The organism is Clostridium sp. (assembly GCF_050717535.1).
GTDB lineage: Bacteria > Bacillota > Clostridia > Clostridiales > Clostridiaceae > Clostridium_AD.
In genome coordinates this window covers 57,672-107,400 of sequence record NZ_JBOITM010000071.1, presented here as the reverse complement: position 1 = coordinate 107,400, position 49,729 = coordinate 57,672, and the positions used below count along the sequence as shown (strand labels likewise).

General features: G+C 29.8%; 39 protein-coding genes (1 of these 39 running past the window's edge). 10 read left to right on the top strand and 29 right to left on the bottom strand.

Translation table 11 applies throughout. The annotated features are described in order from the left end of the window. Positions 1-910: 910 nt before the first annotated feature. The 5 genes from ACREVU_RS12765 to ACREVU_RS12745 form a co-directional block, all read right to left on the bottom strand. Complete coding sequence (locus ACREVU_RS12765) at positions 911-1,327, bottom strand: MFS transporter (protein ID WP_431551977.1); 417 nt, start codon at positions 1,325-1,327, stop codon at positions 911-913. Between the two features lie 40 nt (positions 1,328-1,367). Continuing rightward, positions 1,368-1,514, bottom strand: coding sequence for an MFS transporter (locus ACREVU_RS12760; protein WP_431551980.1), 147 nt, complete (start codon positions 1,512-1,514; stop codon positions 1,368-1,370). A gap of 59 nt (positions 1,515-1,573) precedes the next feature. Beyond that, on the bottom strand, positions 1,574-2,629 hold the full coding sequence (locus tag ACREVU_RS12755) for a hypothetical protein (protein ID WP_431551976.1): 1,056 nt from the start codon (positions 2,627-2,629) through the stop codon (positions 1,574-1,576). 11 nt (positions 2,630-2,640) lie between these two features. Further along, positions 2,641-4,011, bottom strand: a complete 1,371-nt coding sequence (locus ACREVU_RS12750) for an MBOAT family O-acyltransferase (protein WP_431551975.1) — start codon at positions 4,009-4,011, stop codon at positions 2,641-2,643. Between the two features lie 567 nt (positions 4,012-4,578). Then, positions 4,579-5,190: a 50S ribosomal protein L25 gene (locus tag ACREVU_RS12745; protein WP_431551974.1), complete on the bottom strand. Its 612-nt coding sequence runs from the start codon at positions 5,188-5,190 to the stop codon at positions 4,579-4,581. A 324-nt stretch (positions 5,191-5,514) separates the two neighbouring features. Between ACREVU_RS12745 and ACREVU_RS12740 the strand changes: the two genes are divergently transcribed. Next, positions 5,515-6,618: an AI-2E family transporter gene (locus ACREVU_RS12740; protein WP_431551973.1), complete on the top strand. Its 1,104-nt coding sequence runs from the start codon at positions 5,515-5,517 to the stop codon at positions 6,616-6,618. 258 nt (positions 6,619-6,876) lie between these two features. Next, positions 6,877-8,145, top strand: a complete 1,269-nt coding sequence (locus ACREVU_RS12735) for an RNA-guided endonuclease InsQ/TnpB family protein (protein WP_431551972.1) — start codon at positions 6,877-6,879, stop codon at positions 8,143-8,145. A gap of 152 nt (positions 8,146-8,297) precedes the next feature. On the opposite strand, the gene ACREVU_RS12730 is transcribed toward ACREVU_RS12735, so the two are convergent. Both ACREVU_RS12730 and ACREVU_RS12725 read right to left on the bottom strand, forming a co-directional pair. Beyond that, positions 8,298-8,585: a hypothetical protein gene (locus tag ACREVU_RS12730; RefSeq protein WP_431551971.1), complete on the bottom strand. Its 288-nt coding sequence runs from the start codon at positions 8,583-8,585 to the stop codon at positions 8,298-8,300. 173 nt (positions 8,586-8,758) lie between these two features. Continuing rightward, positions 8,759-10,150, bottom strand: a complete 1,392-nt coding sequence (locus tag ACREVU_RS12725) for an amino acid permease (protein WP_431551970.1) — start codon at positions 10,148-10,150, stop codon at positions 8,759-8,761. A 554-nt stretch (positions 10,151-10,704) separates the two neighbouring features. On the opposite strand from ACREVU_RS12725, the gene ACREVU_RS12720 reads away from it, so the two are divergent. Both ACREVU_RS12720 and ACREVU_RS12715 read left to right on the top strand, forming a co-directional pair. After that, on the top strand, positions 10,705-10,920 hold the full coding sequence (locus ACREVU_RS12720) for a hypothetical protein (RefSeq protein ID WP_431551969.1): 216 nt from the start codon (positions 10,705-10,707) through the stop codon (positions 10,918-10,920). A 303-nt stretch (positions 10,921-11,223) separates the two neighbouring features. After that, positions 11,224-11,910, top strand: a complete 687-nt coding sequence (locus ACREVU_RS12715; RefSeq protein ID WP_431551968.1) for a DUF1287 domain-containing protein — start codon at positions 11,224-11,226, stop codon at positions 11,908-11,910. Positions 11,911-11,987: 77 nt separating this feature from the next. Here ACREVU_RS12715 and ACREVU_RS12710 read toward each other — a convergent pair whose 3' ends face one another. The 3 genes from ACREVU_RS12710 to ACREVU_RS12700 all read right to left on the bottom strand — a co-directional run bounded on the left by ACREVU_RS12710 (position 11,988) and on the right by ACREVU_RS12700 (position 14,441). Further along, positions 11,988-12,836, bottom strand: a complete 849-nt coding sequence (locus tag ACREVU_RS12710) for a DMT family transporter (RefSeq protein WP_431551967.1) — start codon at positions 12,834-12,836, stop codon at positions 11,988-11,990. A 20-nt stretch (positions 12,837-12,856) separates the two neighbouring features. After that, positions 12,857-13,405: a GNAT family N-acetyltransferase gene (locus tag ACREVU_RS12705; protein ID WP_431551966.1), complete on the bottom strand. Its 549-nt coding sequence runs from the start codon at positions 13,403-13,405 to the stop codon at positions 12,857-12,859. A gap of 109 nt (positions 13,406-13,514) precedes the next feature. Beyond that, a complete protein-coding gene (locus ACREVU_RS12700; protein ID WP_431551965.1) occupies positions 13,515-14,441 on the bottom strand; it encodes a DUF2156 domain-containing protein in 927 nt (308 codons plus the stop codon). Between the two features lie 355 nt (positions 14,442-14,796). Here ACREVU_RS12700 and ACREVU_RS12695 point away from each other — a divergent pair, with 355 nt between their 5' ends. Beyond that, positions 14,797-15,501 (top strand): cytochrome c biogenesis CcdA family protein, encoded by a 705-nt coding sequence (locus tag ACREVU_RS12695; protein WP_431551964.1) that lies wholly within the window; start codon positions 14,797-14,799, stop codon positions 15,499-15,501. A gap of 67 nt (positions 15,502-15,568) precedes the next feature. Next, positions 15,569-16,186, top strand: a complete 618-nt coding sequence (locus tag ACREVU_RS12690; protein ID WP_431551963.1) for a TlpA family protein disulfide reductase — start codon at positions 15,569-15,571, stop codon at positions 16,184-16,186. An 82-nt stretch (positions 16,187-16,268) separates the two neighbouring features. On the opposite strand, the gene ACREVU_RS12685 is transcribed toward ACREVU_RS12690, so the two are convergent. Then, complete coding sequence (locus tag ACREVU_RS12685) at positions 16,269-19,664, bottom strand: ATP-binding protein (protein ID WP_431551962.1); 3,396 nt, start codon at positions 19,662-19,664, stop codon at positions 16,269-16,271. Between the two features lie 234 nt (positions 19,665-19,898). Between ACREVU_RS12685 and ACREVU_RS12680 the strand changes: the two genes are divergently transcribed. Beyond that, entirely contained in the window at positions 19,899-21,143 is a 1,245-nt protein-coding gene (locus ACREVU_RS12680; protein WP_431551961.1) for an HlyC/CorC family transporter, read from the top strand. 79 nt (positions 21,144-21,222) lie between these two features. On the opposite strand, the gene ACREVU_RS12675 is transcribed toward ACREVU_RS12680, so the two are convergent. The 5 genes from ACREVU_RS12675 to ACREVU_RS12655 form a co-directional block, all read right to left on the bottom strand. Next, the gene (locus ACREVU_RS12675) at positions 21,223-22,329 is read right to left on the bottom strand and encodes a DEAD/DEAH box helicase (RefSeq protein WP_431551960.1); all 1,107 of its coding nucleotides are present in this window, start codon (positions 22,327-22,329) and stop codon (positions 21,223-21,225) included. A 217-nt stretch (positions 22,330-22,546) separates the two neighbouring features. Continuing rightward, positions 22,547-23,242, bottom strand: a complete 696-nt coding sequence (locus ACREVU_RS12670) for an ABC transporter ATP-binding protein (protein ID WP_431551959.1) — start codon at positions 23,240-23,242, stop codon at positions 22,547-22,549. Next, positions 23,235-24,401, bottom strand: a complete 1,167-nt coding sequence (locus ACREVU_RS12665) for an ABC transporter permease (RefSeq protein ID WP_431551958.1) — start codon at positions 24,399-24,401, stop codon at positions 23,235-23,237. The genes ACREVU_RS12670 and ACREVU_RS12665 overlap by 8 nt, the downstream gene beginning before the upstream one ends. Next, positions 24,385-24,528 carry a hypothetical protein gene (locus tag ACREVU_RS12660; protein WP_431551957.1) on the bottom strand — a complete coding sequence of 48 codons (144 nt, stop codon included), beginning with the start codon at positions 24,526-24,528 and terminating at the stop codon, positions 24,385-24,387. Before ACREVU_RS12660 ends, ACREVU_RS12665 begins: the two co-directional genes overlap by 17 nt. Before the next feature lie 242 nt (positions 24,529-24,770). Next, positions 24,771-25,160 (bottom strand): NUDIX hydrolase, encoded by a 390-nt coding sequence (locus tag ACREVU_RS12655; protein WP_431551956.1) that lies wholly within the window; start codon positions 25,158-25,160, stop codon positions 24,771-24,773. A gap of 186 nt (positions 25,161-25,346) precedes the next feature. Here ACREVU_RS12655 and ACREVU_RS12650 point away from each other — a divergent pair, with 186 nt between their 5' ends. Beyond that, the gene (locus ACREVU_RS12650; protein ID WP_431551955.1) at positions 25,347-26,054 is read left to right on the top strand and encodes a tetratricopeptide repeat protein; all 708 of its coding nucleotides are present in this window, start codon (positions 25,347-25,349) and stop codon (positions 26,052-26,054) included. A gap of 35 nt (positions 26,055-26,089) precedes the next feature. Here ACREVU_RS12650 and ACREVU_RS12645 read toward each other — a convergent pair whose 3' ends face one another. From ACREVU_RS12645 to ACREVU_RS12620, 6 genes are all read right to left on the bottom strand, one after another. After that, entirely contained in the window at positions 26,090-26,527 is a 438-nt protein-coding gene (locus ACREVU_RS12645; RefSeq protein WP_431551954.1) for a DUF2383 domain-containing protein, read from the bottom strand. A gap of 65 nt (positions 26,528-26,592) precedes the next feature. After that, a complete protein-coding gene (locus ACREVU_RS12640; RefSeq protein WP_431551953.1) occupies positions 26,593-29,844 on the bottom strand; it encodes a DEAD/DEAH box helicase in 3,252 nt (1,083 codons plus the stop codon). A 169-nt stretch (positions 29,845-30,013) separates the two neighbouring features. Beyond that, a complete protein-coding gene (locus tag ACREVU_RS12635; RefSeq protein WP_431551952.1) occupies positions 30,014-35,455 on the bottom strand; it encodes a diguanylate cyclase in 5,442 nt (1,813 codons plus the stop codon). Between the two features lie 129 nt (positions 35,456-35,584). After that, entirely contained in the window at positions 35,585-38,665 is a 3,081-nt protein-coding gene (locus ACREVU_RS12630) for an insulinase family protein (protein ID WP_431551951.1), read from the bottom strand. A 162-nt stretch (positions 38,666-38,827) separates the two neighbouring features. Next, a complete protein-coding gene (locus tag ACREVU_RS12625) occupies positions 38,828-39,769 on the bottom strand; it encodes a VgrG-related protein (RefSeq protein WP_431551950.1) in 942 nt (313 codons plus the stop codon). Positions 39,770-40,088: 319 nt separating this feature from the next. After that, a complete protein-coding gene (locus tag ACREVU_RS12620) occupies positions 40,089-40,481 on the bottom strand; it encodes a hypothetical protein (protein ID WP_431551949.1) in 393 nt (130 codons plus the stop codon). Between the two features lie 205 nt (positions 40,482-40,686). Here ACREVU_RS12620 and ACREVU_RS12615 point away from each other — a divergent pair, with 205 nt between their 5' ends. Further along, positions 40,687-40,971, top strand: coding sequence for a hypothetical protein (locus ACREVU_RS12615; protein ID WP_431551948.1), 285 nt, complete (start codon positions 40,687-40,689; stop codon positions 40,969-40,971). A 42-nt stretch (positions 40,972-41,013) separates the two neighbouring features. Continuing rightward, positions 41,014-41,628, top strand: coding sequence for an NUDIX hydrolase (locus tag ACREVU_RS12610; protein WP_431551947.1), 615 nt, complete (start codon positions 41,014-41,016; stop codon positions 41,626-41,628). 173 nt (positions 41,629-41,801) lie between these two features. On the opposite strand, the gene ACREVU_RS12605 is transcribed toward ACREVU_RS12610, so the two are convergent. The 7 genes from ACREVU_RS12605 to ACREVU_RS12575 form a co-directional block, all read right to left on the bottom strand. Beyond that, the gene (locus ACREVU_RS12605; protein WP_431551946.1) at positions 41,802-42,053 is read right to left on the bottom strand and encodes a (2Fe-2S) ferredoxin domain-containing protein; all 252 of its coding nucleotides are present in this window, start codon (positions 42,051-42,053) and stop codon (positions 41,802-41,804) included. 5 nt (positions 42,054-42,058) lie between these two features. Next, the gene (locus ACREVU_RS12600) at positions 42,059-43,747 is read right to left on the bottom strand and encodes a [FeFe] hydrogenase, group A (protein ID WP_431551945.1); all 1,689 of its coding nucleotides are present in this window, start codon (positions 43,745-43,747) and stop codon (positions 42,059-42,061) included. A gap of 4 nt (positions 43,748-43,751) precedes the next feature. Continuing rightward, positions 43,752-45,626, bottom strand: coding sequence for an NADH-quinone oxidoreductase subunit NuoF (gene nuoF / locus ACREVU_RS12595; protein WP_431551944.1), 1,875 nt, complete (start codon positions 45,624-45,626; stop codon positions 43,752-43,754). A 1-nt stretch (position 45,627) separates the two neighbouring features. Further along, a complete protein-coding gene (locus ACREVU_RS12590; protein ID WP_431551943.1) occupies positions 45,628-46,104 on the bottom strand; it encodes a complex I 24 kDa subunit family protein in 477 nt (158 codons plus the stop codon). A gap of 183 nt (positions 46,105-46,287) precedes the next feature. Beyond that, complete coding sequence (locus ACREVU_RS12585) at positions 46,288-48,525, bottom strand: SPFH domain-containing protein (protein WP_431551942.1); 2,238 nt, start codon at positions 48,523-48,525, stop codon at positions 46,288-46,290. A 302-nt stretch (positions 48,526-48,827) separates the two neighbouring features. After that, positions 48,828-49,013 carry a hypothetical protein gene (locus tag ACREVU_RS12580; protein ID WP_431551941.1) on the bottom strand — a complete coding sequence of 62 codons (186 nt, stop codon included), beginning with the start codon at positions 49,011-49,013 and terminating at the stop codon, positions 48,828-48,830. A gap of 317 nt (positions 49,014-49,330) precedes the next feature. Then, positions 49,331-49,729, bottom strand: partial view of a YVTN family beta-propeller repeat protein gene (locus ACREVU_RS12575; protein WP_431551940.1) — the 3' end only. The gene runs 1,041 nt beyond the window's last position; only the last 399 of its 1,440 coding nucleotides appear in the window; the start codon falls outside the window, past its right edge; the stop codon is at positions 49,331-49,333.

Sequence of the window (49,729 nt, the reverse complement as noted above, 5' to 3'; positions counted from 1 at the left end):
ACTATATTTACAGTAATATTCGTAACTCTACCCAGCGCTATTGATTCTAGTTCATCTAGTAAATATCTTCTATGACCTTTTGGTGTTTTATAACTTTTAAGTATCCCTTCTTTGTCCCACACTCTCAAGTTTTAGAAGTTACTCCTAAAACTTGAGAAGCTTTTGTTATACTTACATATTCATGCATATATAATCACCTATATTCTACTATTAGGTTAACCAATAATAGTATTTTTATGTATATAAATGTTATTAAATGTTAATATATATTATAGCTGCTTATACCTCCTTTAGGCTTATTTTAATAGTATTATACATCTTCTAAACTTATATTCCAATATCACTTTCAAAACAAATTTTTTACCATATAAGTTTAAACTAAACTTTATCTATTACTTACCATACACCAAAAAAAGCAAAAAAATAGAAGCTAATTACCCATATATTAATCCCGATGGGGTTAGCCTCTATTTTTCAATAAATTTTTCTTTCAATAAATTTCTCCTAACAATTTCCCGCTCATAAAATCAATTCTAATTTTGTTGATATCAAACTCTTAAGGTTTAATTGGTACGGGTAACTTTTAATTTTTTCTTATTTATGCTGATTCAGCAGTTCTTAAATAATTCTTCTAACAATAAAAATAGTTTAGTTCGTTATAGTCGGTGCAACCACCCCGCTTTCATTTAAAATAAAAGTTTTTTTAATATTATTAATTTTTGGGCCACACCCTTTCTTTTTTAAGATTTTTTTACTGTTTTTTAATATTTTGATAAACACTCTGAATTGAAAGCTTTCTTCTTTGTGTAATTTTAGTATACAAGCCTTCTTAAAATTTGTCAATATCTATTACTAATTAATATTGTGAATAATTAGTGAATAATTCATAATAAACGAATTATTTTGACAATTAAAGTACAAGAGACACTAAAGCAATTATGATAAATGCTATAAACACCTCATGAAGACCTGAATTTACAGATAGCTTTACCTGATTCATGCTCACTCCACTGCTTAAAGTTGACTTAGAATACAAATTGTCTGGTTGTATGCCCTTTATTCCTAAATCATTAAAATATTTGACTATATTAGTATTTAAAATACTTCCAAAAATACTTACACCTATAGTTTGTCCTAGTGTACGCAATAGCGAATTTGCTGCTGTAGCTGCCCCCTTTTTGCTATACCCCACAGACTCTTGTATTATTATTGTTAATGTAGTAAATGCTCCACCAAAACCTAATCCCATAATAAGCCCATAAACAATAACTGATATTAATTGAGATTCAATATTCAAGGTAGATAGTAATCCACAACTAATAAGCAAAATTAAAGTGGATATACCAATTACTATTTTTTCACCATATTCATGAAATATTTTCTATTAAAAATCCGCCTAAAAAAGGTCCAGTTAAACTTGCTATTCCCCATACTGTACTTAACCAGCCTTGAACTTTTGGTCTTTCTTCTAATGTAAAAATATCACCTATTATCGTATATGTAACTGTAAATATTGCTCCTGATCCCAGTCCTTGAAGTGCTCTAAAAGCTATAATAAAAAAGAAAAAATGTACTATTTATCTTTATTTTTTTCATTATCAATGAGCGTTTGTTGTGCTTTTAAATACCTCTGATAATCAGTTTCCCACTTTTCAAATTCAACATCAGTACGATGATCAGTTAAAGTATAGTTTTCTTCTAAAAACCCTCCCAAACTGGAAGTTACTTTTTCAGAACCAGAAATATTTAAATGACCTGTATTAAACATGTCTGTTTTAAAATTAAAACCAAGTTCATCTGTCATTTTGTTATAATTAATGAAGGGAATGTTATTATTTTTTGAAATTTCTGCTACCTTATTAAACATCTTAGCAGGTTCTGTCTCCCAGTGATCTGATGTATCGGTGCTATTATAATCATGAGGGGTAGCGGTGAAAATCAATTTAAACCCTTCTTTTTTAGATAAAGCAATAATTTTATTCAAATATTCTTCAGGCTTTGGTAAAAGGTCCACCGTTCCTGTCTCTAAAGTATCTGAAGTGTTCTCTTTCCCATACTCAACAATACCCGCATCAAATCCCTTTTCATAATAAGCATTTGCTGGATCAAACTCAAAATCATTTTTTGTTAACTCTTTCCAACGGTCATGATATTTGAAAATTGGGAATAAATAATTGATCCATTGATCTCGTGGTGTGCAGTTAATAATAGCATCTAGTTTATTGAAGGAAAACTTTACACTATCCAAAGCATTTCTTACATATCCCTCAGCCCCAAATTCGTCAGTTAATCCTAAATAATATAAATCTACTACTACAATTGGATTTTTATGATATTTTATAACATCCTTTAGTATATAATAAGTAACATCTATTGGTTGACCGCCAGTAGCATAATTAAAGCTTGTTATACCATATTTATTCCATAGCACATTAGGACTTATTCCACTATTCATATGGCTAGAACCCAATAATACAACATCCAGTTGGTCTTCTGTATTACCATATATTCCTCCTAATAGTTTCTCACGATGATTTGTTTTTATAATAAAGATGGAATTAAGGGCCATAATAATTACTAGCAATATAACAGCAAAACTACACCCTTTTAAAAAAGCTTTTTTAACCATGGAAAGTCCTCCTAAAATTGTGAATAAATAAACTGTTGCATACTAAATCCTGGTCCATACATTCCAAAAACTAAGATAACTAGAACTGCAACTAAATATATAACCCATCTAAACATTATATTTTGTTTAGATAGTTGAACTTGTAAATTTATTTTTCTTTGCATCATATCTACTATTATAACTAAAACTAACCCAATAATTACAATCAAAAAATCTTTTGAACCCAATCCTAATTTAAATATAGAACCATCTGTAAGTATCCAAGGGTTAAAATAAAAAGAATTTTTAATTATTGTTATAGCACTTAAAAACGAAGTAGCTCTAAAAAATATCCATGCAAAATTTACAAGTATAAAAATTATTATCATTTGACCTAACTTATAACTAAATACTTCTGTTTTAATCTTAAAAGTTTTTATTGTCTTTTCTTTTATTGGTTTAAGAAGATATGCTGAAATCTGATAAAATCCATGAAGCCCGCCCCAGATAATAAAATTTGTGGTAGCTCCGTGCCATAATCCGCTTACTATGAAAACAATCATAATATTATAATAAGTTCTTAATTTACCACGCCTATTACCACCTAGTGGAAAATATAAATAATCCTTAAACCAACTAGTGAGCGAAATGTGCCAACGACTCCAAAATTGTCTTATTGATCTTGATAAGTAAGGTTGTTTAAAATTATTAGTTACTTTAAAACCTAAAACCTGCGCTGCTCCTCTTGCTATATCTGAATAGGACATGAAATCGCAGTAAATCTGAAAAGTAAAAAATACCGTTGCTATTATGGTTGCAAACCCTTTATAATTGTTAGGATTGCTATAAACAGTATTAACAAGTACTGCTAATCTATCTGCTACTACTAGTTTTACAAAAGTACCCCATAACATTAACAAAAGACCATATTTAACTCTATTATAATCAAAAGTGTGTTTTTCATCAAACTGGTGTAACATATTCTTAGATTTTTCAATAGGTCCAGAAACCACTGTGGGAAAGAATGATAAAAAAAGTGCAAACTTTCCTATGTTTTTCTGCGCAACCACATCTTTTCTATAAACATCTACAAGATAACTTATGGCTTGAAGGGTATAGAATGATATCCCTAAGGGTAATAAATATCTAAAATATGGCATATGAAATGATATATTGAATATATTTAGTATTCGTGTTAAACTGGCATTTAAAAAATTATAATATTTAAATAAAAGTAAAATACCTAAATTGCTAGATAAACTTGCAAAAACCCAGAACCTCTTCAATTTCGTTGATTTTTTTTCATTACTTATTTTATTTGCATTTTCTATTAATAATCCACTTATATATGTAATTACAGTAGATATTGCTATAAATATTGCATATTTAGGGTTTATACTCATATAAAAAAAATAACTGCATATTAGCAACCAAAACCATTGAAATTTATATGGAATAATAAAATATATAATAGAGATAATTGTAAAAAACATTAAAAAATTTATTGATATAAATTGCATCCATTTACCTTCTTTCTTTTGTTAATGATATTTATAGACATAATCCTACAAATTATATTAGCTTTATTATTATAACAATAAATGTATTATAACTACAAGTGTATTAAATTTACAATTGTTAATTAAGATTTATTTTCATGCAAAAAAAATAACACTAGCTATAAGCCAGTGCTAACCTTTAACATCTAATTTATAAGGGGCTTATAGGGGCATTCCTATGTTATTATAATAAACTTTTTATGTGACAGTAAGATGTCAAATATGATAATGAATTATGAACAAAATCTTAGATTTTGTATACTTCTACCCATAATTTTCAAAAACTTTTTTTGCAAATTAATTTATCAGATATCAAAAAAAATAAGAGTGTTGATGAAAACATAGTTTTCATCAACACTCTTATAAGCTATATGTTGTATATGCTATATAATATTAGATAAAATAATCTAATTAAGCCTCAACTACAGGTTCAGTAGCAACAACAGGTTCTTCAATAACTTCTTCTTCTTCTTCTTCAACTACTTCTTTAATTGGAATTATAGCTGCATATATTTGATCTTCTTCATCAGTGACTTTTATTTTATCATCTAAATCAAAGTCTTTTATTGTAATTGTATCTCCAAGTACTTTATTTGATACATCAACACTTACTGAATCAGGCATTAAAGCCATATTTCCAAAAACATCTATTTCAGATTTATGAACTTGCAATTGAAGTAGATTATCTAGAACATTCTCTTCACCCTTAAAAATAATAGGTAATTGTAATTTTATTTCATGATCTGTAGAAACAATTTGTATGTCTATATGGTTAATTTTTGCTGATACAGGATGTCTTTGAATTTCTTTTACAAATCCAAATTTCTTGTCTTCTCCGTATTTAACCCATACTTTCGCATTAGAACCATGTTTTCCAAGAATCTTTTTTAGAGGTAATAATTCGAACTTTACAGATATTGGTTTTTCAACATCGCCATAAATTACACCTGCAATAAAACCCTCTTCGTTAAATTTTTTCTTTCCTGGAACTCTTTCAAATGCATCTAAAATAACTTTTTCCATAATAATACGCTCCTCTTGGCTTATAAAGCCATTCTTTGGCTTATAAAGCCCTTTTGCTTACTCTTTTGCATACATATGTTACCAATAATAATTTTCATACTATATTATATTCTTTTATAAATAAATGAAAAACCAGCTTTATTACTCAAAAGGTAACATTAGTAATTAAAACATACTCCTATTATAGCACATATTTGCAAACAGAGGTTATTCATTATTTTATGAGTTTTGTATTACAATTATACCAGTAGCATAAAAAACGCTTCAATTAATTCTTTTTAACTGATATAATCATATATATACATATTGATTGGAGGAATTACATTGATTCGATATAAGAAAATACCTTATATACAGCTTATCCCTATGATTATAATTACTTTTGTTCTTTTTAGAATAGTAAATAACATTGAATATATAGGTTCAATATTCAATAAAATTTGTTCTTTACTTACTTATTTTATTTGGGGATTTTTTATAGCTTATTTACTTAATCCACTTATGGTGTATATTGAAAAGGAAACAAAAATAAAAAGAATTTATTGCATAGGCATAATTTATACATTATTTATAGGTCTAATATTCACAATAATATTTTTGGTCACTCCTAATCTTATTAAAAGTGCAGTAGATTTATTTGATAATATTCCTGAATTTGCAGATAAATCGTATAAATGGTCTACTAATATTTTATCTGAAAATAATCTATTAAACAAATTCGATATTACCTCTTATTTAAAAAAATATCTTACCACTTTCAATAAAGACATATCCACATATTTTGCACCAGGTTTACAAATTATAATTGATTACCTCATGGGTTTAAGTTCTTTGTTTTTCAAATTTATGTCTGGAATAGTAATTTCTATTTACTACTTAATTGATAAGGAATCCATTATATTTAATTTTAAAAAGCTGATTTATTCCATTTTAAATGAAACACATTCTCATAAATTAATTAATTTTGGAAAAATAGTTAACACTACTTTCAAAAAATATTTTATTGGAAAAATAATAGATTCTATTATTTTTGCTACTATTACTTTCATTGGGTTTATGGTATTAAAAATTCCTTACGCACTACCCTTTAGTTTAGTAATCGGGGTAACAAATATGATTCCTTACTTTGGAAACATCATGGGAATGATACCAGCTGCTATAATAACATTATTCTTTAGTCCCATAAAGTCTATAGAGTTAATACTATTTGTTGTAACCTTAAGTAATATTGATGGATGGTTCATACAACCAAAAATTATTGGAGATAAGGTTGGAATTAGTCCACTTCTTATAATACTCGGAATTGTTCTGGGTGGAGGACTTTTTGGTATTTTAGGAATGTTACTTGGAGTTCCCACTATAGCCTTAATAAATATCTTATTAGAAGGATTTATGAATAAAAGAACTGAAAACAAACAAATTGAATAAATATAATTTTAATAAAAGGGAAAAAAGTGCGAAATATAAATATTTCGTACTTTTTTCATATCTATCATTTTGTGAAAGAGTACACCCATCTTCCGTAAGTGGGTGGTGAATTTTCACTTGGTGTTAGCCAACTATATTATTATTATTATTATTATTATTTATTTTATTAGCATAATATAATAAAATAAATAGTTATATTTTTATTGTTTTTGTAGAATAATAGTAGTATCAAATATTTTGATAAAGGAGGAGGTTAAAATGCCTAAGAAACCTACTAAAAAAGTATTATTTGGTATTCAAAAACAACAACTTAAACATTTAACAGTTAATCAATATAAAGCTTTAAAAGAATTATGTTTTTTAACTAAAAATATGTATAATGTAGCTTTGTATAATGTTAGACAATACTATTTTAATGAAAAAAAGTTTCTTAGTTATGAAAATAACTATCATAGTTGTAAGACCAATGAGAATTATTTCATGCTTAATTGTAATTCGGCTCAACAAATTATGAAAGTTGTTGATAGAAACTTCAAGTCTTTTTTTTCCTTAATCAAAATGGCTCAAAAGGGTGAGTACCAATACAAAGATATTAAATTACCCCGATATTTACCTAAAGATGGATTTTTTAATCTTATTTTTAGTGAATTTAATACTTCTAAAGAGATATTTTCAGTACCAATGAGTCCTATTTTCAAAAGACTTTATGGCAAAGTTGAAATTAAGATACCGACAAATCTAAAGGGTAAAGTAATTAAAGAAGTTAGAATACTTACTAAAAATAAAGCAAGGTTCTTTGAAATTCAATGGATATATGAAATTCCAGAGTTCAAAGGGAATTTAGATAAAAACAATGCACTTGCTATTGATTTAGGCATAGATAACTTATGTACTTGCACGACTAATAATGGTAAAGCCTTTATACTTGATGGTAAAAAACTTAAATCAATCAATCAATGGGCTAATAAAAAAAGTAGTAGACTTCAATCAATTAAAGATAAGCAAAAGATAGAAAAGACTACTAAAGCTCAAAGAAAGCTATGGGATAAAAGATTCAATAAAGTTAATGATTATCTTAATAAAACCGTAAAAATTATTATTGATTATTGCTTAAACAATAATATAGGTACTATTGTAGTAGGTTATAATTCAACGATTCAGAAAAAGTGCAATTTAGGAAAAATTAACAACCAAAATTTTGTTAATATTCCAATAGGTAATATAAGAGAAAAATTAACTTATCAATGCCAAAGATATAATATTAATTTAATAGAGCAAGAAGAAAGTTATACATCAAAAGCTGACTTTTTGGTAAATGACAATATTCCTGTTTACAATAGTTTTGATAAAAAAGTTCATACCTTTAATGGAAAAAGAATAACTAGAGGACAGTATAAATCAAGCATAGGAATAATATTAAATGCTGATGTTAATGGCTCACTTAATATAATGCGGAAAGCTAATGTAAAAAATATCAAATTAGCTAATAGTGAATACCTAAACCCAGTAAGAATAAAAATAGCTTAAATGTAAGCTGAGAGTAGAAATACTTACAGTGTAGGGCGTACTTGGACACGCCAAAAGGAATAAGGCTACCTAAATTATTAGGTCGAAAGATAAAGCAAACTTCCTTATAAAAAAGAATCCCCCACCTCAGAGTAATCAGGTGGAGGGAGGGTTCAATCTTCCATATATGTAATGTTACCATCAAAAATATAAGTCAAAGAAGTTTTTGTTCCTTCTAATGCATACATCATTTTTTCAATTACAACTTGTTCTTCCTTATTGGTAGTTATAGAAAGTTTATCTTCTTCGTTAACTTCAGACTTTAACCCAAATTCATATATAAAATCATTTATGAGTCTTATCCACTCAGCGGTGTCATTAGACCCCAAGCTTTCCTTCTTCGCGAAATTTTTTAGTGTTTTATCTAATTGTTTTTTTGAAAACATCAATATATTTGCCATTATTTTGCCTCCTAATTCTAGTCTTATTAAAGTATAACACAAAAATTGAACTCACCCAAGGTTAATAGTTACCAATACAGATTCCCAATTATAACATAAAAATGCCATTGTAATTTCAAAATTACAATGGCATTTTCTTTAATTACTATTTAAAACAGAACCCTATAAGATATCTATCTCAACATTTTTTTTCTTAACTCGTCAACATTTTTGTCTATCTTATTATTTTGAAGCATCATGTATAAGTAGACTGGAATACCTACTAACATAAGTATAAACCCATACATTACCACCTGTGAGCCCGTTCCATAAATTGCATATATAGAATATGCAAAAGCAAGTAATGCTACAAAAGAATTCTTTAAAAAATTCCAAATATTAAAATCTATTGAATGTTTCTTTAAAAGCACTATATCTGCTGCTGCCGCAAAAGCATAAGCAGGCAAAAATGCCAATGTAGCAAGCAATAGCATAAAGTTAAAGGCTGCATTTAATGAGCCTACATAGTTTAGTATAAGAAGTATATTCGCTGCAACACCACTTATTACAAGTGAAATAACAGGGGTCTTATATTTTGGATGTACTCTCCCAAATACTTCAGGAAACAATTTGTCCTGAGCAGCCCCAAATGCACTTCTAGCAGTAGTTAGTACCCATCCCGAAGTAGCTCCTAAAGTGGATATTATAGCACCTATCGCTATAAAGTTTCCACCCCAAGTCCCACCAGTTGCTGCGTTAATTATATCTGCAAGAGGTGCTTTTGAACCAGCTAAAGTAGCTTGATCTAGAACACCCATGGCAACTATTGAAACAATTAAATATACGGCTGCTGCGATTAGTGTTCCATATATTGTGCTTTTTCTAATGTTTTTTTCTGGATCTTTAATTTCCCCTGCTGGAACCGTTGCACTTTCAATACCTACAAAAGCCCACAATGCAATTGCAATTGCTGCTGGTAAGGTACCCATTCCTGAAACCTCAGCACTAGAAACTGTACTAAGCATATCAGGGTTAAAGTGCATGCCTGCAATTACTACAAATACCACTAAAGCACTTATTTTTAGTACTGTTGTTACAATACTAACCATTCCTGCTCCTTTGACACCAAGAATATTTACAATTGTGAAAAACCATAACACTGCTGAAGTAATTAAAAATGCCAATACTGGAGTTGTTGCTGCTGGAAAAAAGTAAGTGAAATAAAGCATAAAAGCGGTTATAATAGCGGCATTTCCTACCCAAGCACCTATCCAATAGGTCCATGCAATTAAAAATCCCGCAAAATCACCAAAAGCAGCTCTAGTATATACAATTGGCCCACCTGTTCTTGGCATAGCAGTTCCAAGACTAGCAAAACTTAATGCAATTAGAAGTGATCCAATAGCTGTAATTACCCAAGCAAGCATAGCAGTTTTAGGATTTGATGCGGCAGCTAGAGATGCTGCAGAAGTAAAAATACCTGAACCTATGCAGTTTCCTACAACTATAGCAGTTGCGGCGGCTAGACCAAGCTCCCTCTTTAGCTTCACATTTCCCGAATCATTAACATCATCGATTTTATTCATAATATGCCCTCCTTATTATTGTGCATAAAATATTTTGCTATAGCATTGCAAATAAATGATTGTCCATAAAACTTGCAGACTATAATTAATCATATCTATTTATATATATATATTCCTTAATTCAACATTCTATGTATATTGTATAATTATTTACAATATTATAAAATTAAGTAATTATATAATTATTTAAATATATATTAATATAGCACATTTTTATGAGAAAAACGAGATAATTATTTTATTTTATGAATTTTTTTATCTGACTTATGCATTTATCGTAAATTTCAGGTCATTTATTGAATAGCTTGTTTTTAGGTTCTTGGCCTGCCGTGAAGAAGTGAATCCTGTTCTTGCAATAATTTGTTGTATTTTTAACTCAATATTTAATAAACATTTATAAGAAATTATAGTGCCCATCTGATAGTTTAGCATAAGTAAACTATCAAATGGGCACTATAATTTTTAATAAGGGAAATATATGATGGCATCAAAAAAATACTAGCTATACTAATCATATATTTAGTACAGTCCCTGTATTAGGAAGGAGAATATTTATGAATGAAAAGATTTTTAAAGATACTGAAGACCCCAATGATACTCGGTCTGCAGATGATATATTAAATGACGGTATGTTCAGCCTGTCTAATATATCTAATATGATTAGTGTATCTACTAATCCTAACATGTATATGTCTGGCATTGCTAATTTACCTAATATTAATAGTGACGACCCTTTAAAAGAAAGTCCAGAAGATAAGAAATTCTCGTAAAAAAATAAGATTTAATTTAGAAAACTAGCTATTTTTGCAGAGTCCATTAATGACACATATATTTTTTAATTTTTTAGCAACAAGGATTGGAAGTTTATCTTACAATCCCTGTTGCTAATTTTTTAATTTTTATTTGTCTTATTCTTTAAACAAAATTTATATGATTCTATAATTACTAGTTATTTAGTCTTATTATGTTATAATAACTGTATATAATTTACATAGAATACAGATGCATAATCCTTTCATTAGTAACATAAAAATTTAATTACATTTCACATTAGGTTTAAGAAAGGTGACATTATGAAGAAAAAAACTATTTTTATTTTAATAATTATATTTTTAGTCCTAACCTCTGTATACCTATTTATTCCATATAAGCAACTTATTAATGAGTATATTCTTAACTTCTTCAAACCCAGATTTCAGGTATCTGAAAATTTTTCAAAAGTTGATAACAACAAAAATGGAAAAGCCGACGTGTTAGATATAGTTAATGGAGCTAATAATGAAGTTACAAATAAAACAAAATATATTAGTAATTATTATAGTGGTGGATATCCACCTGAAAATGAAGGTGTATGCACTGATGTGATTTGGAGAGGTTTTAAATCTGCTAACATCAATTTGAAAACTCTTATTGATGAGGATATAAAAAACAATACTAAACTTTATCCTAGAGTGGATGAAAAGCCTGATCCCAATATTGATTTTAGAAGAGTATCTAATCAAGACGTGTTTTTTAGTAGACACTGTCTAAGTTTAACCACTGAAGTTAAATCCAGAAATGATGAAAATTTAAAGCAGTGGCAACCTGGTGATATTGTGGTATTTACAAAGGGATATGAACACATTGTTATTATTTCTGATAAAAGAGATAAAAATGGTATTCCATACGTTATTCATAATACTAAGCCTCATGCTAGTACAATGAAACTTTCTTATTTTACAGCTCCTATACATGCTCATTATAGATGGAAATTCAATTAAATATTTAGCATCAACATTAAACCAACAATAAATTCTAAGAAAAATAATTTTATAGAAACTATTTCTCTATAAATTTTTCAAGATTTTATAGTTGAATAAAGTGCAGCACCTAAAATAATGATACCACCTAAAATTTCTCTTGTGGTTGGCACTTCTCCAATTATAAGTAAGGCAAAGAAAATTCCATATACCGGCTCCAAACTAGAAATAATACCAGCTGTTTGTGTTTTAACATTTTTTAGACCATTAATAAACAATGTGTGAGATATGGCAGTAAAAACAACACCTAATAAAACAAGTAATATTATATCCCTAGGTTTAAATACGGGTTTTATTAAAAACAGAAAAGGAATTAACACAAGTGTAGCCACAAATTGTTCATAAAAAGCAATAACTACACTTGAATATTCTTTCACATATTTTCTATTAAGCATTGAAAGAACTGCGTAAGTAAAACCAGATAAAATTCCCCACAAAACCCCTTGCGTTAAATTATTACCTAACTTAAACTTTGGAACTACAAGCGCTACTCCCAGTAATGTAATGATTGCAATTACAATATCTCGCTTAACAATTTTTTCTTTAAAAAAATAAGGTTCAAGAAAAGTAACAAACACAGGAAATGTAGAAAATATTAAAAGTCCTATTGCTACTGTTGACACCTGAATAGACTTAAAAAAAGCACACCAGTGAATTGCCAATATAAGTCCCATTATTGCTAGGTAAAGATAGTCTTTTTTCTTTTTCAGTTTTATGTCTTTCTTAAGATAAAGTATAAAAATAAATAAAAAAGCACTCGAAAAGAAAACTCTACCAAGTACAATTATCATAGGTGGCAATAAAAGTAATTTCCCGAATATTCCTGACATGCCAAACAAGAAAACCGCAAAGTGAATTTGTGTAAGATTTTTATTTTTTGTATTCATATGCACACCCCTTCTTTGGTTTATTTTTCTTTACTCTCCCACTCCGATCTCAATATCCCATATAAATACATATCATACCTTATGCCATCCCTATGAATAAATTCTCTGTAGACCCCTTCTCTTTTAAAGCCTAATTTCTCATATAATTTTATTGCAGGTTCATTATACTGTAGTACCGTAAGCTGTATTTTATGAAAGTTCAGTTCCTCAAAACCAAACTCCATAGTTAATTTAAGAGCTTCCTTTCCATAACCCTTACCCCTATGTTTTTCTACACCAATCCCTATGTATATTATAGCAGTCCCATTATTCCAAGATATATCTTCAAATCCTGTAACTCCAATAAGTTCATCTTGTTTAAAATTTTTAACAGCGAAAATATAAGCTGTGTTAGATTTTCTTACTTCACTAATTAATTCTTGTACATCTTCAATGCTTTTAGGAATTGCACTTACAATATCATAATAACGCATGAAGGCTACATCGTTATGCCACTTTTGTAATTCCAATATATCTTTCTCATTTATAGAAGTAAGTTTTATTTGTTCTCCAACCAATAAATTTTTCATTCTATTACCTTCCCTCTAATTTATTTAATATTAATAGTCACCTATAATGCTTAAATGTGGTTAAAATACTCTATCCTCAAAAAAATAGATTAGCTGTATGCTAATCTATTTATAATAAATCACTAACTAAACATTTAGAAAAACTAAAAATAAATTTTTTCTCTAATTTATATGGATGATAAGATAATTTAGATTTTCGGAGGCCATCGATTCCTAAGTCCTGTTCCCTATTAATTATCTTAACATCACTAAAACATCTATCAATAAAAGTTTTGTTAATAAAGCTGTACACACCACTATAATTCATATCTCCCTTTTCTATATGAATTACTGCCAAGTTATCATTTAATTTTTCACCTAAACTAAATGCAACTATTTTTCCATCTACATAAACAGCTATGCCTTTACTCTTTATAATTTGTATATTTTTTAGAACATCTTTTATTCCCTGCAATTCATAATAAAGCATATTATCGTCATCATCATTGCCTTCATACCAATTTTCTGCTGCAACTATTACATCATTTATTATTTCTGTACCCTTAATGTCCTTAACTTCATAATTATAACTTTTTATAAAAGAATTGTAATGATTCTTTTTGCCATGGAGCTTCTTGCCTGAAAGCTTTATAAGCTTTTCAGCCTCATATAAATAATCAAAATTATCTCTATCTTCTTTTATACAAATATCCGTAACATCATCATATATGTCACTTATTTCTTCCATAAACCCTTCATCAAGATCCTTAAATAAATAATCCATATTATTTTCTGACTTATAAACCATTAGTGCATCTATTATTTCTTTAAGATTTTCTTTCTTGTAACCCAACGGTTGCATAAAATAGTATCTTCCTTCAAAATCCGTTTTCTTTATTATTAGAGCGCCCTTATGAATAGTAAAACAAATATCACAAGCCTCTCTCCATATATATAAAGTTGTAAAAGAATATTCACAACTTAGGAATTTATACGGATATATAAACTGCTCCAATGTATTCTTGTCCTCTATTGTAAGTCTTTTAAAAATCATCATATCAACCTTTCCCCTTAGGATATACCATAAATATTATCATATTTTTACATTCATCTATTATTTTATACTGCTTGTTTGTTTTTTGCAAGTAGATACTTATATGAACCATAGTTACAAAATAGATACCATCAAATGAAAACATTTCTTAATTTTTTTTCTGTGTTTATATTAACCAATTTCAGAAAAATATATACCGAATTTCATATTTGCTTAGTTCTAATATGGTTTATTAATATGTTATCATATTATTCATATAATATGATATGGTGCTATGATATAATTTTATTATATTAATCAATATAAAGCTGGGCTTACTTGCCCTTGATTTTTAAATTTCCTAGGAGGTGACGTATATTTGAACAATATTTCTCTTATTTTAGCTTTTTCAGCAGGACTACTTTCTTTTTTGTCTCCCTGCGTTTTACAACTAGTTCCAGCCTACATTAGTTATTTAACCGGGACAGCTATTAGTGAATTAGATGATAAAAAAGCTAAATTAAATGTATTATATAAATCTTTCGGTTTTGTTATAGGATTTTCTATTATTTTCATTTTGATGGGAGCTTCAATAACCACCCTTGGCAAACTCTTGATTAAAAATCAAAACACTTTCAGAAAAATTGGTGGTTCTTTAATGATAGTATTCGGTCTTCACACACTAGGGTTATTAAAAATCAAACTACTTTATAGAGAAAAAAGATTCTTTTCTTTTAGTAAAGGTGGTGGTAAGTTTGGCTCTGTGTTTATGGGAATGGCCTTCGCTGCCGGTTGGACACCCTGCATAGGCCCTATTTTATCCTCCATTCTTATATATGCTAGCAGTTTTGAAACCATAGGAAAAGGTGTCCTTCTGCTTTCCGTATATTCACTAGGTCTTGCTGTCCCTTTTATATTGACCGCCCTTGCTATCGGTAGTTTTACAAAACACAAAAATACAATTTCAAAATATTTGCCTGTAATATCAACTATTAGTGGAATACTATTAGTTACAATGGGCATTTTGATTTTCACAAATAAAGTGAATATTTTAAGTAAATATTTAAATTTTTTTAACTTTTAGCTATATTTCAAATGCCAATGTTTCTACTTATATAAGTGGGCATAATAATTTAATGGGAGGATTAATTATGAAAAAAATAATTTGGCCCTTAGTAGTTGTTTTAGTATTTGGCATAAGTATTTATACCGTAACTAATTATAACAAAAACAAAGCTAAGGATTTAAACGCAACTACCAAAGAGAATTCCACAACTAATACTACAAAACCAAGTACAAGTTCCACTACTGAAAATGCTACTACAGGCACTGACTCTTCTACTGTAAAAAGTCTTGAGAATGATAAGATTCCTGCCCTGGATTTCAAACTAAAAGATTTAGATGGTAAGGAAGTATCCCTTAGTGATTTTAAAGGAAAAAAAGTATTTCTAAACTTTTGGGCAAGTTGGTGCCCTCCTTGCAAAGGCGAAATGCCTGATATTGAAAAATTATACATCGAAACAAAGGACACTGATTTAGTTATATTAGCCGTAAACTTGGGTGAGAACAATTCCACTGCAAAATCCTTTATGGAAAAGAATAAATATAACTTTACTGTTTTATTGGATTCAGACCAGAGTATAGCATCACAATACAATATCGGTGGTATTCCAACTACCTTCTTTATTGATAAGGAAGGTAATATTGTAAACTCTACAGAGGGCGGCCTGACACTAGAACAAATGAAAGATAATATTAGCAAATTATAATTTCACTCAACAGACTCTGTAAAAGCCCACTGAAAATTTTCAGTGGCTTTTCATTTAGCTTAAGGTTTACTATACAATAGAGCTATTTATATATATCTGAGAACTCTATTGATAAATTTTCTTCATAGTTTGTTTCAAATACTTCTTTATTTTTAAGGTTATTGTCTTCTTGCGTGGCATCAACTATTCTAACTGGCAGTGTTATAATAAATTCACTGCCCTCTCCCTCTATACTGTTTGCATGAATTTGCCCACCATGCATTTCAACAAGAGACTTTACCAAAGCCAGCCCTATCCCACTACCTTCATTCTGCCTTGATGTAGATTTATCAATTTGAGCAAAACGTTCAAAAATAAACTTTAGCTTATCTTTGGGAATTCCTATACCTGTGTCCTTTACGTGTATTTCAACAAAATCACCTTTATCATAAACATTAACGAAAATGGTTCCATTTTTCTCAGTAAATTTAACTGCATTTGATAGTAAATTTAACATAATCCTTTCAACCTTTTCTTCATCAAAAGCAATCGTTTTTTCTTCCACATCAGTATCAAATATAAGACTTATGCCATGATTTTTTATATACTCTGCTACAGACTGGGATATTTCCTCTACAACATAAACTATATCTCCATTTTTTAATTGAAGGCTTATATAATGTGATTCAATTTTAGTTGTGTCTATTATATTATTTATAAGTCTAAGTAACCTTAGTGAATTTTGATTCATTATATTAATATAATATTTAATCCTTTCCTCACCTAACACTCTTGACCCATCAAGTGATTTTAATAACTGTATTGTACTACAAATTACATTTAATGGAGTTCTAAGTTCATGGGACAAATTGGCAAAAAACTCTGTTTTCACCTTATCATAAGCTAAAAGTTTTTCAACTTGCTTACTACTTTCAGCACTTTTAATACTAAGATCTTTTACTTGGTTTTGAGCAATCCCTAGTTCATTCACTAGTAACAATGCTTCCTCTACTGAATGCTTTAAAGTTATCAAAGTATTTATTCTACATAGTAGCTCATGCATATTAAAGGGTTTCCTTAGATAATCATTTGCACCACACTCAAATGAAATAACTAAGTGCTCTAAATTATTATCTGCGGTCATAATTAACACTGGCAATTCGAAAATGGATTGTTTTTTTCTAATAATCTCACATACTTTATAACCCATAATATCTGGCATCATCATATCAAGAATTACTAAATCGAAATTTTCATTTTCTTCTACCAGCCTCAATGCCTCTGTGCCGGAAGAAGCTTCTAACACTTTAAAAGTATCCTTGGATAAATAATTTTTTAACACCTTACGATTCACATATTCATCATCCACTATTAAAATATTATACTTATCTTTACTATTTGAATTCATATTTTCGTTATTAAGTTTTGCACCGTACTCTGGGTAAATGCTAACTAAATTAGGTTTCAACTCTAGATGCTTGGAATACTCATCTACTCCTTCTCCACCCTTTTCATCATAGTTACTTTCCTGTGTATTTCTCTCCATGTCCTCGTCAGTACATAAGGGAACAGTAAAAATAAATTTACTCCCTTTCCCAATAACTGAGGAAACCACTATAGTGCCACCTTGTATTTGAATAAGTTCTTTAGTTACATAAAGTCCTACCCCAGTACCACCATATTTTTCAGGAATTCCATCCACTTGCTCATATCTATCGAAAATTTTATGAAACTTGTGCTGTGGAATTCCTATTCCTGTGTCTGTAACACTTATTTCCAAAAATGAATTCTTAATGACATAGGATAATGTTATGGTTCCTTCATGTGTAAACTTTATAGCATTACCCAATAAGTTATAAAGAATTTGCTGTATCCTATCTTGGTCACCAAATACATAAGGTGCATTTTTGTCTATTTTATTGATAAATATAATATTTTTATTGTTTAGAGATTTCCGACTAAATTTCATTACCATTTCTACCATATTACTTATGTTAACAGGTTTCCTATGCAATATAATTTCGTTATTTTTAAGTTTAGAAAATGTCCTCATATCATTAACCAAATTAGATAATCTCTTAGCACTAGAGTTTATTAAAAATAAATCTTCCCTTAGTTCTAGGTCTAAACTACCACCTTTATTATTCACTATTCCTTCAGTTAATCCGATAATTCCATTCAATGGAGTCTTTAACTCATGAGAAGTCACAGCAAGAAAATCATCTTTTAAGTTATTTAAAGACTTAAGTTTGGCACTAATATTTTCCACACTGGAAAGTTCATTAGCTTGACGTTTTGCTAAAACATAATAATTTACAATAATAAATATTAATATGCCAAGCGATGCAAAAGAATCAGTGAATATAATACTGTATTCATATAAAATATCATTAATTCTAGTAATAAACAGTGCAAATAAACCTGCCAAAACCACATAGTCAGTTTGCTCTCTCCTTATATAAAATTTTGAAATTTTATACATCATATATAAAATAGATAAAAGCGCAAATGATTCAAAGGGTACTATATAATATAAATAATATCTAACTGGAATAAAAATCACAATTAAAGAATATGCCAAAGCTATATAGTTAGATGTTTTAACAAATTTACGTGATATTATTTTTTTATAGGATTTATCTATAAACAAAATAATAAAGGGAATGTAAGCATAAAAAGTCCATATTTTTATTTTTGAGGAAAATATATAATCTAAATTTGATAATAATGAAATTAAGAACCCTTCGCCAATAAACAATGTTCTAATAGAAATTATTATGCAAACCATCGCAAAATATAATTGAGCCTTATCTTTTTTTCTATTAATGAACACTCCAAAACTATATATAGCAGCCATAATACTACATCCTAAAATAAATAAACTTAAAGCTATTTTTTTTTCTCTCATAGCTATAATTTCTTTTGATTTTCCTAATACTAGTGTATCTATATATCCATATTTGTTATAAAAATTACTAACTCGAAGGATTAAATAGGCTTCTCCATTCTCTTCATAAAATGAACCAATAGATGGTGCTAATTGTGGTGTCATTTCATTTTTATCTTTGCCAACTGTTCCAACAGAGGTTATTAATTTATTATCAGCCCAGAGTTCATATGCATTTTGTATGAACTCTATCTTTACTGAATAAAGATCCTCTTCATTATCCATAAGTAGTTTCAATCGATATGTACAATAGCCCTGCTTACCAAAAATACCTGGTAAATACTCATATGTAACATTCTGGGGATCTTCACTTTTAAAATCCTTAGGTAAAAGTAGCTTATTATCATAAAACTCCCATACTCCATTAAGTTTTATCATGCCATCCTTTTTAAAATCCCAATTTCTTAAGTCCAATACCCCTTTCACTGCCAAGGGGACTTTTTTATCCGTATGACTAATTTCACTACTTCCTTTAATCATTGTAATAAGTATGATTAAAGTTATAGATAGTAAAATAAATATTTTACTTTTATATGACTTAATTTTTACCATGGATTAGCTCCTTTTTGAATTGTACTTATAGTAAGTTTTAAAGTTATATACTTACATATATAATAACATATAATTTTGCATATTAAAGATTATATATAAATAGCAGCATAAATATTGTACCTATATATACAATATAATACAATTGCTTTAAATATTAATGTTTATTTCATTTGAAACTCCCTCATTTTATGGTATAATTTCTCTAGGTTATATCTTAAGGAGTGTGAACATATTATGGACCCCGTTGGTACGTGGCAAATTATAGCTTTAGTAATTTTATTGGGTTTTTCAGCATTTTTTTCTGCTTCTGAAACTGCACTTATGACTTTAAGCAAAATTAGATTAAGGCATATGGTAGATTCAGATATTAAAGGTGCTGCACTAATTAATAAATTACTTAAAAACCCAAGCAAACTCTTAGGTGGTATTTTAGTAGGAAATAACATCTCCAATATTGGCGCTTCTGCACTAGCAACATCCTTGGCAATTAAGTATTTAGGAGCATCAGGGGTTGCTATTGCAACAGCTATAATGACGGTTCTTGTACTAATTTTTGCAGAAATAACACCAAAATCATTAGCGGCACAAAATTCCGAAAAAGTTTCTTTAAAAATCGCTCGACCAATAAGTCTAATTACCTTCATTTTGAATCCACTTATTATAGTATTAATTTTTATAACAAATATTTTTATAAAAATACTAGGTGGAGAAGTCGATAAGCAAAAGCCCTTTATTACAGAAGAAGAATTAAAAACTATGGTCAGTGTAAGTCATGAAGAAGGGGTTTTAGAAGGCGAAGAGAAGCAAATGATCTATAATGTATTTGAATTTGGAGATTCACAAGCAAAAGATGTTATGACTCCAAGAACTGATATGATTGTAGCAAATATAAACTCAACTTATGAAGAACTTATTAAAATTTTCAAGGAAGAACAATTTTCTAGACTTCCTATATTTCAAGATACTATTGATAATATTATTGGAGTTTTATACCTTAAGGATTTAATTTTCTTTGAAGATGAAATAGAAAAATTCACTATAGAGAAACATATGCGCATACCTTATTTTACCTATGAATTTAAAAGCACAGTGGATTTGTTTGCAGACATGCGTTTAAAACGAGTACCTATAGCAATTTTATTAGATGAATATGGTGGCACTGCTGGACTTGTCACAATTGAAGATTTAGTAGAAGAAATTGTTGGAGATTTAGACGATGAATACGATGATGATACAGATCAAATTGAGGTTGTCAAAGAAGATGAATTTATTGTAGCTGGTAATACAAGAATAAATATGGTTAATGAAATGATAGGCCTCAATATAGAATCAGATGATTTTGATACTATAGGTGGTTTCGTTACAGGAATCCATGGACGACTTCCAAAGACAGGCGAGACAATAACTTATAATAATACAAAATTCATTATACAAAACACAAGTAAAAATCGTATAGTAAAACTAAAAATTATAACTTAATATAATTAAAGAAGTACATAAAGCATAATGCTTATGTACTTTTTTAATAGAAAAAATAATGTTATGCAATTTATGTTCATTACAAAATCTTTCTTGGAATTTGACCTTTTATTTTCTTTTCTATAGCATCCAAAAAATATTTATCCTTTGCAGCTGCAAATAAATATGTATATCCTTCTTCACCGGCTCTTCCAGTTCTTCCTATACGGTGTATATATGCTTCAGCAGTTTCAGGCATGTCGTAGTTATAAACATGACTAACTCCATTTATATCAAGCCCTCTAGCTGCTACATCTGTGGCAATTAGATACTGAATATCACAGTGTTTAAATTCTTTCATTATTTTTTCTCTTTTTGATTGAGTTATATCAGAATGCAATTTTTTACAATTGTAACCTTTTTTATACAGAGCCATTTCTAAATCATCAACTCTTCTTTTAGTTCTACAAAAGATAATAGCCATAAATGGATTATCCTGATCCAGTACCGTGCATAAATCTTCTTGTTTTGTTCTATCCGTAGTCTCTATTAAGAACTGCTTTATGTTTGTAAGTGTTGTTTCTTTTTTCTTAATTATTATTTCTATAGGTTCCTTCATATACTTGTATGCCATTTTTTTTACATCCGAACCCATTGTTGCTGAAAAACATAGTGTCTGTCTATTTTTTGGTGTTTTAGAAATAATATCTTCAATATCATTTTTAAACCCCATAAGGAGCATCTGATCTGCCTCATCTATTACAAAGGTCTTAAGCTTATCAAGTTCTATTGTACCTCGCCTAAGATGATCTAGTAACCTTCCTGGTGTTGCAATGACTAAGTGAATATTTCCTTTTAGCTTTTTTAGCTGTGAACCTATATCCTTGCCACCATAGGCTGCCAAGATATTTAAGTTTTTGCCTACTGCAAGTTTTTTAGCTTCTTCAGTTATCTGTATTGCAAGTTCTCTTGTAGGTGTAACTATTAATCCTTGAATTGTATTTATATCAGCCGACATATTATCAAACATTGGAAGTAAAAATGCAAGGGTTTTTCCCGTTCCTGTTTGCGCTTCAGCTATAATATCTTTACCATTTTTTATCAATTGAATACTTTGTTCTTGAACTGGAGTTGGCTCACTTATCCCTTGAATTTTGAGCATTTCTAAAATATCATCATTAAGACCTAGCTTTTTAAATTTTATCATTGTTATTTACCCTTCTATTTTAAACATATTTTAATCAGTTTATTATACCATTGGTTCCACCCAAGTGGCAAGTGGCATTAAAAAAATCAGCTGACCAATTAATTATTCAATGGATTAGCTGATTTACTATGTACTTTGATTATGTCTTATTAAAGTAGCACCTACAACTAGTGATAATATCATTGCTTTAATTTTCATAAGAATACCCATTTCATTTTTATAATTCTTTTGTATTAATATCCATATTTATTCTTCCATCTTTTATCTCTATTATCCTGTCCGTTTTTTCAGCTATCCTTCTATCATGAGTAATAATTATAAAAGTTGTCTTAAATCTTGAATTTATATCTCTAAGTATGGTGTAGATATTCTCAGTTGATTGCGAATCTAAGTTCCCAGTTGGCTCATCTGCAAGTATTATTTTAGGATTATTGATTAAAGCTCTTGCAATAGCAGTTCTTTGCTGCTGTCCTCCAGACATATTAATTGCTAAATTATCTTTTACGTTATAAATCCCCACCAAATTCATGAATTCCTCAGCTCTCTCAATGATTTCCTTAGAGGGCTTTGGATTATTCATCATATATGGAATAAGTATATTTTCTTTAGCAGTAAATTCTGGCAGTAAATAATGAAATTGAAAAACAAAGCCTATAGCTTTATTACGAAGCATAGCTAATGCATTCTTTTTCATTTTATCTGTTCTTTTCCCATCAATATAAACCTCACCACTAGTTGGTTTATCTAAGGTCCCCATAATATTTAGCAGTGTACTTTTACCACTTCCTGATTGGCCTATTATAGAATTGAACGAGCCTTCTTCAAAACTCAAATTCGCATCAAATAGCACCTGTGTCTTTACTGCTGATCCATAAATTTTATTTATATTACTTAATGTAATAATATTAGCCATTCTTAATCACCTCAATTGGTTCTAGTTTTGACGAGCTTCTTGCTGGTATAAGAGCAGCTATGGATGCTGAAACTACTGCTATTGACCCTGATATTGCAATAAACTTATAATCTAAATAAAGTGGTATTATAGATGTCCCATCAGGATTCACAGCAAATTTAGTGAAAACCACCATTAGTGTAATTCCAAAAATTATTCCAAGAATTGCTCCTACAATACCCAGTAAAAACCCCTCATACAAGAAAATTTTGCTGGCATCTCTATCTTTTATACCCATAGCTTTAAGTATTCCAATTTGTTTAGATTTTTGAACTACCGTTACGGTAAGCACACTTGCAATTCCAAGTGTTACAGATATAAGCACAAAAATTTGAATCATTAAACTTGAAACACTTTGTCCATTAAGTCCACCGAGTAATTCTTCATTTTGGGCTTTCCAATTATCAACTTTTATATTAGTATCGGATAATTTATCTTTTACTAATAATGCAATTTCATCTGCTTTGAAGACATCTTTTGAATTTAATTGCATTTCTATAGAGGTTATTTTATTGTTAAACCCAAATATACTCTGGGAGGTTTTAAGCTTTGTTATTATCCATGATTTATTAATACTAGCTATTTTAAAATCATAAAACCCACTTACAATAAGAGAATTGACTTCTCCACTTGGAGTAATTAACGATATCCTATTGTGAATTTTCAAATTCAATTCCTTTTGCAAATCCTTGCCTATTAATATTTCGGATGATTTTTCAGGAATATTACCTTCATAGATTTTAGATTTTATATTATATAATTCCTTTTCCTGATCTAAGGTTAATCCTCGTACAATTACTGGAGCAGTTTTATCTTTATATTTTAAAAATGCAGATGAATCAGCCGCAGGCGATATTTTTTCTATTCTGGAATCTGTCTCTTTTATTTGGGATATCTTCTCTTCCCAATTTTTTATTGTTTTATCATCTCTAGTAGATGTAACAGTAATTTGAGAAGAATTCCCTATAGTTTTATCTATAAGACTCTTTTGCAATCCTTGTATAAGTGAGCCTATAAAAATTTGTACCGATACTCCAATGGCTATACCTGTAGTTATTAGAATTGTTTGTCCCTTACTGGACTTTAAAAATCTTACAGCAATTTTAAATGGTAACTTCATTTTGATTCTCCTTTTGCAATTTTTTTATGTCATCGAAATTATCTATAACCATATCTGCATTGCTATTTTTAAGAGCTGCAGGATTATTTCTAAAAGAATGACCTCTGTCTCCAATAGTTTTTTTCAACAAATAATCTATATTATCAAATCACATATATTACACGTTTATATCTTAACACATCTTTTTTAATTTTACATATGTTCAAAAAAATATTTTCTTTAAACAAGTGCCACCCACATGGCAAGTGGCATCCATTTTTTAGGATAAATTAAATAAGAACTAGTAAAGTGATGTTGTACACTTTGCTAGTTCTATGTATTATTCTAAAAAATATTATTCTATGGTTCAGTTATCAAAAGAGTTATTAGCTATTTAGTACTTTTAAAAAAATCTGATAATATCTCTTTTTCCCCACCAGAAAAATCATACAAGTTAAGTTCTCTTTCAGTAATCCACTTAATTTGATTTATGTCTTTGTGCTTAGTTATATAGTGTTTTAACTTTCCAGTATAAACTAGCGAAATATCTCCATTGCCCTCATCTAAAATGTATTCTTTAAATGGCATCATATCAAATATAGTGCAATTTAAATCCTTATCTATTGCTTTAGAAATGCATTTTTCTGTAGTCTCTTTACCTTTCATCTCTTTACCAAAAATACCCCATACTATTGGTGATTTCTTTTTTCCCCTTGCAGCGATGAGTACTCCATTAAAATCATCACAAATTATTATTGAACATTTTACAATTTGCCCCATATTATTTTCCCCCCAACATAAATTTATCACTTTCCTTATTTTTCTAAAAGCTCATATAATACATAAAAATATTATATGACACATCTATACAAATAACAAGTCAGAACTTTATACACAATACATGTATACTCTTTTATTATGTGTCAATAATTGTAATGTGTGTTCCAACTTGAAAGGAGTAGATTGATGAAAAATAATATTAATTTATGCAATAATGAAACTCTAATAAAAGAATATATAGAGAGAGGAAAAGGACTTTTTAATGATGGAGAGGTTGAAAAAGCATTCAAAGACTTTAATAAGGCCATTTTCTTAAATAAAGAGTATCCAGAAGTTTATCTTGTCAAATGTCAATCTCTTATTGAAATGTATGAAGTGGAAGAAGCAAAAAAATGCATAAAAACATATTTAAACTTACTTCCTGGTGATCCAAAAGGTTACTGGAAATTAATTGATATTAACGATTTAACTGGTGACTTTGATAAATGCGTCTATTATTGTGAAAAGCTTCTAGAAATTGATGAATCAAATTGCACCATACATTTAAAAAAAGCAGAGTTCTTAACTCTTCTTAATGATTTTAGAAAAGCTTTAGCATGCTATGATAATTGCCTGAAATTAATTCCTGATTTTTATGATGCATTATGCGGCAAAGCTAGCGCATTACTCTCATTACATAGTAAAAAAGAAGCTCTTGAAATATATTCTAAAGCCATTGAAATTGATTTAGATAAAAGTGCTGCATATTTTGGAATGTCTGAAGTATATATGGCACTAGGAAATAGTGTAGCTGCATTGCGATTTGCAGAAAAAGCCTACAAAATAGAACCTAATAATGAATGGTATAAATGTCACTATACAGTTTTAAAAAATATGAATATAGGTACTAAGTAGTAAAATGCTCCTGCTTTATAAGCAGGAGCATTTTACTACTTGCATGTTCTTATTATTTCTTGTATTTTCCTTAAATGATTATCATAGTCAGCTACAACAGCCTCTACTTCTTTCATTAGACTAGTATCCAAATCCTTATTCTCCTCTATAAACTTTTCTCCTTGGGTTATCCCCATTTCTATAGCAGCTATAGCATTCTGGCACACTTCCAAATCAGTATTTACAGATATAAGTTTAATTTTTTCGAAAAATTCTGCCATGGTACCCATTATTCCAAGAGTATCCGCTGCATTGCCACCTAGCATTTCTATCCTGTTGGTAACAGCTTCTTCATGACTTTTAAAAGATTCTATAATCTTTACTAACTCATTTTTAAGCTCTGGATTTTTAGCTTTACGGAGATAATCTTTAAAGGTAGTACCTCCCATGTGTATACCTTTTAAGAATTTGTTCATTTCTATTACGTTATTCATACTCTCACCTCAAGTTTATTGTGAGCATTTGTTAATTACATTATTCGTATTTATATTATGCACTATTATTCCTTCATCTCAAACAATCCAAATATCTCTTCCTCACTTAAAGCTGCAAAGCCTTCTCCACTTGATAGTTCATCTCCCATAAGAGAGGATATAAGTTTTTTCTTTTCTTCTTGGAGTAACAAAATCTTCTCCTCTATAGTTCCTTTAGCTATAATCTTTACCACTTCTACCACATGTTTTTGACCAATTCTATGCGCTCTATCAGTTGCCTGTTCTTCTACTGCTGGATTCCACCAGGGGTCAAAGTGAACTACTACATCCGCAGAGGTTAAATTCAGGCCTGTTCCTCCAGCCTTTAAACTTATTAAAAACACAGAGTTTTCGCCACCATTAAAAGATTCAACTAAATTCATTCGCTTTTCTGAAGGCACCGCTCCGTCCAAGTAACTGAATGATATTTTCTCCACTCTAAGTCTCTTTTGTATATTCTTAAGAACAGAGGTAAATTGGGAGAAAACAAGGACTCTATGCCCTTCTTCTATACTGTTTTCAAGGAGTTCCACTAGTGCCTCTATCTTTGCACTTCCACCACTATAATCATTCATAAGCACCGTAGGATCAAGACATAATTGTCTTAGCTTTGTTATATAAGATAGTATTTCTATTTTACTATTTTTAAACTCATCATTTTTCACCTTATTTTCAATCAGCTCCATTGCATAGTTTGCATAGGTTTTATAGACTTTTTTTTGTTCTTCCTCTAAATTTACTATTAATTGTTTTTCTATTTTATCAGGTAATTCCTTTAAAACATCTTTTTTTCTTCTTCTCAGAATAAAAGGTTTTATAAGCTTGTTCAAATCCTCTAATATCTCCGGACACTCCTTTAACTTTTTATGATATCTTACACTAAATCTCTTTTCATCATACAGATAACCTGGCATTATAAAATCAAATATAGACCATAAATCCATAAGAGAATTTTCTATTGGTGTACCAGATAATGCGAATTTTGCCCTGGCAACTATCTCTTTCACAGCTATGGCATTTTGAGATTTTGGATTTTTTATATTTTGAGCCTCATCTAATATACAATAATCAAATTCTAATGCCTTATAGCTTTCTGCATCCCTCTTTAATAAGTTATAAGTAGTTATAATCACATCATAATTTTTAAAATTATTAATTATTTCTTCTCTCTCTTCTTTTATCCCATTAACAGCAGCTACCTTTAACCTGGGCGCAAACTTTTCAAATTCGCTTATCCAATTGTATATTAGGGATGTAGGTGCTACAATCAAAGTCTTACTCCCCTTACTGGCTAATATAAAAGTAATAGCTTGAATGGTTTTACCAAGACCCATTTCATCTCCGAGTATCCCTCCAAACCCTAAATACTCTAAGGTTTTAAACCAATTATATCCAACCTTTTGATATCCCCTCAACTCCCCCTTTAAATCTACCGGCTCTTTAAAGTTCAACTTTTCTATATTTTTAAGCTTATCTTTTATTACTTTTAGCTCTTTTTTACCTTTTATGTATCTAATTTTATTTTCTTCTAAATAACCATCTAAAAAAATTCCCTTACTTTTTGCTATTTCAATATGATTATTTTGAATATGAGAGGGGGTAATAACATCTAAGAGCTTCAAGAATTTATTAAGCTCTAATTCCTCCAAATCAAGAAACTCACCATTTTTTAGTTTATAATATTTAAGACTGTTTCTAAAGGCTCTTAGTATATTTGTAGTTTCCCTTGGCTCAATATCTCCTATTTTAAAATCCATTTCAAAGTAATTATATTTTCCGCTTTTAATATCTCCACTAATACCTTTAGTCCCAAGTGATTTTATACCTTTAAAATTTTCAGAGTAATATACTTCACCTATGTCTTGAAGTTTTCCTACCTCACTTTTGAAAAATTTGAATATGTAATCTTCTCCTCTTGTGAAATAAAACTTATTCTTTATTTCGTCAAAACCTAGAGATTTCAAAGTGGAAATAACCTGAGTTTCTTTTTTAGATTCTCTATATATGATTTTTTCATTGCAATCCTCAAAAACATTAAACTCAAAATTTCCATACTTCACCTTAAATGTTAGGGTAATATCTTTCCCTTCCTTATCAAAATAAAAACTAAATCCACACTTACCCATTACTATTTTGTCTTTTATAGACTTGGATAAAGTGACCCTTGGTGATAAAAAATTGAGGTCTGGTATAAGTCTTCTTAATATGTTTTCTTCCTCAAGACTTGTCATAGTTACTACCCTTGCCTCATTAAAAACTTGGAGATAAGGATTTATCTTATAGCAAAAATCATAATCTGGAAGGTATATATTGCTACCATACAAAAAAACATCATTCTTAGAACCTAGTGCAACTGGCATTCCATTTGTTGACTTAAGCACATAACTATCTTTTATTAGTTTCAAATCAAAATCTAGCGCAGGAGCATCATATAAAATTTCTGTATCTATAGGCCTAGAAAAAAAGCCTTCATTTAAATATACTCTATGCTTAATTATAATTTCAAAAAATTGTCTTGTTAAATATTTAGGAATATTAACGTTCTTACCGTCTATATATCGCTCTTCTCTTCTGTTAACGTATTTTTGAGTTAACTCCATTGTCTTTAACATTTCTATAAAATCTATAAGCCGTTTATCTTTAGTAGACAACCTTTGATTTACAATATTAAAATTGTAATTTTTGCTATAGTTTATAGGGATTTTATTATAATAGGCTAATAAAAAATGATTAATATCCTTTAAAATATAAAGATTGCTGGAAGTCATAGAGGTTAACCCTATTTTAAACTCAGCTGTAAGAGCATTTGTCCATTGATTTTTATTTATGTAAACCTCAATTTTGATTTCATCCTTATACTTTTCATCCCCTAAAAGCATAGATAGTACATTGCTACTATTTTTAACTATACCAAGGTTTATGGCATCTTCTTCCATTAAAAGAGGATGCTTAGCTAAATCCTCTACTGCACTATAAAATGTTGCCACTAGATGTTTGCAGCAATAATTTTCTACTTTAAATTCATTTTTTTCAAAATCTGCGCAGCTACAAGAAGTAGTAAAAATACTCCTTCTCACTGCATCCATCTCTATTTTTGTGTGATATTCATTAAAAAGTTTCTCTGAAATAACATTGCCCTCTATACATATTAATTTATCTTCATTTGTAATGTCTACAGAAGAAACCAAATCATTATTAAGGACCCTTTGACCACTAGCATGATTTTTACCACTGGTTCCTTCATTAAATATTTGTAATACCATATCTTCGTTCAACATATTTTCTCCTTAGCATTTAAATTTTATAATTATTTAAATTTTATAATCCTTTAATTATACCATAAAAAAAGAAAGAACATAAAACTTGCGTTCTATATTCTTTCCTAAATGGCTATCACAACTGAAATCATCTAAATAAACCATTTTTAAATATTAAAAACTATACATACTACAGCATCCCTACTAATAACTGTCCCAAAGTATTCACAAAGTTTAAATCTTCAAACTTAAATTCCTTATTTTTAATAGGAGCAGTTAAATAAAGTATTCCACGAACAACCCCTGATTTAATTATAGGAATGGCTAAAACAGAATTCCAATTGGGCATCCCAGTTACTAAATCATAGTCTATTATAGAGTCCCAATCTATTAAACATTTACCTTGCTTATCTTTAATTACAGACCTTATGATATCTCCACTATAGCCTTTAACTGAAGTCCAATTTTCCTTGAAAATTTTTCTCCCAAACTTTTCACAAATTTCATTTTCATTAACAATAAAAAACATACCATTTTGGGCTTCAGTGGTTTCAATTATTCTTCCAAGTGCATTGAATATTTTGGTTTCTAAATCTGACTCCGCCTTAATAATTTCAATTAGTTCTACCATGGCTAGTACATTTCTTGAATCTTGAACTACATTCCCTGATACTATTCCAGACAGTTTATTAGTACCCTTTGCCTTACCTAAAAACTTGTCTTCCCAGATTTGGCATCTATTCTTACCATTTGCCTTAGCCACATATAATGCTTGGTCAGCTTTTTCTACCAATTCTTGTTTCCATTTTCCATGACTAGGATAAGTAGCAATACCCATGCTTATAGTTAGTTCCCTTTTAGATCCTAGTATTTTTTTATTCTCAATGTTTTGTCTTATTCTTTCCGCAATACCACTTGCGATATTCACATCAGTTCCAGGTAAAATAACTATAAATTCTTCCCCACCATATCGTCCGCACACATCTATCTTTCTAATTGAGTCCATAACAATTTTGCAAACATCTCGAAGTACCTGATCTCCTGTTTGATGTCCAAACCTGTCGTTAACTCCTTTGAAATTATCCAAATCAAACATGATTATAGAAAACACACCAGTAGCCCCACTGGCCTTTTCTACATTATCTGATAGTGCTTCCTCCAGGAAACGCCTTGTCAAAGTCCCAGTTAGTTTGTCGATAGAAGAACTGATTTTAAGTAAATAGTTTTCCATAATAAAACTTATAAATGAAGTTAAGTCTAAACATTTATTCAAACTCACTTCATTAAAATTATTTAGTACTCTTTCAGACTCCATATACAAATAGCCTTTTATATTTTCTATTTGAAATGGTTCATTGTCTCTTTTAACTGGGCCCTTAGAATTTTCTGTATAGCAATGTTCCTTCCTTACAATAGGTATACACATTATAGATTTCATACCACTTGGTATAAATCTTAATTCAACATTTTTTGTACTATTAAACGTGTTACTAACTAATACAGAATTCTTAGTTTCCCGTACTCTTTGCAGTATTAATTTTATGTCCCCTATATCATGATTCCCATCACTAGAAGCAACAACTGAGCATTCATTATCATTTGACTCAGAAATAATTACACTCCTAGTAGATAGCACTATACTTGAAATAAGTTTTGTAATCACGTCTAATGTTTGAAGTGGATCCTCACACATATTAGTAATTATATCGTTTATATTGTGAATCCCCTCTGGCAAAATGGCACTGTATATTTTTTGAGCAGACTCAACAAAACTTTTACTATTTAATATTTTATTAAATGCTGTGTACTTAAATAGTATTGCTAAGTCATCATTGTTTGAAATTTTAATTTTATCCTCTACAAAATTGGAAGTTTTGTTACGTGCATTAGTCTTACTCATTCCTTTAATCATGTTAAAGGGCCCCATCATATTATAAGCATTAATATAATTTATTCTTAACCGCTCTGGCAATTGTAATGTACAATTTTTAATTATCTCACAAGCTTCAAAGTAATAGTTTACTGCATAAAAATAATCTTGATTAATAAAATAATAGTCTCCAATTGCACTACATATTCTCCATTGAAAATATTTATTCTTAACTTTTTTAGATAAATCCAAAGCTAGCGCTAAGCTGTCTATCTTCCTTTTATCACAATATATTAGTCCCTCTAAATATAATCTTTTAATATTCACCACTTCAACTAAAATATCTTCACTTTTGAAAGCATGGGCTTCAAATAAATCAGTAGCTTGGTGCACATATCCACTTTCATACAACGCAATGCAAATTTCATATAATGCATTAGCTTTATTTGTATTATTCTTATTTCCATTAATTAGCGCCATTATATTTTGAATACTTTCAGTTACATCCTCTATTCTTTCTAATCTATGAATTTCTAATATAAACAATAATAATCCACTATTATTATCTTGAGTTGTACCATTATTATTATATATATCTAGGGCTTTTTTAATTAAATCGTAAGCCTTTTCAATATTCCCTATGCCATAATAAAGTTCTGCTCCCATTTGATAATATATAGAAATATCTTTACCTTGAATAGGATATTGTTCTAACTCCTTTTGTGCTAGTAAATAATATTCATAAGCATCCTTGTTATTTCCCATTTTTAAAGAAACATAAGAAATGTAATTGTAAATATAAAATATATTACTTTCAAATTCCATACTTTTCGACTTTTCAAGCACGTCTTTAAAATATTTCAATGAGGTATTATAATTAAACTTATCGCAGTAACAAGTTGCTAAATTAACTAAAGCAATTAACTCTAATTCCACAATATTATTTTCCTGGCAAATTGATAAAAGTTTATTATAATAACCAATAGCTGCTTCGTTGTCTTGATAATGATCTCCATAAATTACTCCAAGATTATTTAAACAACGACTCATGCCTTCCAGGTAATTTATTTCTTCAAAATACACGAGTCCTTTTCTATAACACTCAAGAGCTTCAACCACTCTAGAAGTTTCCTTATATATAATTCCAAGATTATTGTACATAAGTCCTTTGTACTTTATATAATTATCGCCACATTTTTCTATACATTTAGTACATATTTCATAAGCTTTATCATATTCCTGTTTTGCAGTATATATGTTGGCAAGAATCCTCTTATTTTCAAGGTAGCCCTCCATATATTTCATATTTAACAATAGTTTCTCAGCCTTTTTTATATATTCAAGTGCTTTTTCTACTTCGTTTCTTATCATACATATATATGCTATTTTATTAGCACAATCAACTTGAAGTTTTTCTTCTACTAAATTAGTTGAATATCTATATGTTTTTTTATAGGTTTCTAGTGCCCCTGATAAGTTTGCTGTATCTGAGTAAATATCTCCTATCTGAATAAGAATCTCAACCTTTTGATTTTGATCCTCATCATCGGATAACATAGAAAAAGCTTTTTCATACTTAGCAATGGCTTCATCCATTATTCTAAATGATTTCATTTTTTCTGCAACTTCTATACAATATTTCACAACTCTATGCTTGTCCTTAGCTTTTTCTAAATGATATATAAGCTCTTCTTTATTGTCTCTACCCTCATTTTCAAATAAACTTTCTAGAACAGAAGCTGCAATCTCATGTTTAACTTTCTGCTCATCTTCACTTAGCCTATTATATATTAGATTTTTAAGCACCTTATTATTAAAATCAAAAACAAACCCCATATCTTCAATTTTTTTAATAAGTATTCCTTTAGAACACAGTTTCTCAATATAAATTTCTATCTTCTTTTCAGTGCCAATAAAAAGTTTTTCAATAACTTCAATTGAAACAGCAGTATTAAAGATAGCTATAGTACTTAAAATTTCATAGCTTTCACTACTAATTTCCTTTATTTGATTCAATAGTGCTTGTTCCATTGTTATGGCAATTGGCATTTCATCAAAGGTTTCAAAAGGAGTTTGCCACTTTCCATTATTTTTGTTTATGCAAATAATTTTTTTAGCTACGAACTCTTTTAGTGTTTCTTCCACAAATAGTGGATTTCCATAAGTTTTAGCATAAATTATTTTGCCAAATTTACTAGGAACTTTAGGCATACTAAGTATTTGTTTAAGCATAATAGCAGTTTCTTCATTATTTAAATTGTTTAAATAGAGATTCAAATTGTTAGAATTTTTATTTAATAATTGCTGATGCTTATTGTTTTCAAAGTAATCACCAGTACTATAAGATAAAACGATCATTATATTTTGCTCATTTTGCTTTTGCACATTTACATATTCTAAAAGTTCCAATGAAAATTCATCTAAACAATGAGCATTATCAATTATAAAAATAGTAGGTTTATTATACATTGCCTCTTCAACAAAGCTATATATTCTACTAATTAACCTGTACTTTTCTTTTTCGCCTACTAAAGATTCCGATGCTACAATATTATTTTCCAGACCAAGTTCCGGAATAAATTTTATTAATTCACTTTGATACCTTTTCACTATTTCTTCATCACACATATATACTATTTTTTTTAATATATCTACAAATGCCTTATTACTTTTACCTTGAAAATTTTCTATGGCAAAGCTAGAATATACATTAGCTTTTTTAATATAAAGCAAATGTTCAATTTCTTTTAAGAGTCTGGTTTTACCAATTCCCTGCTCACCATGAACAAGAATAATTTTATTTAAAGTACTTGGAGCACTTAAGTTCTCATAAGCACTTATTATTTCGTTAATTTGAGTACTTCTACCTACTATTTTTGTATTGAAATTCAACTTTTCAATATTTTCAATTATATAAGCGCTATATTTAGTATTGAAAAGTTTGTTAATGTGTTCCACTATTTCATTTATTGTACTATAGCGATACTTTAAATTTTGTTCTGTCATCTTTTTTATAATTGTTATTGCGTTCTTGTAAAATCCCAATGTTTCAGGACAATTTTTATATTTATTTTTAATTGTATTTTCCAGTTTCATAATGCTTTGATATATATCAAATTTTTGATGTACATCAATTTTACAAAGTGCAAGAAGAACTATTCCCATTGAATATATATCTCCTACTATTGTTGGTTTATTATCAATCATTTGCTCAGGAGATTTAAAGTTAAGTTGGCCTACTTTATTACGACTATAGTCTGGCTTTTCAATTTCTATAGTTGGTAAATCTACAAGAATAACCTTGTGATTATTATCCACCTCAGAAATCATTATATTGTTAGTATTTAGTTCACCATAAACAAAACCTCTAATATGTAAATAATTCATTACATAGCATAGTTGCATAAATATATTCAAAATTTCATTTTCATTTAAATTATAAGTCAACTCATGTAGCTCCACAGTATTCTCTATATAATCATTTGTATAGAAGTACTCACTTCTGCTAGTCTTTTTATTATCAATAGTGTGAACCAATCCAAAGTCAAACACGCTACTTATATTTACATGGTTTATACTTGTAAGTGTTGTAAACTCAGATGAATAAAAATCTATCAGATACTCTGATGCAAATTCAGAATTAATAATATTCAACTGCATTTTTTCATGATTATTTATAACATCAGAAACAAGATAGGAAGATTTAATCCTATCTTGACTCAACTTTGTGATTACCCTATATCTATTGTTAATTAAATCCATCTTATGACACTTCCCTCATTGCAAATATCTAGTTATTGACATTATAACATATCATTTGCATATTCTATAGTGCCATAATTAGTTTTTAAATATATTGTGTGCTTCCTTTTATAACTTTCATAAATATTGCTATTTAGGATTATTTATTGGTACTATAATATTATCAAACAAATCACTGTTTTCATTAACTTTAGATGCGCTACCAACAACACAATGTGTGTTTTGTTTTAGCGCTACCTCTAGCATATCGGCTGAATTTCTTATATCCTCAGCATTTGTAGATAACACTTCATCTCGTATCTTCTGAATATCATCTTGAGTTATACCTGAAAAATACATATTATCCGCTATTAAACCGCTATAATATGGTGTTCTTAAATAATCCATTCCTCCTATTGTTCCTATTATATAATTAGTCATTTCTTTATCGCTTGCTTTGAAATTTTTTAAAAATTTTACAACTCCATCAAATATATTTAAGGTCTCCTTTAAATTCGGATCACGATATGAGTAAAATAATACTTCATACTTTGTAAAACTCATAGCTCCCCCATATGCACCACCTTTAACTCTAAGTTCCTTCCATAAATAATCACTATTTATAATATTTTCTACAACTTTCATTTTTCCATTATAATTGAAGCCTGCATTTTTAAAGCCTCCAGCCTTCACAACGTATTGTACTTGAGAAGGAACAACAAAAGCTTCATTTTTTTTTGTAAAATCAAATTTATATTTCTCAGACAAGAATTCTTTATCTCCTATTCTTTTTGAAAATAAATTAAAACTATGAGTAAAATTATCATAATTTTTTTCATCACCAGTATAACTTACAACTAATCCTTTTTTGTTAAATACCATTTCTTTAATACTCTTTAAATTTTTTACTACATCATCAAATCTAACTTCAAAATTATCGTCTAAATCACAAATAAAATTGTAATAGGGTAAATACCCCAAATCATTATACTTACCACTATCTGATAAATAAGATAATGCATGCTCTACTGCAAAACTATTTTCCCCATTAACAATCATAGATTCATAATTTACTCTTAGCATTTTAATTAGTCCCTTCATTCGGACTTCATCATCAAAAACACTATGATTAATTATTTCATCTAAAAGTTCCAAAGCTTGAGGCAACCTAACACTTAAGCTACTCATTGAAACACTGATTTTAGGATGATATTCATTACTATCCCTATTATTTTTAAATTGAGTTGAATTAAAACTAATACCACCGGTATTTTCTCTCATCACATTTGAAAGCTGTATAAGATTATATTTTTCAGTTTTTACATTTCCTAAAATACTAGCAAGTAGTTTTAAATATAATATTTTATTTTGAGGCACCACTGAACTATCAAAATATAGGTTTGAGTACGTTATGCCATCAGTAAAAATAGGATGATACAATATTTTTATACCATTTTCTGATTTTTCTACCGTTGGAATTTCTTCTGCCTTTAAATTTAAATCTTCCCGCAAAAGTGTTGGCACCTTTGCTAAGTTTTCTCTTGAATCTGCTGTGTCCTGCCACTTTTTCAACTCTTCTGTGTCACTTTTTATTTTAGCCAACTCACTGTCTGTTAATGATAATTTATAAGTTGCAAGTTTGCTCTTTAGCATTTCTTCTTTTTTTTCATTCAATCCATTAAAAGGTATTAAAACAACTAATGAATTATGTTTGTTGTCCAACAGATATTTTTGTATTAGTTTTTCAAAATATCTATGAGACATCTTGGCTTTTATTTTTTTAAGTGCGGGAGTAATCTCTAAATATTCTGTAGGATTTATATCATAATTCCAAGTTGACATAGCAGTAGACATATAGTTCATTCCTCTATTAGCATCAGAATTTTCTATGCGCAAACTCAATTCCACAGCAGTAAATACTGAATTTACTAATTCACTATCAAACCCTTCTTTCACTATTCGCTTTAGTGAAGTCTCAACAACATTTTTAAATTTATATTTTTCTGCCTCATTTGCATTTGTGGTAATTATACTGAAAGTTGGTTGCATTGTTGATGTATTAAAACTAGCATACCCGTTACCTCCAATACAGCTTTTCAGTAAATCTTTTCTTAAAGGTGAAGCCTCAGTATTTAAAAGAATTGCTTGCAACATTTGAAATGCTAAAACTTTCTCAACATCTGTTCCTTTATCAATAACATAATTTGATGATAAATAAGCCATATTTTTAGTACTTGCTTCTTTTGCTACAGGATATATTTCTACTTTTTCTACCGCAGGTTTATAAGCCTTTTGTGATTTAATCTCGCTATCAACAAAGGTATTTTTTAGTTTACATAGATAGTTGTCATTTATAAATTTTAAGGTGTTTTGAATATCTAATTTTCCATACAGATATAAAGAGCTATTTGATGCAACATAATATTTTTTATAGGTCTCTAGAAATTTATCATAACTTAATTCAGGAATATTTTCCGGATTACCACCTGATTCAAAATTATATAAATTGTCCTTAAAAAGAGATTTATTGATAGTATTGGCTAGTATTACTTGTGGTGAAGAAGTTGCACCTTTCATTTCGTTATATACAATTCCGTTATACTTTAATTCTCCTGTTTCCTTAACAATTTCATAATGCCAGCCTTCCTGCATAAGTATTCTAGGATCTTTAGAAATATTAGGATAAAACACTGCATCCAAATACACACTCATCAAATTTTGAAAATCCTTATTATTTTTACTTGCTACTGGATACATTGTAAAATCCGGACCTGTAAATGCATTTAGAAACGTGCTCAATGATTGTTTAGTCATAATAAGAAATGGATCTTTAACGGGATATTTCTCTGAGCCACACAAAACAGAATGTTCAATAATATGATTAACACCAGTATTATCCTCAACTGGTGTACGAAAACTTATTGAAAATACCTTGTTTTCATCCTCATTCTGTAAATAAATAAGTTTAGCTCCACTTTTGACATGTTTAAATATCATGGCCGTAGAATGTATGTCTTCAATCCATTTTTTAGATTCTAGCTTAAATCCTGATATACTTTCGCCTATTTTAAAGATGTTCACATGGTTTGTAGTAGAAATATAATTGGATAGTTTTAGCTTTTCACCTTGCACAGTTCTTGTAACTTGTGCACTTTGTGCACTGATACTGGAGTTATTTAGCAATAATCCAGTTACTAATAATATAGAAGTTAGTTTTGTGAATTTTTTCATTTTACTCCACCTTAAATATTTATTTTTCAAAACATTATTTTTTTCATGTTGTGAATAGTATGTTTTATTTTGAAGGAAGTATTCACTTACTATTTTAAATAAAAAAAATCCAGTAGAATAAATTCTACTGGATTTTTTACACATTTATTGGTTATGAATTAATTAAACATTTACTCCATTTAACATATTAAGCATATCTTGCTTTTCATTAGTAAATCTATTATACACACTCTGTTTTACCTGTGAAGAACTACTTCTAAAATAAACATCAACCTTTTGACGTTCATTATATAAATCATTTATGATATTACCGTCACTATTATTTAAATTAAGTTTTGAGAAAACAGATAAAGTTCCTCCTACACCATGCTGAACTACTGTAGAATATAAACTCTCCTTCAAAGCATCACTTTTTTTGCTTATATCAAAACCATATTTTGATTTTAATGCTTGTGCTGCTATATCATAATAATTTTCTTTAACACAACCTTGCTGCAGCTTTAAGAAATTATCTTTATCAGCTAGTGCAATGCTAGTCCATGCCGTATCGAAATTCGTGCCAAATCTATTACCATCTTTAGCTTTAGCTTCTGATAGTTTTGAATAAATTTGATTATCTTTCTTTTGTAGTGACTTAACAAAGGAATCTAAAGAACCTGTCTTAGAGGAAAATTGCCATGCACCATATGACTTTCCACCATAATCACCTGATGTATTACTTATCGAACCCGGATCGCCATTAGATTCATATTTAGCAGATGTTGACCCAAAGCTGTTTAATTTATTATCCGCGCTTTGGCTACCACTATTTAATGATAATGCCGCACCCCTCATATTTGCATTAAAATTACTCATAGAACTCAGTGAATCATCTAAATTAGGAGAATTTTCCTTTGATAGCGCAGTTGACATAAGCTCTGCCATCATAGAATTACCTGAGCTATCCATCATTTGAATAAGCATTGTTTGAAATGCTAATTCTTGCATTGCTTTTTCATTCTGAAAATCCACTGTGCTATCATCAGAAATTGTATTATTATTTTTTATTTGTGAAGCATATTGATTTAACAAAGTATTGTTAATTATATTTGTAGATAATGCCATAATTATCACCCATTTTACATAAATTATTTTCCTACATTATCATTATCGTATACTTAAATATAAACTTTATATTAATTATATAAAAAATACAATCCTATTACACAAATTAATGGACTAAGCTCTACTGTATAGAGAAATATAATTGCATATATTAAATGTGTACCTATATTTTATTTAAATAACTACTTCTTTGTAAATCAAATACTAACTTAAAATATAATTTGTATGCCATAGACTAATTTATATATTGAAAGTTTTTGTGTAAAATTATAACGGGTGATTAATAGAGAAGTTTATCAGTAAGAATAGCATCTTTTAATTATGCCCACTCCTCTAGAATAGATTTTATTTTAGTATTAAATAAAATTACAGAGCATGTCCTACTTAATCTCAATTTCAAATCATATTCATATTCTTCGAATTCACATTGCATCTTTTGTTTAATTCTATTATGAAGAACATCATGGGTATAATCCATATCATCGTAGGGAATATTGTCTATAAGGAAAAAATCCAATTCTTCTCCTGCAGCACCTTTAAGCTGAAAATTGTTCGCCATTTTATTTATCATAAACCATTTTTTTATATTTTCATATTCTTTCATCATTTTTTCTAATGACATATTATATATTGCCTCGTCCAAAAACGGGACTTCCTGCAAACAATTTACATTCATAACATTATCTTCTATGTCTTTAACAAAATAAAACATTTTCTTTTCCCCCAAAACTAAACTTATATTTTTTTGTGCATATATTTTAACAACTTTAAATTCAATTATCAGTATAACAAACATTGATTGTATTTTCTATTAATACTTAAACCCAATTGTTGCAAATATTACTATATAATATTTGTTTTTAGACTTGCAAAGTGATATTATTAAGATATATATATTATATGAAAGGAGAATTTAAATGAACACAATGAAAGAATTTACTTTTGAACCTCGTTATATGAGTTTAGCAGTAATAAAAGGTATAGATGTAGGAAATAAAATATTAAATGATCTTATCTTAGAAGATGAGAGTTGTTTAGGTCATAGGCAAGTAGGTAGCAGAAGCTATCATATATTCTATTTCAAAAATGATCGTTTTTCGGTTTTTTATCACAAAGGTGGTACAGATGCAATGTACTCCTCTGAATCACTAGATGTAGTTTTAGAATATGTAAATAATTTAAAACCAGAGGATTTTGAATAGAAAAAACATAATATAAAATGGAATGCAGTTGGAGATGAAATAATGTCAATAACCACTATTACAAAAATAGCAGATACAAAGTTTTTAAAACTTTATAATGCAGAATATATCAATAAAGATGGTGAATCCAAAAATTGGTCCATAGCTTCTAGAAAGGATTTGAACACATTAAAAGACAATTATTTTAATGGAGTAGAAAGCCATATTGATGCTGTTATTATAGTAGCTACTTACGTAGATAAAGCTACTTACGTAGATAAAGCTACTCATGCAGAAGAAAATAAATTAGTTGTAATAAAGCAATTTAGGGTTCCACTTAATGATTATGTTTATGAAATTCCCGCTGGACTTATAGATGCTGGTGAGGATTTTGAAACTACTGTAAAACGTGAACTAAAAGAAGAAACTGGCCTAGATTTAATAAAAATTGATTTTGAAAAGACCAAATCTAAGGTCTATATATCAGTAGGTATGACAGATGAGTCTGCAGCCTTAGTATATTGCACCTGCCAAGGCGAAATATCTAAAGCTTATTTAGAACCAGATGAAGATATTGAGATTATGCTATTATCCAAGCAAGAAGCTAAAAGTTTGATTGCCACAAATAAGAACATAGATATTAAAGCTTTTCTTGCTATACAAAACTTTATAGGATAATTAAGTGCCACCCACGTGGCAAGTAGCATCTTGTAACTAAGGATTGATCAAATAAAACTCCAGCAGAATATTAGTTTATTCTACTGGAGTTTTTATTTTATTAGATAAAAATTATCTTTTTAGTATGAATTACACAATTTCTTACATTTATATCCTAATTAAAAATGAAAATTCTACAAATTTAATCTTGTCATTACCTCAGCATCAAAAAACTTCCTAGATGTAGATCCTGAAACACTATACACTTCACTATCGTCTATTTTTACAGATACACCCTCTGTACAATGCCCTAGGCAAAAAATTGCTTTTAGCTGAACCACCTCTGACAAATTATATTCTTCAATAATCTGCTGAAAATTATTAATAACATTATAAGACCCTTTAATATGACATGCACTTCCTACACAAACACTTAAATCAATCACAAAAATCACTCCTTCCCTTTATATTTTACATGTAATAGCTTATGAACCTTTCCTTTTAACAGTCCCTGGTACAATGACATCATCACTGGATTTTCCTCTGAACGTTTTATGCTACTCATTCTATCTGCTTCATATAATCCCTCACTACGTTTTAATTTTCCTGCATTTTTTGCAAATGGTTGTCCTGCACCACAAATACAACCTCCTGGACATGCCATAACTTCAACGAAATCATAATGAGCTTGGCCAGTTTCAATTCTTTTTACAAGGTCATCCGCATTTTTAAGACCACTTACCACCGCAATCTTAATTACTCGATTATCAACAGTAATACTAGTTTCCTTAACACCTTCCATGCCACGTACCCCGTTAAAAGCAAGTGCACGTAAGGTGGTCGTTGATTTATCATCTAAAACTCTACGTATAACAGCTTCAGTAACACCTCCTGTTACTCCGAATATAACACCAGCCCCACTGCTAACACCAAATGGCATATCTACTGCTTCAGGCTCTACCTCTGAGAATACAATTCCTGATTCTTTTATCATTTGTATAAACTCTTGCGTAGTTATTACATAATCTACACTAGAAATCCCATCCTCTATGAATTCATCCCTTTTTGCTTCAGCTTTTTTCGCTGTACAAGGCATAATTGCCACAGATACAATTCTTTTGTTAGAATGCTTGTAGTGTTCCTTGATTACTGAAGAAAACATTTGCATAGGTGAACGACAAGTAGAAACATTTTTCATTAGACTTGGATAATTATTTTCAACATAGCTTACCCAGGCTGGGCAGCAAGATGTAAATAATGGTAAGTTTTCACTTTTTTCAAGTCTTGAAAGAAATTCCGTGGTTTCCTCCAGTACTGTAAGATCCGCTCCTGTAGAAGTATCAAAAACTTCATCAAAACCCATTTTTTTAAGAGCACTTACTATTTTGCCCATGACATTTTCCCCATCTTTTTGTCCAAGTTCCTGACTAATTCCCACTCGAACTGCAGGCGCAACCTGAACTACAACCTTTGTATTCACATCACTAAGATCTGCCCAAAGCTTAACAGTATCATTCTTCACTACAATAGCACCTGTAGGACAAACCGCTGCACATTGTCCACAACCAACACAATTGGATTCTGCTAATGCTTCATCAAAAGCAGTCCCTACACTCATTTTGGAACCTCTCTTAACAAAATCAATAGCTCCAACATTTTGCACCTCATCACACACACGAACACAATCGCCACATAAAATACACTTACTATTATCCCTTACTATACATAGAGATGAATTGTCTATCTTTTTATTTTCAGAAGTATTTTTAAATCTTATTTCCTTTATTCCGAAGCGCTGTGCTAATTCTTGCAATTTACAGTGACCATTTTTTTCACAGGTAGTACAATCTCTACAATGGTCTGAAAGCAATAATTCAAGAATCATTTTTCTATATTTACGAAGCCTTTGTGTATTAGTATATATCTCCATTCCATTTCTTGGTGGAGTGGAGCAAGATGCTTCCATGTCTCCTCTTTTGTTCTCTACCATACACATACGACAGGCCCCATATACTGAAAGTTCTGAATAATAACACAAGGTAGGTAATTCAATGCCTGCTTTTCTAACTAATTCAAGAATGTTTTTTTCACCATTTATCTCTACTGGAATATCATCTATAAGCATAAACTGTCCATTCATTTTTTTAATCCTCCTTTATAGCATTAAATGCACAGGCTTCAATACAGGCGCCACACTTAATGCACTTATCTTTATCGATTGTATATGGACTTTTAATCTTGCCTGAAATTGCGTGAACTGGGCAAATTCTCGCACACTTTGAACATCCTTTGCAAAGTTCGGCCTCAATAAATATTGTCTTGAGCCCTACACAGGTTTTTGATGGACATTTCTTTTGAATTATATGAGCTTCATACTCCTCACGAAAATTTTTAATAGTACTAACAACTGGCAATGCAGCTGATTTACCAAGACCACATAGCGATGTATTCGTTATAGTATCTGCAAGTTCTAAGAGTGTATCTATGTCTGAAATCACACCACTTCCTGCAACAATTCTTTCAAGAATTTCAAGCATTCTTTTAGTACCCTCACGACAAGGAACACACTTACCACAAGATTCATTTTGCGTAAAACTCATGAAGAATTTTGCAACCTCAACCATGCAAGTATCTTCATCCATAACTACAAGACCTCCAGAACCTATCATTGCACCTACTTTTTTTAACGAATCGAAATCTAGTAACAAATCAAGGTCTGTAGTTACAAGACAACCTCCAGATGGACCGCCTATTTGTACAGCCTTAAACTTTTTACCATTTTTAATTCCTCCACCTATATCAAATATTATTTCTCTTAAGGTTGTACCCATTGGCACCTCAATAAGTCCTGTATTTTCTATGTTTCCTGTTAATGCAAAAGCTTTTGTTCCTGGACTTTTTTCCGTTCCAATAGATTTATACCATTCTACCCCTCTATTAATAATTAAAGGAACATTAGCGAAGGTTTCAACATTATTAAGTACTGTCGGTTTTCCAAAAAGTCCTTGCTCCACTGTTCTTGGAGGTTTTACTCTTGGCATCCCTCTCCTTCCTTCAATAGACGCTGTAAGAGCACTTCCTTCACCACATACAAAGGCACCTGCTCCTCTATTGATTTTAATATCAAAATTAAAGTTTGTCCCAAGAATGTCCTCACCCAAAATTCCATATTTTTTTGCTTGACTAATAGCATTCTTAAGTCTGCTTACAGCTAGTGGATACTCGGCACGCACATAAATATATCCTTCTTGTGATCCACAGGCAATAGCTGCAATCATCATTCCTTCAAGTACTCTATGAGGGTCTCCCTCCATTACACTTCTGTCCATAAATGCACCTGGGTCACCTTCGTCACCATTACACACGATATACTTTGTTAATTCCTTTTGAAGTTTCACCTGAGACCATTTACGACCTGTAGGAAAGCCACCACCACCACGCCCTCTTAAATTTGACTCTTCTATTTGTTTAATAATATCATCTGAATTCAAATTAAATAATGCTTTTTCAAGTGCACTATATCCTCCTATAGCAAAATATTCTTCTATAGATGTTGCATCAATATGTCCACAATGTTCAAGTGCAACCCTAGTTTGCTTTTTATAAAAAGGTATTTCATCTTGTTTTTTATATATTTTCCCATCTTTAGTATATGCAAGTCTCTCTACGCACTCATTGTTAATTATAGTTTTCTCTAAAATTTCCTCACAATCTTCAGGTTTTACTTTTATGTATAAATATCCCATAGGTTCAATTCTTACAAGAGGCCCCATTTCACAGAACCCATGACATCCACTTTTTTTTATTCCAACTGATTCATCATGTGGCTCAACTTCAAGATCTATTTCGCAATTTATACCTTTTTCCACCATTATTCTTAAAAGTTCATCATAAATTTCTAATGAGCCACCAGCAATACAACCAGTACCTGCACATATAAGAATTTTCTTGTTTTGTTTTTTAAGTCTAGCCTTATACTCATTTCTAATATTAATTAGATCATTTCTATTATGAAGCATGTTATTTCTCCTCCTTAAGCATGTTTAGAAGCTCAATTGCTTTTTCCGGAGTCATAGCACCATAGACTTTTTCGTTAATAGTTAAAACAGGAGCAAGTCCACAAGCGCCAAGACATGACACCGTTTCCAAAGTAAACATTAAATCGTCAGTTGTGATCTTAGCTTCTGAAAGACCTAACTCGGATCTTAGTTTGTCCAATATTGGGATAGACTTTCTTACATGACAGGCTGTACCATTACATATCTTTATTACATACTTGCCCTTAGGTTCTAGTGAAAAGTTATCATAAAAAGTAGCTACACTATATATTTTTGCTCTACTCATCTCCAACTTATCCGACAAATAAGCAAATATTTCCTTAGGTAAATACCTATAAATTTCTTGAGTATCCTGTAATATTGCAATAATATTGCAGGCTTCAAATTCATGCTGGCTTAAAATGCTATCCAACTTACTATAATCGAATGGTTTATTCATTATAATTCCTCCTAACATTGTTAAATTATTGTCACATATATATATATTATAATAATCTTTCGAATATTGCAATAATAACTTCATAAAAATGTTTCACCCACGTTACAAGTGGCAATTTGTACAAGTAATTCGAACAAAAAAAACAGTAGAATAATTATTCTACTGTTTTTTTCATATTTTAAACTAATTAGTTTGTGATTTTATTACCTCTTTAACCTCTATATTTTCTATAGGTTTTGATATTATTGAACTCTTTTCACTTGCCATATTTGCTAGTACCATGCTCATTATTCCTTCCATTGCATTAGGTGTTTTTCCATCACTACCACCCATTATTACAGTTTGTGGTACAAGTGGAGACTTGCTTATCTTTAAAGCCTCTGCAAATGCTATCATGACACTTTGTTGTACTTGTAATTCTGGTCCACCGTATGCATCAACTAGTGCTTTTGCTGCTGTTCCCTTTGCAATACCTACCTTTGTTTCTTGCTCAGCAGTAGCATCTGCGACTACTTTAATGTTTAATGCTGTTGCATTACCTACTTTTTCAAGTTTAAATGCCTCTGCACTTGCTTGTAATTCAACTTGTTTAGCATTAGCAGCTGCTGTGAGTTCTATAGTTTTCGCTTGTGCCGCAGCCTCGGCTTCTCTTGTGTATCTTTCAGCATCTGCTTCTTGAGTTCTCTTGTATTTGTCAGCTTCTGCAAGTTTCTGAGTTTTTAATGCTAACTGCTCTGCAAGCCTTAATTCTGATTTACCTTTATTATCAGCTACCTCAATATCTATACTTGATTGTGTAAGAGCTGATTGTGCCATTGATTTTGCTTGAGCTTCATTTAATTCTCTTTGTTTTTCAGCAGATTTTTGTTTAGCTTCATTGGTCTTAATCTCTTCCATAGCTACCTGCCTATCTCTTAATTGTGCAAGAATTTTTTCGATTCTTGTATCACTAGCAGAAGCTGCAGGTGTTCCAATTAATACTTCTTGAAGTTCTAAATCATATAATTTAAATTTTTGCTTCATTTCGTCAGATGCTTCTTGTTGAATTTGACTTCTATCTTGAACAAGTTCTATAAGAGTTTTCGTTTGACCAATATTCTTAAAGTAACCAGCTACCATTGGGTCAAGAGATTGTTCAACAAGCATTTTAATGTCCCCAAACCTTTGTATAACTGATGATGCTTTTCTATAATCAATATTAAATACTACTGTAAGTGGTAAATTAGGCTCGAAAGCATCCTTAGTTATTAAACTAATCTCTTTTAAATTATCATCTAATTTGTGAACTCCAGTTTGACCACTAATCCACTTTAGTATTACATTAGTAGTAGGAACTGGCACAACTTTACCAGCATAAGTATTAAATGCATACTTTCCTGGCATCATAGAATCTCTCCAAATACCCTTTTTGCCCTGTTCCACAAGTTCTCCATGAGAGTATCCAGTACCCGAAACATCTTCCCCTTTATCACCAAAATAACTTACCACAACCCCTACATACCCAATATTTATTATGCTTTTAGGTACTATATCAACACTTGCAAACATTCTATTAATAAAATAAACTCCATCAGTAAGTACTTGCATCTGCTTGCCCTTTCTTCCATCTGCAGCCAAAAATTTTTCTGGCTCTTGGAAGTTGTTGTGATAGAATTCATTATTCACGCCCTCACCAACAATAGGTGCTATAATTGCTCCATTATCAGGTGTAGGGCCCTCATTAATAGTTACAATACCTATAGTATCACGACTATCTTTGCTATCGTACTTATTAACTCCTTTACCAAATCCGGCTTCCGTTTCATTACCGTCATTCTGCTGAGTATATTGCTCAGTAGCTTTTGAACTTGATATAAGTACAGGGCTAAATCCAGCTACTCTAGCTAAGTCACTTCGCATTGATTCTATTTGAGTTGTCTCATCTTTTGAAGTGAAAATTGAATGTACCCTATCTTTGGTGATTATAATAAATTGTGCTAAATTAAACGCGTAAGTACCTTCACGAAGAATCTGTCTTTGTGGTCCCTTTTGGCCATTATTATTTAAAAATGCTACAACATCTTGGAAAGATTTGCTTTCAGGAATAACCTTTCCTAGTGTTTGACCATCTCCTAAACTTTCTCCTGACCTTGAAAATACATAGGCTATTTGACCTTGTGGTATAGTTACTAGCCTTACTTTCTTAATCTTGTACTTAAAAGGAGTTTTGAAGTGAACACCAGCCCTTAGTACTTCTGGTTGATAACCAGCTTCTCCTTTAAGTGCTATAAGCCCATCTGAAGGAACTGAGCCACCCATACTCCACCATTTCTCAACAATACCCACTTCATCTGATCCTATGCTTGTAAAACCTATACCATAAGCAATTAAAAATATTGCTACTAGCACTATGCCTGGTATAATCAAAATCGTGTAATCCATAATTATTCCCCCTTACAATTTATGTTTCGTCTTATATATTTTGTCATTGGTTAATTATATCACAAATATTATGCTATTATAACTTATAGTTATCTATATTTTTATACATATTTCATTTTGTAGTGTGTTATAAATTTTCCACCTAAATGTTAATTACAAAAATATTCTTCATTCAACAAAAACAAAAAAACATATCAACACCTATATTATCTGGTGTTGACATGTCTTCCTAATAATCCAAAAATATTATTCCTCTTATCCTAGATAATAGTTTCATATATAATACCCTTGTGCAGTTTTATTTATTTTTTAAGTCCCATATATCTAACTATAAGTATATCTAATTGGTGACTTACATTTAATTTTTCTTTATTCACTTCACGCTCATCAAATTTGCAACACATTTCATTTAAAATATCTCTCAACGTATCAATACAAGCCTTCAAATCCTGTTCCTCTACAATTTCAGATATTTTTTCTTCCATCATAAACGCCCCTCTCAATTGACTTTATGAAATCAATTAACTACATAGTATATAGTTAGTAATAACCTTTTAAATTGGGAAGAAACCCGATATAAAAAATATGATGCTTTAATAAAATTCAATATATAATATGTCTCATTATATATAAATATGAACAAATAGTAAATATGCTGTCAGCATATAAATATTGTTATTATTATATTGTTAACATCTGAAAAAGACAGCAACCACATTCAGTAATCTAAAACTGCTATCTTATTACATTAAATGAACTAACTCAATCATTAAGTTAGTTCATTTATCCACGGTAATCCTCTTTCTTAGGGATTCACTGCTATACCCTGTGGTGAAGATCCTACAGTAATAGTCGCTATTACATTATTGGAAAAACCGCTAATGACTGAGACAGTGCCATCTTCATTTGATACGTAAATCACGTTTGTTAAAGGATTTACACCTATGCTGTATGGAAAAACTACTCCCGCAATGGTGGCTATGACGGTATTAAGACCTCCATCAATGACAGAGACATTTGCACTGACATTATTTCCTACATAAATTCGGTTGGTTATTGGGTTTACAGCTATGCCGGTTGGGCCGTCTCCTACAACAACTATAGTTATAACTGTATTAGAAGGTCCATCAATGACCGAGACATTGTTAAAGCTCGCGTTTGGCACATAAATTCCGTTGGTTAAAGGATTTACACCTATGCTGAA

Coding starts and splice junctions, on each gene's coding strand:
- ACREVU_RS12580 (WP_431551941.1), bottom strand. CDS start 49,013: ATGATGGAAGAAAAAATATCTGAAATTGTAGAGGAACAGGATTTGAAG.
- ACREVU_RS12700 (WP_431551965.1), bottom strand. CDS start 14,441: ATGATGATTTTTAAAAGACTTACAATAGAGGACAAGAATACATTGGAG.
- ACREVU_RS12675 (WP_431551960.1), bottom strand. CDS start 22,329: ATGATAAAATTTAAAAAGCTAGGTCTTAATGATGATATTTTAGAAATG.
- ACREVU_RS12755 (WP_431551976.1), bottom strand. CDS start 2,629: ATGGTTAAAAAAGCTTTTTTAAAAGGGTGTAGTTTTGCTGTTATATTG.
- ACREVU_RS12735 (WP_431551972.1), top strand. CDS start 6,877: ATGCCTAAGAAACCTACTAAAAAAGTATTATTTGGTATTCAAAAACAA.
- ACREVU_RS12725 (WP_431551970.1), bottom strand. CDS start 10,150: ATGAATAAAATCGATGATGTTAATGATTCGGGAAATGTGAAGCTAAAG.
- ACREVU_RS12635 (WP_431551952.1), bottom strand. CDS start 35,455: ATGGATTTAATTAACAATAGATATAGGGTAATCACAAAGTTGAGTCAA.
- ACREVU_RS12615 (WP_431551948.1), top strand. CDS start 40,687: ATGAACACAATGAAAGAATTTACTTTTGAACCTCGTTATATGAGTTTA.
- ACREVU_RS12590 (WP_431551943.1), bottom strand. CDS start 46,104: ATGAATAAACCATTCGATTATAGTAAGTTGGATAGCATTTTAAGCCAG.
- ACREVU_RS12745 (WP_431551974.1), bottom strand. CDS start 5,190: ATGGAAAAAGTTATTTTAGATGCATTTGAAAGAGTTCCAGGAAAGAAA.
- ACREVU_RS12650 (WP_431551955.1), top strand. CDS start 25,347: ATGAAAAATAATATTAATTTATGCAATAATGAAACTCTAATAAAAGAA.
- ACREVU_RS12710 (WP_431551967.1), bottom strand. CDS start 12,836: ATGAATACAAAAAATAAAAATCTTACACAAATTCACTTTGCGGTTTTC.
- ACREVU_RS12705 (WP_431551966.1), bottom strand. CDS start 13,405: ATGAAAAATTTATTGGTTGGAGAACAAATAAAACTTACTTCTATAAAT.
- ACREVU_RS12630 (WP_431551951.1), bottom strand. CDS start 38,665: ATGAAAAAATTCACAAAACTAACTTCTATATTATTAGTAACTGGATTA.
- ACREVU_RS12730 (WP_431551971.1), bottom strand. CDS start 8,585: ATGGCAAATATATTGATGTTTTCAAAAAAACAATTAGATAAAACACTA.
- nuoF (WP_431551944.1), bottom strand. CDS start 45,626: ATGCTTCATAATAGAAATGATCTAATTAATATTAGAAATGAGTATAAG.
- ACREVU_RS12690 (WP_431551963.1), top strand. CDS start 15,569: ATGAAAAAAATAATTTGGCCCTTAGTAGTTGTTTTAGTATTTGGCATA.
- ACREVU_RS12665 (WP_431551958.1), bottom strand. CDS start 24,401: ATGAAGTTACCATTTAAAATTGCTGTAAGATTTTTAAAGTCCAGTAAG.
- ACREVU_RS12655 (WP_431551956.1), bottom strand. CDS start 25,160: ATGGGGCAAATTGTAAAATGTTCAATAATAATTTGTGATGATTTTAAT.
- ACREVU_RS12620 (WP_431551949.1), bottom strand. CDS start 40,481: ATGTTTTATTTTGTTAAAGACATAGAAGATAATGTTATGAATGTAAAT.
- ACREVU_RS12645 (WP_431551954.1), bottom strand. CDS start 26,527: ATGAATAACGTAATAGAAATGAACAAATTCTTAAAAGGTATACACATG.
- ACREVU_RS12625 (WP_431551950.1), bottom strand. CDS start 39,769: ATGGCATTATCTACAAATATAATTAACAATACTTTGTTAAATCAATAT.
- ACREVU_RS12720 (WP_431551969.1), top strand. CDS start 10,705: ATGAATGAAAAGATTTTTAAAGATACTGAAGACCCCAATGATACTCGG.
- ACREVU_RS12680 (WP_431551961.1), top strand. CDS start 19,899: ATGGACCCCGTTGGTACGTGGCAAATTATAGCTTTAGTAATTTTATTG.
- ACREVU_RS12750 (WP_431551975.1), bottom strand. CDS start 4,011: ATGAGTATAAACCCTAAATATGCAATATTTATAGCAATATCTACTGTA.
- ACREVU_RS12640 (WP_431551953.1), bottom strand. CDS start 29,844: ATGTTGAACGAAGATATGGTATTACAAATATTTAATGAAGGAACCAGT.
- ACREVU_RS12685 (WP_431551962.1), bottom strand. CDS start 19,664: ATGGTAAAAATTAAGTCATATAAAAGTAAAATATTTATTTTACTATCT.
- ACREVU_RS12670 (WP_431551959.1), bottom strand. CDS start 23,242: ATGGCTAATATTATTACATTAAGTAATATAAATAAAATTTATGGATCA.
- ACREVU_RS12715 (WP_431551968.1), top strand. CDS start 11,224: ATGAAGAAAAAAACTATTTTTATTTTAATAATTATATTTTTAGTCCTA.
- ACREVU_RS12600 (WP_431551945.1), bottom strand. CDS start 43,747: ATGAATGGACAGTTTATGCTTATAGATGATATTCCAGTAGAGATAAAT.
- ACREVU_RS12585 (WP_431551942.1), bottom strand. CDS start 48,525: ATGGATTACACGATTTTGATTATACCAGGCATAGTGCTAGTAGCAATA.
- ACREVU_RS12610 (WP_431551947.1), top strand. CDS start 41,014: ATGTCAATAACCACTATTACAAAAATAGCAGATACAAAGTTTTTAAAA.